This window comes from Pseudomonas sp. LBUM1648 (genome assembly GCF_059716145.1).
This window is the reverse complement of the sequence record NZ_CP166808.1, coordinates 5,193,328-5,250,998: the sequence shown is the minus strand read 5'-3', so window position 1 is coordinate 5,250,998 and position 57,671 is coordinate 5,193,328. Positions and strand designations below refer to the sequence as shown.

Sequence of the window (57,671 nt, the reverse complement as noted above, 5' to 3'; positions counted from 1 at the left end):
CTCGGAGCCTTTTTCTGTGGCGAGTATTCCTACGTAAACCAGCTAATGCCTCTCCGAAAACCCCACTTTTACCGAGAGTTGTCGCTGAATGTTGTGGTTTATAGAGTGAAAACGCCTGCAGAAGGCTTTTTATACTGCACGCCCCGCTGATCTTGAAGGTTTGTCCTTCAAGACGCGTCTGCCCACGAAGCAGGCGCGGTTTCCTGCCAGCCAAGGCCTATCGGCCGACGCTTCGATACTCGGTGGTCATATCCAATAACAAGACGAGGTTGTATCCCTATGCCAGTTGGCAATCACCTGCCTCACGGCGAAACCGCTCAGGGCGGTCCGCTCAAACGCGAACTCGGCGAACGGCATATTCGCCTGATGGCACTCGGTGCCTGTATCGGCGTCGGTCTGTTTTTAGGTTCGGCCAAGGCCATCGAAATGGCTGGCCCGGCGATCATGCTCTCCTACATTCTTGGCGGGCTGGCGATCCTGGTGATCATGCGCGCCCTCGGCGAGATGGCTGTGCATAACCCGGTGGCCGGTTCGTTCAGTCGCTACGCACAAGACTACCTCGGCCCATTGGCGGGCTTTCTCACCGGCTGGAACTATTGGTTCCTGTGGCTGGTGACCTGCGTGGCGGAAATCACCGCCGTGGCCGTGTACATGGGCGTCTGGTTCCCCGACGTACCGCGCTGGATCTGGGCGCTCGCGGCGCTGGTCAGCATGGGCTCGATCAACCTGATCGCAGTGAAAGCCTTCGGTGAGTTCGAATTCTGGTTCGCCCTGATCAAGATCGTCACCATCATTGCCATGGTGATTGGTGGCGTCGGCATTATCGCTTTCGGTTTCGGCAACGATGGCGTGGCACTGGGGATTTCCAACCTGTGGGCCCACGGCGGGTTCATGCCCAACGGCATTCAGGGCGTGTTGATGTCCCTGCAAATGGTCATGTTCGCCTACCTCGGCGTCGAAATGATCGGCCTGACCGCCGGTGAGGCGAAGAACCCGCAGAAGACCATCCCCAACGCGATCGGCTCGGTGTTCTGGCGGATTCTGCTGTTTTACGTCGGCGCCTTGTTCGTGATTCTGTCGATCTACCCGTGGAATGAAATCGGCACCCAGGGCAGTCCGTTTGTGATGACCTTCGAACGTCTGGGCATCAAGACGGCCGCCGGCATCATCAACTTCGTGGTGATCACCGCTGCATTGTCGTCCTGCAACGGCGGCATTTTCAGCACCGGGCGCATGCTCTACAGCCTGGCGCAAAATGGTCAGGCCCCGGCCGGTTTCGCCAAGACGTCGAACAACGGTGTGCCGCGTCGTGCGCTGCTGCTGTCGATTTTTGCGCTGCTGCTGGGTGTGCTGCTCAACTATCTGGTGCCGGAAAAAGTCTTCGTCTGGGTAACCTCGATCGCCACCTTCGGCGCGATCTGGACCTGGGTGATGATCCTGCTGGCGCAACTGAAATTCCGCAAAGGCCTGAGTGCCAGCGAACGTGCCGGCCTCAAATACAAGATGTGGCTGTACCCGGTCAGTTCGTACTTTGCCCTGGCGTTCCTGGTGCTGGTGGTCGGCCTGATGGCGTACTTCCCGGACACGCGCATTGCCCTGTACGTGGGCCCTGTGTTCCTGGTGCTGCTGACCGTGTTGTTCTACGTGTTCAAGCTGCAACCGACCAACGCGGCGCAAGGCGCGGTGCGTTCGGTTTCGTAGTTTGCAGAGGCTGAAACAGCAAAGCCCCGGTCGAGAGATCGGGGCTTTTTTGTGGGTGATACCCGGTCGCGGGGCGGGTAAAGCAGGCATGACCGTTGGTCGGAATCACCCGCCTACCTGTAATTTCTGACAGTAGACCGGCCCATCCCCTTGGCCTAGCTTGAAAGCCCGGCAAGTGGCAACGGCAAGGAACGGGCATGAAAGGATTTTCCGCAACGAGCGTGATCGGCGTGGCCGATGCACTTATCCACTGGCAAATATTCTTCGTGCTCCGCACTGCGGTTGGCCTTGATCAGGCGGCCAGCAATTTTGCGGCGTTCTGTGTGGCCGCGGCATTCTCGTTTTACGTGAATGCGCTTTATACGTTCGAGCGAGAAACGTCGGTGTTCGTCTACCTGATGTTTATCGGCCTGATGGGGGCCGTGAGTTTCGGCGTGGGCGTGATTGCTGATGCCCGTAATCTTCCCGGGCTAGTGACCGTGGCTTCGTTTTCGTTGCTGAATATCTTGTTCGGGTACTGCTTTTTCCGTTTTGTATTGTTTCGTGAGCGTCAGACATGAACGTATCACTGACGGATTACCCCCTGACGTCCGAGTCTTGCGTGACTTCACTGCCCTTCGTAGTCGATCTGGACGGAACCCTCCTCAAGTCCGATTTGCTGTTCGAATGCGCAATGGCCTTTATCCGCAGTAAGCCGTCGCAATGTCTGAAACCTTTGGCCTGGCTCAGTCATGGCAAGGCGTATTTGAAAGAGCAATTGGCGCAATCGACGGAAATCGATGTCGCCACGCTGCCCTACGATCCCGACGTACTCTGGATGATTGAGGCGCAACGCAAAAGCGGCCGGAAAATAGTCTTGGCCACGGCCAGCCATTATTCATTGGCAGTACGCATTGCCGAACACCTGAAGGTGTTCGATGAGGTGTTGGGGACCACCCTTGAGCGCAACCTGTCGGGAATGCACAAACGTGATGTGCTGGTCACGCTGTACGGTGAAGGAGGGTTCGACTACGTCGGTAATTCGTTAGACGATCTGCCGATATGGCGCTCGGCCAGGCAAGCCTATGTGGTCAATCCGTTAGCGGGTGTCGAGCATGCCACTCGGCACTTGGGCAACGTTGTCCAGGTGATTCGCTCTGACACGACCAGCTTCAGAAGTTGGTACAAAGCCTTGCGCATTCATCAATGGGTGAAGAACGCGCTCATTTTTGTCCCTCTGCTCGCCGCCCATCAACTGGCCAACCCGCTGCCGCTGTGGCACGGCGTGCTGGCTTTCGTATTTTTCGGGTTGTGTGCATCGGGTGTGTACGTCCTGAATGACCTGCTCGACCTTGCCGATGATCGCAAGCATCCGACCAAGCGCCATCGACCGTTCGCCAGTGGATCTTTGTCGATCAAGTCCGGATTGATGGTTTTTCCTTTGCTGTTGCTGGTGTCCTTTACTGGCGCCTGGTTTTGCCTGCCTCGGGCATTCGTCGCGGTGCTCGCCTGTTACTACGCACTGACGCTGGTTTATTCACTGGTGTTGAAGCGACTGATGGCGCTCGACGTGATTGCCCTGGCCCTGCTTTACACCCTGCGCGTCATTGCCGGTGGCGCCGCTTTTGAGCTCGAATTGACGGGCTGGATGCTGGCCTTCTCCATGTTCATGTTTTTGAGTCTGGCGCTGGTCAAGCGTTATGCCGAACTGTTAGTGGCGCTGCACAGCGGGATCACCGGGAAAACCGGTGGCCGCGATTACTTTCCCGCCGATCTGGCGATGCTCTCTTCATTGGGTGCAGCGTCCGGTTATCTCGCCGTCATGGTGCTGGCGCTTTACATCCATGACAGCGCGACCACTGCGCTCTATGCACATCCTCGATGGATCTGGCTGGCATGCCCCGTATTGTTGCTCTGGATCACCCGGATCTGGCTACTCACCCATCGCGGCCGAATGAATGACGACCCGGTGGTGTTCGCATTGCGCGATCGTTTGAGTCTGGCGATGGGCGCGGTGTTTACGCTGATTTTCTGGGTGGCGGCATGAAGCCGGCACTGACCTCTTGGGGAGCCTACCCCGATGCACCGCAAACCGGCCATCCCTGCCACTGGCAAACTGACGTGGAGCTGCAGTGGCAGCAGTTGATCGAGGCCCACGGCAGCACGTTGCCGTTCGGCAATGGCCGCAGCTATGGCGACAGCTGTCTGGCCGTCAGTGATCATGTGTTGCAGTTACGTCCCTTGAGTCGCTTCATCGAAGCTGACTGGGAGAACGGTGAGATCTGCGCCGAGGCCGGGGTGACCCTGGGCGAGATTCTGCAACTGGCCATCCCGCACGGCTGGTTTTTGCAGGTTACGCCCGGGACGCGGCATGTGACGCTGGGTGGAGCGGTGGCCAATGATGTGCACGGCAAAAACCATCACCGGTGCGGGACGTTTGCTCATTCGGTGGTGAGTTTCGGTCTGCACCGGTCCCAGCAATCGCCCATGGTCTGTTCGCCAACGGAGAATCCCCAATGGTACGCCGCCACAATCGGTGGACTGGGCCTGACCGGCGTCATCACTTGGGTGAACCTTCGCTTGCGCAAGGTCCAGACCAGCCTGATCGACACCACGCGGGTGCGCTTTGACGGGCTGGATGACTTTTTTGCCCTGTCGGCCGAAATGGATGCCCGGCACGAATACAGCGTTGCATGGATCGACTGTCTGGCCAGTGGCAGTGCGCAAGGGCGCGGTGTCTTTACCGCCGGGGATCATTGCGAAACGGGTGCGCTTCAGGCCGCAGTGCCGCGTTCGCTGCACATGCCGATCCGGCCTCCGGTGTCGCTGATCAATCCGCTCACTTTGAAACTGTTCAACCGTCAATACTGGAACCGGCAACCGACAACCCGACAATTTCGGACGGTCGCCTACAGCCCGTTTTTCTATCCATTGGATCGAATCGAGCACTGGAACCATATATACGGACGCAAAGGCTTCCAGCAGTTTCAGTGTGTTTTGCCGAGCGCGGTGGCGCAGGCGGCATTGGCCGAACTGCTCAAGTCCATCGCCCGCAGCGGTGCCGGCTCCTTTCTCGCGGTGCTCAAACGTTGTGGCGATATGGCTTCCCCCGGGCTGCTGTCCTTTCCAATGCCGGGCATCTCACTGGCACTGGATTTCCCGCAGAACAGTGCCCTGACAAAAAAACTTCTGCCGCGTCTCGACGCCATCGTCCGCGAAGCGCATGGCCGTTTGTACCCGGCCAAGGACGCACATATGAGCGGCAGCGATTTTCGCCAGGCCTATCCCGCCTGGGAGCAAGTGGAAGCAATGCGCGACCCGGCCCTGATTTCCCGTTTCTGGCAGCGAGTCATCCGATGAAAAAAATACTCATTGTGGGCGCTACATCGGCCATCGCCAGTGCGTGCGCACGACTTTGGGCGGCTGAACGGAGCGAGTTTTTTCTCGTCGCCAGGGATGGGCAAAAGCTGCAGCAAACCTGCGCTGACCTGCAAGCCCGAGGTGCTAGAGCGGTAACTCCCTATGAGATGGATGTCAGCGATACTGCCGGGCACGCCGTCATGTTCGAGCGCTGTATGGCAGCGTTGCAGACGGTGGATATCTGTCTGATTGCCTATGGCTCCTTGCCGAATCAACGCGAGTGCGAACAAAGCGTTGAGGTAGCCTTAAGGGAGTTCGCCAACAACGGCAGTTCGGTGATAGCCCTGTTGACGCTGTTGGCTAACCGCATGGCCGCTCAGCATCGCGGCACTCTGGCGGTGATTTCCTCGGTGGCCGGGGATCGCGGACGTCCTTCCAACTATCTGTACGGCGCAGCCAAAGCCGCAGTTACCGCATTTTGCGAAGGCTTGCGCGCGCGCTTGTTCAAATCGGGTGTGCATGTGATCACCATCAAACCCGGTTTTGTCGATACACCGATGACCCGTGGGCTGGCGCTACCGGCGTTGCTGGTGGCGCAACCGGATAGCGTCGCGCAACGCATCGTCGCGGGTATCGAGCGCAAGGCGGCGGTACTTTATGTGCCCGGATTCTGGGCGTGGATCATGGGGTTGATTCGGGCCATACCGCAGCCGATTTTCAAGAGGCTGAATCTATGAGCCAGGCGCTGATGCTCTCCGGGTGGCGCTATCGGGTTCTGATCGGTTCGGTGGTCTGTTCCGCCCTTGCATATCTGGCCGTTTCCCTGTGGGGCGGGTGGCCGGCTGTGAGCGCGGCCCTCAGTCGGGTGGGCTGGGGGGAGGGAGGGCAAATCGTCGGGCTGGTGCTACTCGGCTACGGTCTGCGTTTTTTGCGCTGGCAGGTTTACCTCAATGCCTTGCGCCATCCGCTGCCCTGGTGGCCAAGTCTGAAAATCTACTTGGCAGGATTCGCCTTGACCACCACCCCCGGCAAGGCAGGCGAGGCGTTGCGCGGAGTTTTGCTCAAGCGTTGGGATGTGCCGTATCCACACAGTTTTGCCGCACTGTTCAGTGAACGCCTGTCGGACTTGATGGCAATGGTGGCATTGGCCCTGTTCGGATTGAGCGCGCATCCCGAATGGTTTTCGATGATCTTTGCCTGTCTGGTGCTGTTGGTGTGCGGCGTATTGCTGGTATCCCGACCAGCACTTGTCGGTGCTCTTGATCGACGGGTCGATCAAAGGAACGGTTGGTTTCCCCGTTTGTTGCGTCATGTCGTTCAAGTGTTGCATCAGTCCCATAGTTGCCACACCCCACGCCGCCAGATTGGCGCGACGCTTTTGAGTGTTCTGGCCTGGGGGCTGGAAGCGCTGGCGTTTTACTGGATTCTCAATGCCATGGGTGCGGATGTGCCTCTGACGTCCGCGATGTTCATTTATGCCGTTGCCATGTTGGCCGGTGCCTTGAGTTTCATGCCTGGCGGGTTGGGCAGTGCCGAAGCGGTGATGGTGGCGTTGCTGGTATCGGGCGGCGTGGCATTACCGGATGCGATTGCGGCGACGGTTTTGTTGCGGTTGGTGACGTTGTGGCTGGCGGTGGGGTTGGGGGCTGTGATGCTTGCCTATAGCAAGCAATGACGGTTCCACACGCGGACATTAACTATGGATAGTCGGAGCGGCCATGTTTTCAAAACGAAGTAAACAGCTATTTAACAAATACACCCTGTTGTTGCTCATTGTTGCGCTTGGCACCGTGTTGCGTAGCTATGATTTGTTTGGGAAAAGCTTGTGGTTTGACGAAGTGTTCAGCGTCAACGTAAGTGATCCGAATCACAGCCTGAGTGAAGTTTTTCATGTGACGGTCGAAGATGTTCATCCTCCCTTCTACCAGATTCTGCTTTGGCTTGTTTTTCATGTTTTCGATTACGGAGAACGTGTGGGGCGGGTACTTTCGGTTGTTTTTGGCGTGGCACTGCTTCCAGCAATATATTGCCTGGGACAAAAACTTTTCAATGAGCGCGTTGGCACAATTGCAGCGCTGTTGAGTGCGGTTAACTTTATTTTTATTGCGGCGGCTAGAGATACAAGATCCTATAGCCTATTGGTTTTTTTGGCAGTGATGTCATTTTTGTTTTTTCTCAGGCTGATCGAAAAAAAGAATGCTTCGGCAGTAGTGGTTTATGCGGTTTTTGCATCGATGCTAGTAAATACTCATTATTTTGGCTTCTTTATGGTAATGACTCAGTTTGTTCTATTGTTTTATTTTTCGATGCGGGCGGGTGTCGATAGACGTCTGCTTATTTCAGGTGGTGCTGCCGGGTTAATCATTTTGTTCTCGTTAATTCCCTTGTTTTCTTATGTGTTGATCAATCTCAGGAGGACTGACACATGGATACAAAAACCGAACGAAGATTTTCTAATAGAAATTTTTGTTCTGCTGTTCGGGGATCTGTCAGTGGTATTGCTCTGTGGGATGTTTATGGTGTTTGCACTAGCCAAACTTTTTGTGCAGGCAGACAAGAGTGATTCGTTAAAGGTGTTGATGCTCTGGTGGTTTTTAGGTTTTACAATGGCGTGGCTTCGGTCATTGTTTTATACGCCAATATTGTCACCCAGAAATATGATTGTCTTTATGCCGGTCATTATAGTGCTTGTGTCCTTTGGCTTTAATCTCGTGCGTGAGAATTTTGTTCGGTGGCTGTTGCTGGGGTTTGTTTGTGTGATGTCAGTGTCTTCTTATCTGGCGAGTCCTGAGTATAGTAAGCTGCGAATTGAGCATGATCTCCGGTCGCCAGTGAAGAAGATAATCGAGGATGCTAGAAATATCCCTGTATATGGTGATTCGGTTTATTCTGATTATTTAAAGATTCTGGGTTCGCCTGTTCGTGCTGCTCCCTATGAAAAATTGTTGGCTGAAATAAAAGAACATAGTACGCCACACTGTTTTTACATACTGGATATCGATCGGCTTCGCGATTATTCCGATCAGTTGGATGTGATGGTCGTAGAAAAGGTGGAATATCAGAAAACTTCGATTGCATTGCTCAAATCAAACGGGACGCAGGGGTGTGAGCCAGGCGCATTGACTTACAAATAAGTCAATGCGCCTGTTTACTTGTTTCTCAAAGTTTGAAAGCAGGGAGCTGGCGCCAAATCTGCCATCAGTGGCGCCAGTGTGCTTTCAAGCAGCCACCACTTCCTGCGGTTCAAAACTATCCGCCCGCGCCATCTGCCACATCCGCGAATAGAACTCTCCGTTCACTTCCCCGGTGAGCAATTCCCCCGGCTTCAAAAACACATGCAACTGCGAGAACAGCTTGATCTCGGTCGCCGACATGCGTCGTACCAGATGCTTGGCCGACAGTTGCGATGGATGGTCCAGCCCGGCCGCCGCGAGCATTTCAGCCAGGGCCTTCAACGTGTTGCGGTGGAAGTTGAATACCCGCTGCGCTTTGTCCGGCACGACCAGTGCGCGTTGGCGCAACGCATCCTGAGTGGCAACGCCGGTTGGGCATTTATTGGTGTGGCAGCTTTGCGACTGGATGCAGCCGATGGCGAACATGAAGCCGCGCGCGGAGTTGGCCCAGTCGGCGCCGATGGCCAGCACGCTGGCGATGTCAAAGGCGCTGACGATCTTGCCGCTGGCGCCGAGTTTGATCTTGTCGCGCAGGTTCAGGCCGACCAGGGTGTTGTGGACGAACAGCAGGCCTTCGCGCATCGGCACGCCGATGTGGTCGGTGAATTCCACCGGCGCGGCGCCGGTGCCGCCTTCCTTGCCATCGACCACGATGAAGTCCGGCAGGATGCCGGTTTCCAGCATGGCTTTGGCGATGCCCATGAACTCCCACGGATGGCCGAGGCAGAACTTGAAGCCCACCGGTTTGCCGCCGGACAGTTCACGCAATTGCTGGATGAAATGCATCATCTCCAGCGGCGTGGAAAACGCGCTGTGGCGGGATGGCGAGACGCAGTCTTCGCCCATCATGATGCCGCGGGTTTCGGCGATTTCCTTGGTCACTTTGTGCTTGGGCAGAATCCCGCCATGGCCCGGTTTGGCGCCTTGGCTCATCTTGATTTCGATCATGCGGACTTGCGGATTCTGCGCCTGAACGGCGAAGCGTTCCGGGTCGAAACGGCCGTCGCTGGTGCGGCAGCCGAAGTAGCCGCTGCCCAGCTCCCAGGTCAGGTCGCCGCCGTGTTCGCGGTGATACGGGCTGATGCTGCCTTCGCCGGTGTCGTGGGCAAAGTTGCCGAGTTTCGCACCCTGGTTCAACGCGCGAATGGCGTTGGCGCTGAGCGAGCCGAAGCTCATCGCCGAAATATTGAACACCGAGGCCGAGTACGGCTGAGTGCACTGCGGGCCGCCGACGGTGACGCGGAAACTGCTCGGGTCGCTCAGCGGCGCCGGGCGCATCGAGTGGCCGATGAATTCGAAGCCGGACTGATAGACATCGATCAGCGTGCCGAACGGCTTGTCGGCGCTTTCATTCTTCGCCCGCGAATACACCAGCGAACGCTGGGCGCGGGAGAAGGGCAGGGCGTCGCTGTCGGACTCCAGCAGGTACTGGCGGATCTCCGGGCGGATGCCTTCGACCAGATAACGGATGTTGCCCAGGATCGGATAATTGCGCCGCACCGCGTGCGGACTTTGCAGCAGGTCGAATATACCGATCAGGCTCAATACGCCGGTCACAGCGGTGATTGGCCACAGCCAGTCGTGTTCGAGAAAAGGCAGGCTGGCGAGGGTGAAAATCACGCAGACGGCAAAGAAGGCGTAGCGGCTCAGGAGTGACAGGCTCATACGGTTTCCTTGGGTTCGGACTCGGGTTTTAAAGATCGTAGCCTGCGGCAGTCCTACAGTTAGATGCATGGCTTGCCCCTTTAGGAGCTGCCGAAGGCTGCGATCTTTTCAGGCGTTTTGTGCCTGAAGAAATATCGAAAACAACTCGGACTGGGACTTGATCCCGAGCTTGCTGTACATGTGTTTCTTATGGACTTTCACGGTTTCTACAGAGATTTCCAGCTTACGAGCGATTTCTTTGCTCGAGCAACCGCTGAGCATCAAGCGGCCGACATCCAGTTCCCGGGCGGTCAGTTGCGCGCCCTTGAGTTGTTGCACCGAAGCTTCCAGTTGCACCCGCCAATCCGCCGGAGCAGGTGAGGCCGCGAGGGACACGGGCTCATTGATTTCGTAAGGCAGACGCTGGCGCAACAAGCCTAATACCCACGGCTGAATCAGCGACAACAGCGCGATCTGTTCAACTGTAAAACGCTGTTTGCTGCCCAGCGACAGGCACAACGTGCGTTCACCCTGGAGCTGACAATTGAACTGGATTTCGTCGGCCACCACATTCAGACGAAAGTATCGCTGGTAATACTCGGTCAGCTCGAAATGTTCTGGCGCCACTTCCGAGAGGCGATACAACCCGGTGCGCGATTGCTCGCGGCAGGCGATGTAGAACGGGTCGAGCAGGTACAGACCGCGCAGATAATCCTGGAACAACTGATCAGGGCTACCGTCTTCACCTGGGCATTCGGCAAAGACTTGCGGGTGCTGATCGGCGCTGAACAGCAACGCCACCCAGCTATCGAACGGCACGTACTGATCGAGAAGACGCACCAGTTGTGCCCAGAAATTCGGCTTGTCCAGCGCATCGATCAATTGCCCGACGGCGCGGTGCCAGGTGATGTCGTCAAACGAAAGTGTCATCGATCTACCCCTATCGGGTTACCCCGGCCGCGTGATTCCCTGGCCGGTTGCTTGCTGCGCATACTGGCCCACAGACAGGCACCGGGCAATCTTTCAGCGCCCGGCCAATAGAACAAGGACACCTCATGAAAGTCGAACTCGCCCAATTGGCCGGCCGTGACAATGGCACCGCGTACAACCTCGAACGAGCCCTGGCGGCAATTGCGGCTTGTGCAGCCGACACGCAACTGATCGTGTTTCCGGAGACCCACCTGATGGGTTTCCCGACCGCCAACACCGTCGCACAAACATCTGAACCGGTGGATGGCCCGACCGTCAGCGCGGTGTTGGCCGCCGCCCGCGAACGCAACATCGCTGTGGTGATCGGCATGGCCGAGAACGACAACGGGCGCTTCTACAACACCACGCTGCTGATCACCCCTGATGGCATCGCCCTGAAATATCGCAAGACGCATCTGTGGGCGTCGGATCGCGGTGTGTTCGAGGCCGGTGACCGTTATGCGACCTGCGTGTGGAACGGTGTGCGGGTGGGGCTGCTGATCTGCTACGACATCGAATTCCCGGAAACGGCCCGGGCTCTTGCACAGCTCGGCGCTGACCTGCTGATTGTCACCAACGGCAACATGGACCCGTACGGCCCGACTCACCGCACCGCGATCATGGCACGCGCGCAGGAGAATCAGGCGTTCGCGTTGATGGTCAATCGGGTGGAAGCAGGGGATGACGGTTTGATGTTTGCCGGCGGCAGCGCGCTGGTGGATCCGCTTGGGACTTTGCTGTTTGAGGCGGGGCGTGAAGAAGGACAGTTCACGGTTGAGCTGGATTTCAGCCAGTTGCAGATTGCGCGCAGGGATTACCGCTATCTGGATGATCAGCGGTTGAAATTGCCGGGGGAGGTGGTGGTGCGGTCTTCGGGTGTTCGGGAGTTGTTGATTCCTGCCGGTTAACCGCTGCCCTCACCCTAACCCTCTCCCGGCGGGAGAGGGGACTGACCGAGTCGCTTTTTCGAAGTACACCGACCTGAGATATCCAGCCGAACTCGGGGCTTGAAAGCGACAAAAATCTGCCCCCTTTCCCCCTCGCCCCCCCCCTGGGGGAGAGGGCTGGGGTGAGGGGGAAAAGATCTCAAGTCGTACAAATATTTCAGTCACACCAAAACAACAAAACAAACCCGCAACATTCGCCGAACTCGGCTCTGCCATAAATCCAATAATATTTCGGAGTAAGTCGCCCATGGCTCGTTTGCAACGCACCCTTTCGCTAGGGTCGGTGGTGCTGTTCGGCATCGCCTACATGACGCCGATCATCGTCCTCGGCACCTTCGGCATCCTCGCGCAATCCACCGCTGGCATGGTGCCCGCCGCGTATCTGGCGGCGCTGGTCGCCATGTTCTTCACCGCCATGAGCTACGGTCGCATGGCCGCCGCGTTCCCGGTCGCCGGCTCTGCTTATAGCTACGTGCGCAAGGCCATCAGCCCGAAACTCGGCTTTATCGCCGGTTGGGCGGTGCTGCTCGATTACCTGTTTCTGCCGATGGCGATCTGGCTGATCGGCGCCGCTTACCTGACCTCGGCATTCCCGTCGATCCCGCAATGGATCTGGGTGCTGGCGTTCATCGGCATCACCAGCGCGATCAACATCGTCGGCCTGAAACTGGCCAACGGCATTAACGCCTTGCTGATGCTGGTGCAGTTTCTGGTGCTGATCGCCTTCGTCGCCCTGTGCGTGCACTACATCGGTGGCGACGCGAGTACGCCGCTTTGGTCGATCAAACCGTTCTTCAACGGCGACATGCAGATGCCACTGATCATGAGCGGCGCGGCCATCGCCTGTTATTCGTTTCTGGGCTTCGACGCGGTCAGCACCCTCACGGAAGAGACCCGCGACCCACGTCGCACCATTCCTCGGGCGATCATGTTGATCACCCTGATCGGCGGGCTGATCTTCGTCGGTGTGTCTTACTTTGTGCAGATCGCCCACCCGTCGTTCCAGTTCGACAGCGTCGACTCGGCGGCTTATGAAATCGCGCGCAATATCGGCGGCGACCTGTTCGTCTCGATCTTCCTCATCGGCCTGATTGTCGGCCAGTTCGCCTCGGGGCTTTCGGCGCAGGCCAGTGGTTCGCGACTGCTGTTTGCCATGGGGCGCGACGGGGTGTTGCCGAAATCCTTCTTCGGCACGCTGCACGCGCGCTTTGGCACGCCGGTCAACAGCATCCTGCTCTGCGCAGTGGTGGCTTTGCTGGCGCTGAAACTCGACGTGACGACGTCCACCTCGTTCATCAACTTCGGCGCGTTTCTCGCGTTCAGTCTGGTGAATCTGTCGGTGATTTTTCACTACTGGATCGGCGGCGAAAAAAAGGGCCTGCGTGAGCTGGTGCTGTTTCTGGTTTTCCCGCTCATTGGTCTGGTCGCGGACTTGTGGTTGATGGTCAGCCTCGATCATCTGGCGGTCTGGCTCGGCCTGAGCTGGCTGGCGATTGGCGTGGTGTATCTGGCGGTGCTGACCGGTGGTTTCCGTCGCCAGCCACCGGAAATGGATTTCCAGGAAGCCAGCTGAGGCGCCTTCAGGCAGCGGGTCGGCTCTGGCGCATCGGCAGTTCGACACGAAATGTGGTGCCCACACCCAGCTCGCTGCGCACCGATATGTTTCCGCCGTGTTTTTTCACGATGCCGTAAGACAGGGATAAGCCAAGCCCGGTCCCTTCACCGACGGGTTTGGTGGTGAAGAAGGGGTCGAAGATTTTTTGCAGGGTGTCCGGCGCGATGCCCGAACCGGTGTCGGCGACTTCAACCCAGGCGGTGTCTTGCGCTTGCCCGGTGCGCAAAGTGATGGTGCCACGCTCCGGCCCCATGGCCTGGGTGGCGTTGACGATCAGGTTCATGATCACCTGATTGATTTGTGAGGGTAGACACTCGATATCCGGCAATGCCTGATACTCCTTGATCACGTCGGCCTTGTATTTGAGTTCACTGGCGACGATGTTCAGGGTCGACTCGATGCCTTGCTGCAGATTGGCCCACTGCCACTGCTGATTGGAATCGACTCGGGAGAAGTCCTTCAAGTCCTTGACGATCTGCCCGACGCGGCCGATGCCTTCCTTGGATTCGCGGATCAGCACGGGAATGTCTTCAAGCATAAAATCCAGTTCGACCTCTGTGCGCAATTGCGCCAGCCGTGTCGCAGCTTCGCTGTCCGCGGCGTTATCGAGCGTCTGGCAGGCATCAAGCACGGTCAGCAATTGTTTGAAGTAGCCGTCCAGCGTGCCGAGGTTGGAGGAAATGAAGCCAATCGGGTTATTGATTTCATGGGCCACGCCCGCTGCCAATTGCCCGAGTGAGGCGAGTTTTTCCGACTGCACCAACTGACTTTCCAATTGCTTGCGCTCGTCGATCTCTCGCTGCAGTTCTTCGCTGGCCTGCTTGAACTGCGCGGTGCGCTGATCCACCAGATGTTCCAGTTGGTGCATTTGCAGTGAGGCTCGTTCAGTCATCTGCCATTTGGTCAGCAGGGTGTTAGCCATCTGCTGCACTTCGATGTTGTCGAACGGCTTCTTCAGGATCAGCAGCCGATCATGGGCGTGCAGACGTTCCAGCAGTTCGTCCCAGGAATAATCCGAATACGCGGTACACACCACCACTTGCAACTGCGGATCCTGTTGCCACAGGTGTTCGATGGTTTTCGCGCCGTCCCAGCCATCGGGCATGCGCATATCGACGAAAGCCAGCGCGTAGGGACGTTGTTCCTGCATGGCCTGAACCAGTTTGCCCAGACCTTCTTCACCGCCGTAGGCAGAGTCCAGCTCGAACAAGGGGCGCAGGGGGCGGGCCTCGGTGCCGAACAGCGCGGTCTCCATTTCGTCCAGCTCCACCGAGTGTGGCGCCGCCGGAGCGAGAATCTTGCGAAAGTCCTCATGAATCGACGGCATGTCGTCGATCAGCAGAATGCGACGGTTCGAAAGCTCGCTCATGCGTTCTCCGTGACGCTGACCAGAGGAATTTGCAGGGTGAATAACGCACCCTTGCCCGGTCCGTCGCTGTGCGCGGTGAGGTGGCCGTTCATCTCGATGGCCGCCAGGGCACAGCTGTGCAGGCCGAAACCGTGGCCCTCCTTGCGAGTGGTGAAGCCATGGGCAAAGATCCGCGTCATGTTCTCCGGCGCGATGCCCTCGCCATCGTCCCTGACGCTGATTTCGAGGAAGTCTTCCTCCACGACTTTTACCCCCAGTGTCATGTTGCGTGGGCGGTTGCTGAGGTCGGACATCGCGTATTTGGCATTGCTGATGAGGTTGATCAGGATCAGCAGCAAGCGGTGTTTGTCGGCCATCACCTGGGGCACGTCGGCGTATTCCTTGACCACCGTGACGTGATGTCGGGTCAGTGCCCCGGCGTTCATGCGCAGGGCATCCTCGAGCAGTTCGTTGATAAACAGCGGCTCGGTCATGCTGTTGGCCCCAGCGTAGGACTGCTGGGTGGCGACGATGTCCTTGATGTGGTCGACGCTTTTGTTCATCTGGTTCAATTCGTCGACCATTTCCTGCTGTTCCAGGGCGATCGCGCCGACCAGTTGATTGAGGTAACCGGGCAGCAATTTGCCCTTGGCATCCTCGTTGAGAAAATGGCCAAGATCGTGCGGATGCTCGTTGATCAATTGCATCGCCTTGCCCAATCCCTGCGTCTTGCTGGCACGCAGCTTTCGCGCGATCAGGTCGGAAGAAATGTTCACGCTGTTGAGCACATTGCCAACGTTGTGCAGCACATTGGTCGCGATTTCCGCCATGCCGGCCTGACGCGCAGCGTCGAGCAGTTCGCGCTGGGCGTTCTTGAGTTCGCGGGTGCGTTCCTCGACCCGTTGCTCCAGTGCATCGTTAGCGGTTTGCAGAGCCGTGTTGACTCGGTTGATCTCGGCGAAGCTGCGGATCAGGCGAACGGTCAGCCAGATCAATGACAGCATCAGCAGCACGGCGAACAGCAACAGGTAAAAGTGGTATTGCCTCTCGATGACGTCGACCCGCTGCTGATCCCGGTCAAGCATGGTGGTGATGGTGTCCAGACGCTCGGCCACGGGAACGGCTTCGATGCTTTCCAGCAGCTGATTGACCAGCGGCTGCTCGCGCGCAATCAGCTTGATGTGATTGCTCATGATCCTGATCGGCGCCTGAAAATCCTCGGGCAGGCGTTGTGCATTCACCGCCAGTTTGTTCAGCCCGACCTCAATGTCGGCGGCCTTTTCAGCGGAGGTGACCTGGGAGAACTCCAGAGCACTGAGCAGCAGGTCGTAGGTGTCGGTGATGATGTTCTGCAACTGAAGTTTGTCGAAATCAGACAGGTTGGCCAGTTGCGCGTGGATGTCGTCTTCGGCCGTCGGCAGGAACGCCAGAGAGTTGCGCAACAAGGCGTTGTGCGACTTGAACTGTTCCACCAGCCGGATTTTTTCCTGCGTCGCTTGCCGGTAGCCCTCGTGGGCGACGCTCCATTGCGCCGAGTCATTGCGACCATGGCCGGATTCCAGGGAATCGAAGCGCTGCCACAGTCGAGTCATTTCGTTCATGGGCGAGACCAGTGGGTCGTAGTTGTACGAGATCGCCACCCTGGCTTTGAGCACCTCGTTTTCCCACAGGGCGTTCTGCTGTTTGATCTGCCGGATCAAATCCCGAGACTCGGTGTAGGTCATGGTCTGTTCGGTTCTGGACTTGAGGTAAAGAAACAACAGCGTCGAGGCCAGCACGACAACCACCAGTGTGAGCAACAGCAGGCTGCCGCGACGTGAGATGGTGTTCATGGCTTGCCCTCCCATTGGCCGGTCAGGGTCTTGAGAAACAGGATGATCAGTGTTTTGTCCTCTTCGCTGGGCATGCGCCCCAACTGGTACTGGAACATCGCGTCCACGGCCCGTTCGAGGGTGGGCGCCGAGCCGTCGTGAAAGTACGGTGCGGTCAGCGCGACATTGCGCAGACTCGGCACTTTGAACACGGCACGATCAGCTTCGTCGCCGGTGACATTGAAGCGCCCCTGATCGGCTCCGGTCGGGTTGCCGCGATCGGCGATGTAGTCGCCGAACACGCCAAATTTCTGGAACATGTTGCCGCCGATGTTCACCCCTTGATGGCAGGCAATGCAGCCGTATTCCTTGAAGCGCTGGTAGCCGTACTTTTCCTCCAGAGTCAGGATGTCGGTGTTGCCCAACAGGTATTGATCGAAGCGGGAGTCGGGCGTCAGCAAGGTTCTTTCGAAGGTGGCCAGCGCTTGCTGGATATTGGCCTTGGTCACGCCGTTCGGGTAACTGGCGGCGAAGTCCCGCTGATAATCGGCGTCTTTGGCGATGCGCTCGACCACAGTGTTCCAGTCACTACCCATCTCATGCGGGCTGGTGATGACAACGTTGGTCTGCTCCTCCAGCGTCTCGGTGCGGCCGTCCCAGAACTGGCGGAAGTTCAGGGCGGCGTTGAACACTGTCGGCGTGTTGAAGGCCACCGGTTTGCCGTCGAAACCCAGTGAAAAGGCACGGCTGTCGGCACCGTTCTTGTCCAGTTGGTGGCAACTGGCGCACGACAGCGTGTTGTTGATCGACAGTCGAGGCTCGTGGAATAACCGGCGACCGAGTTCAACCCGTCGGGCATCCTGTTGCACCACCGGCGGCAAGGGTTTGAGCGGCTCGTTCAGCGGTTCCGCATGAGGGCTGGCACAGAGTCCGCAGAGGGCCAATACGATGGCGTGGCGCAAAAAGCTCATGGGTAAACGTCTTCCAGACTTGAGGCCGGTGTCGGGCTGTTCATCACACCGTCCATGGCGCGGGGCCTGCGCCGGCGAGCAAATGTGCAAACGCATCGGGCGGCAGGGCTTTGCTGAAGTAGTAGCCCTGGCCTTCTTCGCAATGTTGGGTCTTGAGAATAGCCAGTTGCTCGGCGGTTTCGATGCCTTCGGCGATGACGTTCAACCGCAGGCTCTTGCCCAGGCTGATAATGGCGCTAACGAGGGCCGCGTCGTTGCTGTCGTTGCTCAGGCCGCGAATGAACGACTGATCGATCTTCAGTACATCAACGGGAAACCGGCGCAGGTAGCTCAGGCTTGAATAACCGGTGCCGAAGTCATCGATGGCCAGTCGTGTCCCCAGCGCTTTCAGGCGATTGAGCACGGTCATCGTCGCCTCGACGTTCTGCATCAGGACGCCTTCGGTGATTTCCAGCTCCAGCCAATCGGCGGCCAGACCGCTTTGCTCGAGTATCCGCTCGACGTTTTCGACGAAGTCACGCTGGCGAAAGTCGATGGGCGAAATGTTCACCGACATGCGGATGGTCGGCAGTCCCGCAACTTGCCACGCCCGGGTCTGGCGACAGGCCTCGCCCAGCACCCATTGGCTTAGCGGCACGATCAGCTTGCTGTCCTCGGCCACCGGAATGAAGTCCGAAGGATAGACCAGGCCGTGGCCCGGTTTCTGCCAGCGCACCAATGCCTCGGCACCCACCACTCTGGCACTGCGCAGATCGATTTTCGGTTGGTAGTGCAGGACGAATTCCTGCTGTTGCAAGGCCCGGCGAATGCCCGACTCGATGCTCTGCTGTTCGCGGGCGCGCTGGTTCATCGCATCGATGAAGAAACCGATGTTGTCGGGGCCGTTGTCCTTGACGTTGCGCATCGCGGTTTCGGCCTTTTTGATCAACTCGATGGCCTCCAGGCCGTCATCGGGATAGACGCTGATGCCCAGGCAGGCGGTAACGCTGATGTCATGACCGGCAATCGTCTGCGGCAGGCGTATGGCGGCGAGCACTTTTTCGGCAATGCCACGGGTTTGCTGGGGATGGCTGATGTCGCTGAGAATCACCACGAACTCGTCGCCACCGTAACGAAAGACCGAGTCTGACTCACGGACGCACTGCAACAGTTGCTGGCCGACCCGTTGGAGCATCTCGTCGCCCGCCGGATGGCCCAATGCATTGTTGATGCGCTTGAACCGATCCAGGCCGAGGAACATCACCACCAGTTGCTTGTCATGGCGCCGGCAGACGGCCATCGCATGGCTCAGGCGATCACCGAGCAGGGTGCTGTTGGGCAGACCTGTGAGGGTGTCGTATTGCAGCAGGTGCGAGACTTTCAGCAGTTCATGCACCCGCGCCTCGATGCTTTGCTCAAGGCCGAGCATCTTCAGCGCTGCGTCCTGGGCCAGTTGCCATTTCCACGTCAGGGCGCTGGCCATCTGGCGGATTTCCAGACTGTCGAACGGCTTTTTCAGGATCAGCAACTGGTCGCCGAACTCCAGGCGTTCAGCCATGGCTTCCCAGCTGTAGTCGCTATAGGCCGTGCACAAGGCAATTTGCATGTTCGGATCGACGCGCCACAGTTGCTCAATGGTTTCCAGACCATCCCAGCCGGGCGGCATGCGCATGTCTATGAAGGCGAGGGCGTACGGTTTGCCCTCGGCGAGCGCGCGTTGAACCAGCGCCAACCCTTCCTGACCCTGGTAGGCTGAGTCGAGCTGGAAGGTCAGATGCGTCGTCAGACGGGTGCCGAACAGCGTCTGTTCCAGATGATTCAGATCTGCCTCGTCCGGCGATTGCGGGGCGAGGATCTTGCGGAAATCGTCGTGAATCGCCGGTGTGTCATCGATGATCAGGATGCGCCGGTTGGTTTGTGCGAATGCTGCGCTCATTCTTCACCCTCCTGCGGGTCCGCCGCCTTGCATCCGTCTCTGAGCAGTTGGCCAGCCTCCTCGGCGCTGACCGCCTCGATGAAGTAGAGCCCCTGCGCACTGGGCAGGGGACTGACCGTGGACGGCGCGAAATGCTGTTCGGGCTTGGGCGGACCTTCGGCGATGATGCCAATGTCCAGATCCCGGGCGAAGTTGACGATGGCGCGCAGCGCATTGGCGCCGGCCACATCCTGGGCTGCGCTGTCGATGAAGCGCTGGGCGAGTTTGAGGTGATTGACCCGGTAGGTTTTCAGGTAATCGAACGAGGAGTATTCGGTGCCGAAATCATCGATGGCAATGGTCACGCCCAGTTCACGCAGACGCGGCAATGCGTCGTTGTGAGTCCACTTGGTCTGGGCCAGTGTGGCCTCGGTGACATCGAAACGCAGGTCCCAGGGCGCGAGTTCCCAGCGTGCGGTGGTGCGCAGAACGTCGTAGATCAGCTCGTGACCACTCTTGAGTTGTGCCAGAGAAAGCTTGATCGCGATCACCGGTGGTGCAACGCCTTCGTCGCGCCAGATCTGCATCTGGCGGCAGGCGCGATCCAGCACCCAGCGCCCCAGAGGAATGATCGCGCCGGTTCTTTCCGCTGCCGGTACGAAGGCGCTGGCCGGCAACAGGCCGAGGCGTGGGTGCTGCCAGAGGACTTGCGCCTCCATGCCCAGAATCCTGCCACTGTGCAGGTCCATCTCCGGTGCGTAATGCAGCCTCAACTCATCCCCTTCGAGGGCCGTCATCAATTCGCTGACAATGGTCATGCGTTCCGCCACTTCCCGGGAGATCTCCTCTGAGTGGAAGTGGTACTGGTTGCGGCCCATTTCCTTGGCGCGGTACAGCGCCATGTCGGCCTGACCCAGCAGGCTGTCGGCGTCGAGGCTGACGGCGCTGTAACTGCTGATGCCGATGCTGACCGAGATGTGCAGGGCATTGCCGGCCAGGTTGTAGGGCGCCAGCAGCTTGTCACGGATATGGGTGGCCATGGCGGCCGATTGGGTCGGGTCGCTGACGTCCAGTTGCAGAATCGCGAACTCGTCGCCGCCCAGACGCGCCACGATGTCGTTTTCGCGCACGCTGGATCTGATGCGCCGGGCGACTTCCTGCAACAGCAGATCGCCGACCGGATGGCCCAAGGTGTCATTGATGCGCTTGAAGTGATCCAGATCCAGGTAAAACACCGCGAACGGCATGGCGCCACGGCGCGCGGCGGCGAACGCCTGGTGCAGGCGCTCGATCAGCGTGGCGCGGTTGGTAAGCCCCGTCAGGCCGTCGGAGCGGGCCAGCAACGCCAGTTTGTCCTCGACCAGACGGCGCTCGGTAATGTCCAGAATGATGCCCTCGACTTCAAGCAGCCGGCCGTCATGATCGCGTACCGGTATGTAGCGGTTTTCTACCCAGCGCCAGGTGCCCTGGCCGGTGCGCAGGCGAAACTCGATGGTTGCGCCCGACGCGTGCCGATCCAGTACCCGGGCCATGGCCGCATCGACGTTGGCCTGATCATCAGGATGAATCAGTGCCTGCGCCCAGTTCGGTGAGCCCACCAGATCCGCCGCGACATGGCCGTAGCGAGTGATGTTGTGGGAGATATACATCAAGGCAAACGACGGATCGCCGCGCAGTCGATACAGGATGGTCGGGCTGTTCTGCACGATCATATTGGCGTCGGACAGTTCCCGGGTGCGCGCCTGAACCGCCTGTTCCAGCAGGTTCATTTTCAGCGCGGCGTCTTCAGTCATTTGCCATTTGACCGTCAGGGCGCTGGCCATCTGGCGGATCTCGATCGCATCGAAGGGCTTTTTCAGAATCAGCAGGCGGTCGTTCAGCGCCAGGCGGCGGTCGATGTCTTCCCAGGAATAGTCGGAATAGGCCGTGCAGAGGGCGACCTGCAACTTGGGGTCGACTTGCCACAGCCGTTCGATGGTCTCCAGACCATCCCAGCCCGGCGGCATGCGCATGTCGATAAAGGCCATGGCATAGGGGCGATTGTCGGCCAGCGCGGCTTCGAGCTTGTCCAGCGCTTCACGGCCCTGAAACGCCGAGTCCAGTTCGAAATGCGGGGTCCGTACCGCAGACGGGGTGCCAAACAGCAGGCTTTCGGTCTCACCCAGGCCGTCGTCCGCCGGGGTGGCGGGGCAGAGAATCTTGGCGAAGTCGCCATGGATCGCCGGGCTGTCATCGACGATCAGCACACGTCGATTGACGAGCGCGGGGGGCAGGTTCATGCCGCACCGACCATGGGGTCATATGGTGTTGTCATCGGGAGCATCCGTTTCCCTCGGCACAGGCCTGTTCGAAGACCGACGGAGTCGTTCAACCTATTGAGCATAGTTGGCGTCCCGGACCTTCGCATGCGCATTCGCGCCGAAGATTTGCGTGAAGGCTGCCTAAAATCATCTAGCCTTTGACTCAGGCGCAGGCCAGCGAGGCGGTCGGCCCGTTGCGTCGTTCACCCCTGTCACGCTTGAGGCCAAGCCATGGAAGAGCAAACCGCCCCGCCACAGCCGCACCGTCCCAAAGTGTTGCTGGTCGATGACGAGGAATCGATCCTCAACAGCTTGCGCCGCCTGTTGCGGGGCCAGCCCTATGATGTCCTGCTGGCGACCAGCGGTGCCCAGGCACTGGAAATGCTGGCGCAGCAGCCGGTGGACCTGGTGATGAGCGATGCCCGCATGCCCACTATGGACGGCGCCTCGTTGCTGGCCCAAGTCCGCGAACGCCATCCGGCGACCGTGCGCATCATGCTTACCGGCTATGCCGACCCGTCCGCCATCATCAAGGCGATCAATGACGGGCAGATTCACCGTTACATCAGCAAACCGTGGAATGACGAAGAGTTGCTGCTGATCCTGCGTCAATCCCTTGAGCATCAACAATCCGAGCAGGAGCGTCAGCGCCTGGAGCGCTTGACCCGGGTGCAGAACGATCAGCTCAAGCTGCTCAACAGCACCCTGGAAAAACATGTCGCCTCGCGCACCGCCGAACTGCAACAGACCGCCGACATGCTCGATCTGGCGTACGAAGAGCTCAAACACAGTTATGTCACCGGCACTGAGGTATTTTCGCTGCTGGCCAACCTGCGCCTGCCCCCGGCCAAACAGACCAACCGGCAGATCATCGAATTGGTGCGCAGTTACTGCACACAACATGGTCTGGATGAAGCCACCGGCCGCGACCTGACCATGGCCGCGGCGCTCTATAACATCGGCAAACTGAGCTGGACCGACGGCATGATGACCACGCCTTCGGATCTCCTGCGTCATACCGATCGCGAGCGTTATCGTGACTACCCCAAGCAGAGCGAATCGCTGCTGATGACGCTGGACCCGATGAAGGATGCCGCACGGCTGATCCTGCATCACCAGGAGCGTTGGGACGGCAGCGGCTTTCCCGACCGGCTCAAGGGTGAGGCGATTCCGTTCGGTTCACGCTTGCTGAAACTGGCGGTGGATTTCGTCGAGTTGCAACGCGGTTTGATCCTTGAACGGCATATGAACAGCGATGAAGCGCTGCTGTACCTGCGTCAGTACGCCGGGCGATTGTACGACCCGGAACTGGTCGAAGATTTCATTCAGGTGTGTGCGGCCTTCCTCAGCGACGTCACCCTGGCCGATCCGACGGTCAAGGTGCTGACCACGCGGGATCTGGCGGCAGGGATGATTCTGGCGCGCAATCTCAATGCCGATAACGGCATGTTGTTGCTCAATGCCGGCAAGGTTCTCAGCGGCCTGTTGGTGGAAAAGCTGATTGCCTTTGAGGCCATGGAAGGCGGCCAATACAAGATTTTCGTCAAGGTGCCCGAGGAGGTTGAGGCGGCGCTCAACGCCTAGAGTGGAAGACCGATGAGGTGACGCCATGGGCGGGGCGTGGGATCCTTGCGGTTTTTCCAGGCCGGTGGCTCACCCATGACCTCTGCATCCGTTGTCTCCCCGCGCATCATTCGCATCGCCGCTGCCCTGTTGCTCAATGCCGATGGCCGGACCCTGCTGGTGCGCAAACGCGGCACCACGGCGTTCATGCAACCGGGCGGCAAGATCGAACCGCACGAGTTGCCAGTACATGCCCTGGCTCGTGAGCTGGAAGAAGAACTGGGGTTGCTGATCGACCCGACGCAGGCCACTTTTCTCGGCCAGTTCTCCGCACCCGCCGCCAATGAGCCGGGGTTTGTCGTACAGGCCGAGATCTTTCAACTGACCATCGATGCCGAGGTCTGCCCGGCAGCCGAAATCGAAGAGGTGATCTGGGTCGATCCGGCCACTGATCCTGCTATCGACCTGGCGCCATTGACACGCGACCTGATCCTGCCGTTTTATCGCCGTTCGCTCACCGCCATCGCCTGATCATCCCCGCAAAGGACGTTGCCATGATCCCGCTTCAAGACCTGCTGATCTTCGCCGCCGCCGCGTTGCTGATGGTGCTGACGCCGGGGCCGAACATGATCTACCTGATCTCGCGTTCGATCTGTCAGGGACGCAAGGCTGGCGTGACATCGTTGCTCGGCGTGGTGGCCGGGTTCTTTGTGCATCTGTTTGCCGCCGCCGCCGGTTTGACGGCGGTGTTTCTTGCGGTGCCAATGGCCTATGAAGTGTTGAAGTGGGCCGGTGCGCTGTACCTGCTGTGGCTGGCCTGGCAAGCGGTGAAACCCGGCGCGCGTTCGCCGTTCGAAGCTCAGCAGTTACCGGCGGACTCGTCACGCAAACTGATCACCATGGGCTTTCTCACCAGCGCCCTGAACCCGAAAATCGCCGTGTTCTACCTCTCGGTGTTTCCGCAATTCATCACCCCTGAACACGGCTCGGTGTTCACCCAGAGCATCATCCTCGGCCTGACCCAGATCAGCGTCAGTTTCTGCGTCAACTTGCTGATCGCGCTGTTCGCTGCCGGCATCGCTTCGTGGTTCGTGCGCAACCCGACGTGGCTGGCGATGCAGCGTTACTTCATGGGGATGGTGCTCGGCGGCCTGGCCGTGCGGTTGATGCTTGAACAACGGCGAGGCGCTTGAGATGTGGATCGAGCGGCTGGATGCCAGCCATGCCCTGGCCTATCGCGAACTGATGCTTGAAGCCTACGACCGCCATCCACAGGCGTTCACCTCCAGCGTGCGCGAACGCGCGGCGATGCCGTTGAGCTGGTGGGAAGCGCGGCTGACCAGCAAGCTTGATGTGGTGCTGGGTGCATTTGAAGCGGGGGTGTTGGCCGGCATTGTCGGGTTGGCGTTCGAACCGCGCGAGAAGGCCCGGCACAAGACAACCCTGTTCGGCATGTACGTCTCGGCGGATTATCGCCAACACGGTCTCGGTTTCGAACTGGTGCAAGCCGCGCTGACCGAGGCACAAAACCACCCCGGGCTGAAACTCATCCAGCTCACCGTCACCGCCGGCAACGATGCGGCCTTCAAGCTGTACCAGCGCTGCGGCTTTATCCAGTTCGGTCTGGAACCGCTGGCGGTGCGAGTCGGCGAAGACTACTTCGACAAGATCCACATGTGGCGTGAACTCTGACCCTCCCACCTAAGTGAACAGCATTACCCTAAGAGAGGGGCTTTTGTGGCGAGGGGATTTATCTTCGATGGGCTGCGAAGCAGCCCCAAACCCTACAAACGCGGTCTCTCTGAAACACCGTGTGCACAGGTTTCAGGACTGCTGCGCAGCCCATCGGGGATAAATCCCCTCACCACAATGAATCTTTTTATCCGGCAAATGTTCAGGCAGGGGGATCGAGGTTGTCCAGTGCCCGGTTTACCGTCAGTTCGCCGAGCATCACTACCTGTTGGATACCGAGCAAGGTGTTGCGATGCGGCGTGTCGAGCAGGCCGGCGAAATCACTGAGCATCACGCTCGCCGAGGCAAGGGATTCACAGGCGTGGGCGAGGAGGGTTTCGTTATCGGTGTCGGGAGTGACGTGGAACAGGGTGCTGGGGAGGCGAGGCGGGTTGGGCGTTACCTTGAACATGGCGAATCTCCATTTATACCTGGTGTTCCACCAACACCTGTCGCTAAACAAGTAAGGGTGGCAGCTGTACGCGGGTTAGCGAACCGAGAGGTATAAGACCCGGCAGACCCGAAGGTCTCCCACGTACAGCCACCAAAAACTGGCGCATGTTTGGACTTAATACCTGGTCGAGTCGCTAAACCCGATCGCTGAATGTTCAGCGACCGACAAACGATAGAGGTCAGGCACAAGGCGCACAAGCCGGCGGATTCTGGCGTAGCTGTAGGCCGTGACGCAAGGATGTGTAGCCTGAGTCCGTGTCTGGACATGTCGTTTAAACAGCAGCCGTTTAAGATCTTTTGATTTTGGAGTTTCAGCGCACCGCGCTAACGCCATCCAGTGTCGAAAACGATGTGTCCTTGGCCGTCAGCAGAAAATCGCGCATGTACGGCGCATCGAGCATGTCGGCGCGTATCCCGGCGTACAGCGTGGCAAACAGACCTTTCTCGCCCAGTCGCTTGCCCTTCACATAGCCGCGCGAGCTGTACTCATGCAGCGCCCAGTGCGGCATACCGCAGACGCCACGGCCGCTGGCGACCAGTTGCATCATCATTACCGTCAGCTCCGAAGTGCGCACCAGCGCCGGTTCGATGTCGGCCGGTTCAAGGAAGCGGGTGAAGATGTCCAGTCGGTCGCGTTCCACCGGGTAAGTGATCAGGGTTTCTGTCAACAAGTCTTCGGGGACGATGTAGGGTTTGCTCGCCAGCGGGTGCTGATTGGCCACCGCGAGCATGGCTTCGTAGGTGAACAGCGGCACATAGGTGATGCCGGCGATTTCCAGCGGATCAGAGGTCACCACCAAATCCAGATCACCTCGGGCCAGGGCCGGCAGCGGGGCGAAGGAGAAGCCCGACGCGAGGTCGAGTTCGACTTCCGGCCACGCATCGCGGAACTGGTCGATGGTCGGCATCAGCCACTGAAAGCAGCTGTGGCATTCGATCGCCATGTGCAGGCGTCCGGCAGTGCCGCCGGCCAGTCGAGCGATGTCGCGCTCGGCGCCGCGCAGCAGCGGCAGGGTGGCGTCGGCCAGTTGCAACAGGCGCAGGCCGGCGCTGGTGAAGCGCACCGGTTTGGTCTTGCGCACGAACAACGGCATTCCCAGCCGTTCTTCAAGCTCCTTGAACTGGTGGGACAGCGCCGATTGGGTCAGGTGCAACCGGTCGGCGGCATCGACCAGGCTGTCGGCTTCGCGCAGTGCGTGCAGGGTTTTCAGGTGACGGATTTCAAGCACCGGCTGGCTCCATGAGGAAAACTTGTGATCAACACGAAAAGGTTGAGTTTGTCTCATGTTGGCTTGACTGTCGACAATGGCGCCATCTTTTACGCAATGGAGCACATTCGACATGGCCGTGGCCCACACCCTTGGTTTCCCGCGCATCGGCGCCGACCGCGAACTGAAAAAAGCCCTCGAAGCCTACTGGAAAGGCGATCTCGATCAGGCCGCGCTGAACCAGGTTGGCCGTGATCTGCGCGCCACTCACTGGCAGTTGCAGAAAGCTGCCGGTATCGACTTGTTGCCGGTCGGCGACTTCGCCTGGTACGACCAGGTGTTGACTCACTCGCTGACTTTCGGCGTGATCCCTGAGCGTTTTGACGGCGTACGCGACGAGCGTGGCCAGCCGACCCTCGCCACGCTGTTCGCCATGGCTCGCGGCGCCACGGCTGGATGCTGCGCTGATGACCACGGCAAGACTCAATATGCACAAGAGCTGACCAAGTGGTTCGACACCAACTACCACTACCTCGTCCCGGAGTTCAGCGCTGATCAACAGTTCAAGCTGAGCTGGGAGCAGTTGTTCGATGAAGTCGAAGAAGCCAAGGCGCTGGGCCATAACGTCAAACCGGTGATCATCGGCCCGCTGACTTACCTGTGGCTGGGCAAGGCGAAAGGCAACGACTTCGACAAGCTCGACTTGCTTGAGCGTCTGCTGCCGATCTACAACCAGATTCTCGTGCGCCTCGCCGAGCAAGGCGTGGAGTGGGTGCAGATCGACGAGCCGATCCTCACCCTCGACCTGCCGCAAGCGTGGAAAAGCGCCTTCGAACGCGCTTATCACATCCTCCAGTACTCGCCGCTGAAGAAACTCGTGGCGACGTACTTCAGTGGCCTTGAAGACAACCTCGGCCTGGCCGTAGGCCTGCCGGTGCAAGGTCTGCACATCGACGCGGTGCGGGCGCCGGAGCAACTTGGCCAGGTGCTGGATCGCCTGCCGACTTACAAGATTCTTTCGGTGGGGCTGGTCAACGGGCGCAACGTCTGGCGCTGCGAACTGGAGCAGGCGCTGGCGCAATTGCAGCCGGCGCAGGAGCGTTTCGGCGACAACCTGTGGGTCAGCAGTTCCTGTTCGTTGCTGCACAGCCCGGTGGATGTCGAGCGTGAAGACAAGCTCGATCCGGAGCTCAAGAGTTGGTTGGCGTTTGCCGTGCAGAAGTGCAGCGAAATCTCCGTGTTGCGCGATGCCTTGAACGATCCACAGGCGCCCAAAGTGCAAAGCGCATTGGCCGAGAACCGAGCGATTCAGGCCAGCCGTGCGCAGTCGCCACGCGTCCACAATGCCGAGGTACAAGCGCGTATCAAAGCGATCAATGCCAACGACAGTCAGCGTCATTCGCCGTTTGCCAAACGCATCGCCCAACAACAGGCGCACCTGCAATTGCCGACGTTCCCGACCACCACCATCGGTTCTTTTCCACAGACCGGCTCAATCCGTCTGGCGCGCCAGGCGTTCAAGCAGGGCAAGCTGTCGGCCAACGATTACCACGACGCCATGCGCAGCGAAATTCGCCACGCCGTGAAGATTCAGGAACGCCTGGGGCTGGATGTGCTGGTACACGGTGAGGCCGAGCGCAACGACATGGTCGAGTACTTCGCCGAGCAGCTCGACGGCTACCTGTTCACCCGTTTCGGCTGGGTGCAGAGCTATGGTTCGCGTTGTGTGAAACCGGCCGTGATTTATGGCGACCTCAGTCGCCCGAATGCCATGACCGTCGACTGGATCACCTACGCCCAAGGCCTGACCGACAAGGTCATGAAAGGCATGCTGACCGGCCCGGTGACCATGGTGATGTGGTCGTTCCCCCGTGAAGATGTGCCGCGCAAAGTCCAGGCGCAGCAATTGGCGCTGGCCCTGCGTGACGAAGTGGTGGATCTGGAAAACGCCGGGATCAAGATCGTGCAGATCGACGAGGCGGCATTCCGCGAAGGCCTGCCGCTGCGCCGCGCACAATGGCAGGCGTATCTGGATTGGGCCGTTGAGGCCTTCCGTCTGACGGCGTCGGGCGTGAAGGATGAAACCCAGATCCACACCCACATGTGCTACAGCGAATTCAACGACGTGATCAAGGCGATTGCCGACATGGACGCCGACGTGATTACCATCGAAACCTCGCGGTCGGACATGGAATTGCTCGAAGCCTTCGAAGCGTTCGACTACCCCAACGACATTGGCCCGGGCGTTTACGACATTCACTCGCCACGGGTGCCGGATACCGCCGAGATGGTCAAGTTGATGAAGAAGGCTGTGCAGCGGATTCCCGCCGAACGGCTTTGGGTCAACCCCGATTGCGGCTTGAAGACGCGGGCATGGCCGGAGACGGAAGCGGCACTGGTGAACATGGTGGCGGCGGCCCGGCAGTTGCGCAGTCTGTTGGCGTAACTGGCCGCAAAAAAGCCAGCCTTTGCGTGCGGCTGGCTTTTCAGATTGTTGATCAGCGCAGCTTGCTAGACCAGGTCGTTAGCCGCAATTGCTTCGAAGTGCTCGAGCACGGCTGACTTCTTGCCAATGCCGGCGTAGGGCAGGGTGGCATCGTCCGCGTGGGTCAGGAAGCGGTGGTCTGGCAGTTTCAAGTGGGCCTTCTCGAAATTGCCGAACGCCGCTGTCGGTTTGCGATAGTGAAAGTGGGCGTACCACAGCAGCTCCGCTGGCGACAGGGTCATGTCCCAGATTTCATATTCCTGCAGATAGTCGTTATGGCCGTGGCGCTTGCCGAGGTTTTTCAGCGCGCTGGTTTTACGGATTTCCACAGCGTTCTGCTCGATGAGGTCTTCAAGCATGCCGTCGGTGGGTTTTTGGCTGGTCAGTGATTGGCGGGTACGCAGGTTCCGGCCGATGAGGGTCAGTTCGCTGGCCTTGTCGCGCAGTTGTGGAATGATCGGGTTTTGCGCCGCCAGGGTCTCGATGCGGTCGGCGCGGCGATTGAGCTCGGCTGCCTCACTGACCATCATGTGTTCCAGGTCGACCGGGAGCATGTCCTGCTCGGCGTAGGATTCGACTCTGATCTGGTAGTCCGCCTGGGCATCCAGGCGCCGTTGCGCATCGGCCACCAACTTGGCGAGGCTCATTGGGGCGGGGGCGGACGGCTCTGTATTTCGCGGGTTGAGCAGGCGGTAACTGCCATCGCTGCCTTGCTCCCAGACTTCCTCATGGCCTGCGCGGCCGGTAGAAACGTATTGGTGTTTCTGGGTCGTCGGTTCCCAACGCTCGATGCCGTACATCAACTGATTATCGGCGGTTGTGAACACGCGCTGTGCGGCCTGCCCCCCCGTTGTCGGCGCGGGCGGTTCGATGATGCCTTTGCGGGCGCGTTCGGCGAGCCATTCGATCCCGCTCATCAATGCGGGGACTTCATTCAAGTGGAAGTGTTGCGGATAGGTGGCGGTCCAGATATTCATTTCACGGCGATAGCGGGTGTACAGCTCCAGGCAGTTGTGCAGAATCTGATTGCGTTGTGCCCGGGTCGCCTGGATGTTCGGCAGGTTGTACTGCGTGTACAAGGCCCTATCGACATTGCTGCGAAGCTCCCGAGCCTGTCCCATCAGGTAGAACCAGGAGACATCGTCGGTTCGGCCATAGCGCTTGACGGTTTCCAAGCGTTGACTGGTTTTCAGATAAAGCAGGTTGGCATCACTGTGCTTGGTGTTTATATCCTCGATCATCGCCGTTCTGGGTTCTTTGTGCGCGCGGATGCGGATGCGCTCATACCAGTAATTGGCATCGCCCTTGAGCTGCTCCATTTGCTCAAGCAGGCGTACGTAATCGACCCGCTGTGTGCGGATATCCTCAAGGAGGCTGATGCGTTGGGCCAGACTTTCGGGGGGCAGGTTATCCAGTGCCAGGGCCAGGTCATCAATTTTTTCAGTCACCCGTGCGGTGCTGTGGGAGAGATGGTAAGCGCGGCGCCAGTAACGGTCAGTCAACAGCGAGGCCTCCTTGCTCTGTATTTCAAGCAGCGCGCGTTTTTTGTTTCCCTTGGTCAAGGGCATCAAATCATCGAGGGTTTCGTAGTGCCGGGTTGCCAGTTGGATATCGCCGACACAGGCGGCCTCTGAGGCTGGCATCAAAGCCGGTCGATCTGCTTGCGATGCCGCGCCGTAACGGTTGATCGCGGCATCGCTCGCCACACCCCTGGCATCGAGCTGGTCGGCCAGGCTATCGGCGGCCTGGGTCAACTGACGATAACGGCGATACTTGCGATCCACCAGCCAGCGCGGCAGGCGCTGCCGAATCGCCTGTGGCCAGAAGGGATCGGCCGCATCAGCCAGGTGTCCGGCGATATTCCCGCCGCCCAGCGCCCCGCCTTCGACCGCCGTGCCATGCACACCGAACCACGTATCCCACTGGCCGGTTTCATCCAGGGCAATCGGTTGTTTATAGGTCTTGGTACTCGTGCCGTGTAAACGCCAGTTGTCGGCGTTGTTGCTGCGTTGAACTTCAAAGATCCGTCCCTGGCGCAGGATGAAGTCGCCGTCGGCATGCCGGTAGATGCCGCGATAGAGGCCTTCGGTGGCCGGTTCCAGCCCTGACAGCGAAATCGGCTTTTCATACTCGTAGCCGGCGAAACGCGCCGTCAGATGCCGAGCCTGACGTTGCGAGGGAACATGCAGCGCGCCGGCGCCTTGAGCCAGTCTGCGCAGTTGGCGAGTGCGGGTCAGTGAACGGGCCGCTCGGGAAAGGGCGGAAGTGGTCATTTCGCCCGGCAGCAGATCCATGGCCGCATCGATCAGCGACAACAACACCGATTCAAGTTCCGCCAGGCCATCACCCACATCACCGCGCAAAAATGCCGCGACCGCCTGATTGGCGCTGGTCCAGGCGTCGTAGACGGCAAACGCCACGCCGACAAAGGGCAGCAACCCCAAGGCCATTTTCAGGTAATTGAAAGCTCGCGGTCCCTTGAGGGCATAGCGTTCCATGTACAACGCATCATTGGCGCGCGATGTGCCGCGATGGGCTTCGATCAATCGGCCCATGTGGGCGTTGAGCAGGTGCGCGGCCAATGAGGTGGTCGAAGGCCAGGGCATACCGACGCCGATCATGGCGTCATGCTTTTTCACGATGGCCTGAGCGAGGCGGTTTTCATGGGCGCGCACATCCCCTTGCAAGGCCCGGCCTGCCAGATAGCTGATCCACGGGTCTTGCTCGCAGAGTTTGAATAGCGCCTTGCGGGCCTCCTCCAGACTGTCGTAACGACGCAGAACCTGGTCGTCGGGACTGTCTGGCAAATAGAGCAAGGTTGTCCCGCTGATTTGCTCCTGGATAAAGGTGACGCCTGACAGCGTGACGGGGCCTTGATTGGGGGTGTCCTTGCCACCGGCTCTGAGGAAGGCCGGCAGGAGCGCAATGCGCAGGGCTCCTGTGTTCCAGGCATGGGTGGTGTCGGCTTCAATGGCAATGTTGAATATTTGCCATTCGTGATGGTTGATGCGTTGTTGTAAACGCGCGCATTCGCCTTGCATCTTGAGCATCAGCCGCCACGGTTCGATCAGGCATTCACGCCGATGCTCGCGCACGAAGGCGGATTCACCGAGCCCGCCCATGAAGGCGTCACGGATCGTTTGCTCGTAGGTTTTGGGCAAATCCAGTTCCGGCAGAATCTTGCGCAGGTACTCATGGGTGATGCCTGTGCGCAAGGCTGCTCGTGCGCTGTCATCGGCCGCGATGACTTCGACCGTCATGAACAGCAGGCGCAAGGACTCCGACTCCAGACGCATCGAGGGTGTGTTGTCGATGTTGGACTGCGCGAGGTCTTCGAGTGGCACCTTACTGCGTGAGGCGCTGGGCACCGCGACCAGCTTTTGCGGGGTGGTCATGGTTGAGCCGTCGCTCAATTGCTTTTGCAGTCTGGCGGAGTCCGGCAGGTCGATCTGTACCGAGAAAGGCCCCTGCACCGAGAAGTCCTCACGCAACCGTTGGTGCAAATGCTGACGGGTGAAGTCATCACGTGGCGGCAAGGCCCGCATCAGGAGTTGGTGGCTGCGGTGCATGGCGGCGATATAGGCCTGGATCTGCGTCTTCAGGTTGCTGCGTTCGCTGGCCGGCAAGTTCCGTTGCCAGTGCGGCAGATTGTCGGCCAACCTGCCGGAGCGGTTTTGTTCCAGCAGATGGGCAAAGGCCAGATTCCGTGCGGCGTGCACTGGCACCTGGAGGGCGGCCCTGAAACGTTCGCGCAGGGCCTGCATTGGCCCGCTGCGTTCGGGTGTCAACATGGACTTGCCGGGGTGCGCACGGAGCAGGGCGGCTTGCTCTTCGTACTCGCTGGTCACCTGATCGAGGGCGTGATGCAGTGGATCGCCGCTGATTTTTTTCAGTTGCAGGGTCAGTAATGGATCCTTTTCGGCAAGGGCGAACATCTGGCTTTCCAGCGCCCGACGACTGGCAAAGCGTTGCAGTCCTCCACCAGTGCCGGGCCAGTACAGCAACAGGCTGTGGGTAGACGTCAGGTCGAGCAACGTACCGGCGCGGGTCATGACAAACGGGCCGTTGAGCGTCTCGGTCGTTGGGCTGTCAGCCGTTTCGCTCGTCGAAAGTATCAGGCTGGCGGCTACACAATCGCTGTCGGGATTGTCTGGCGGGTCGAGCAGGGCCTTGATCAGTTGGTGTTCTTCGCTGCTGATCTGTTCAAGCAACTTTTGCAAGTCGGTTTCGGCTAGCAAACCGGCCTTGTGTGCCTGATGCAGAGCGGTGAACTCACGATTGAGGGTAAGCAGGTCGAAAGGCTGCGAGCGGCCCAACAGCGCAGTCGCGGCGTTGTCGGCGGCTTGCTCGGCGGTTTCCAATGTTTGTTGCAAATCCTTGATCGGTTGCAGGGCGGCGTTGTCGCTCGACGTACCCAAGCGGGCTTCCAGGGCATCACGCTGGCGCTTGAGAGCGGCCTGACGCAGGGCCAGAGGAATGTCGGCATAGAGACTGCCGAACAGCGACGGTTCATCGTCCTCGACACTGACGGATTCAACCACGGGGGGAGAACCGAACACGGCAGCGGTCTGCCGTTGACGGTCTGTCTGGTCAGAGAAGTCGAGGGCTTTGCTGCCATGTTCGGCAAACCCGGGCTTGCCGAGGCTACCGTTGCGCAGGGCGTCGATCCGGGCCTGGCGAAAGTGCGTCAGCAGGTCGCTCATGCCAGTGGTCAATGGCAACTCTCTGTGGGTGTATTCAAACCTCAGACCGGTTTGTGGCAAACCACTGGGAATCAGCGACTGAGCGCCCAGCCAGGCCTCGAGTTCGCTGCGCTGGTCAAAGCCTTTTAATGCTTCGGGGCGCAACGGCAGGTACAACCAATGCACGGGTTGCTGCCGGGCGCCAAAGCTGATGACCCAGGCCGTGGGGCACTTCACTTTGCTGCCATTGCTTAACACCAGCGAAATCTGCTCGCAGGTGACTGTCGCATCGTGAGTGGTCGCGTCCATCAACGCTAACAGCGAGATACGCTGTTCGGGCGTCACGCGATGCTGGGCGACGGCGGTCAGTACGGTCGCTTCGAAATGCTGGCGATACTGTTGATCGGCGCGTTCGCGACGGGATACCGAAGCGCCGGGCGCGCGCGCATCCCAGTATTGATCCCAGTCCCGGTCCAGTGCCTTCTCCAGATCCAGGGTCTTGAGCCGTTCAAGCAATTGCCGCGGCGTGAGGGCGAACAGCGCATGGGTGGCGGGCAAACCCGTCACGCGGCATTGCCGGTCAAGTGTGTTCGCAGGCAGCGGATGCTGAAAGCCAAAGGCACAGGCCTGCACGATCGGTATGAAATGTTCGGGGCTTTGCGGGGTGGCCGCAAAGCGAAAACCGATATCGGGCTCGCCCAGATCCAGTTCCTGCTCAAGCAATCGAGTCAGCGTTTTACGCGTGGTCGGCACACCGGCGAACAGTTCACGCAGCGCCTGGCTGCTATAGCGCCAGCGGTTCGAAGCACTCAGCGCCACTGCGGCGTCAGGGTTTTTGGGTAAATGGGCAACGGACGGTGTCTGCGCCGGACCGGGATCTGAGAGCGCGGAAATAAAACTGTCGGGCATGGCAACTATGGCTCGCGTAACGAAACGGCGGATCCGCTTCCTGTAGCCGTCATTCAAAGCAAATCGTCGATCTCCATGGCGGTACATAGTTATCGCGCAATGACCACTCGGCACTCTTCATCAAACTGTCATCGAACTGTGGCAGCGCGCTTGTACAAACTTCATCAGACTCGCGCTCTACTGGGGTTCTGCGTTTCGGTGTTTTTCATGCACAAGGTTTTTTTATCAATCGCGGCCGTTTTGGCCGCGCTTTTGTTCGGCTCATCGTCGTTTGCCGCCGCGCGTTGCGATGTGAACGTGCCGACCGAGCGGGCCGATCTGGCGCAGGTGAGCATCGCCTACCAAAGCATCGGGCGCGCGTCGGATCCGGCACTGTTGCTGGTGATGGGGCTGGGCGGGCAGTTGATCCACTGGCCGGATGAAGTGGTGGTGGCGTTGTGTCAGCAGGGCTTTCGGGTAATTCGCTATGACAACCGCGATGTCGGCTTGTCGACCTGGCGTCAGGCCCCGCTGGAGGCCAACCTGACGTTTGAAGTGTTGCGCTACAAACTCGGTCTGCCGGTGTCGGCACCGTACAGCCTGACCGACATGGCCGACGACGCGCTGGGCTTGATGGATGCGCTGCATGTCGAGCAATTCCACGTGCTGGGCGCAAGCATGGGCGGCATGATCGCCCAGCACATGGCGGCCATGGCGCCGCAACGGGTCGAGAGCCTGACGCTGATCATGACCACCTCCGGGGCCGAAGGGTTGCCGGCGCCGAGTGCGGCGCTGGTGCAACTGTTGTCGCGGCGTGGCGCGCCGAACCGTGAAGTGGCGCTGGAGCAGCAGGCTGATTTGCTGGCGGCGCTGGGCAGTCCGGCGGTTACCGATGATCGGCAGGCGTTGCTGCAACAAGCGGCGGCGTCCTACGACCGGGCGTTCAATCCTGAAGGCGTGAAGCGGCAGATCATGGCAATTCTGGCCGAACGGAGCCGGGTGGCGCTGCTCAACCAGTTGCGCGTGCCGACGCTGGTGGTGCACGGCACGGCCGATCCGTTGCTGCCGGTGATGCATGGCGTGCATTTGGCGGCGCACATTCGCGGCAGTCAGTTGAAGCTGATTCCGGGGTTGGCGCATCGTTTTCAAGAGGCATTCAAAGCGCCGTTGCTGGCGGCGGTGTTGCCGTATTTGCAGGCGCATCGTGAAGACACTTCGCATTGGGCGCAGATTGAACCGGTGGTGGGAACAGGCCTTTTGTAATAATGATGCATTGAAAACACCGGGAAAAGTTAACCCCTTGGTAGTTTGCTGCGTGGTTTGAAACTAATAGAGAAAATGAAGTAAGAAGTTTCTTCGCTATTCTGAATCGGTATGTCCGACTGTAATTTCTGACAGTGGCGTAATTGGCATCATTAAAATATTCTCGGCTAATGGTCTCGCGAAGCGGGATAACTATAGGGAGAATAGAAAATGATACGTCTACGCAAAGGTCTTGTTGTAGCCACATTTTGTGCCATGCTTTCTCTTGATGCCGAGTTTGTTAAGGCAGATCAATATGATGACGCTCTTGACGCTATCGACAAAGAGAGCGCTGAGGAAGAGGCAAAAGTCGCGGAGTGGGCGAAAAGTCGAAAACCAAAACCCGATACACCTTGTATGACAGCCTGGAAAGAAAATAGCGCAAACCATAGCTGTATCTCATCTGCCATCATCGATGGTCCTAACAATGAATGTACGTTTACAAGTATTACGTGCCCGAGAGTGAACACTTCACCAAACGATGAGTTTTCGACGGAATCAAAGGGCGACGCTTCATCCATTCATGTAAGGACTTCTGTGATCTATGAAAACCTGACAGTGCACATCAATACTGCGAGAGGTTACTTTAATTGTGATGGCGTATTAACGGTGAAGCGTTCGATCAACGATGTTGAGCCCTGCAAAAATTGATTTTCACCGGTTTGAAGTGGATTGTGTGCAGGTCATGCATGGATACGCACCCACACCGTGACAAGCACCGTCGCCGCCATCAACCAAGCCACCGCCGCCACGGCGAGCGAAGCCTCCAGCCGCATCCGGTCGACCATCACGTACAACGTCGCCAGATAAACAAAGTACGGAATGATCGACCACATGCCGAACACGATGGTGGTCTTCAGGTCATCAATCGAACGCCCCTTGCCGACGATGTAATGCGCGATCAAGGCAAAGGTCGGAAACAGCGGCACCAGGCCTGCGATGTAATAGTTCTTGGTCTTGGCCAGTGCCGCGAGAATCACGACCACGGCGGCGCCGAGTGCGGCTTTCAGTAGTAGATCCATCAGTGGCTCAGCCCGTATTTTTTCACTTTGTCGAACAGCGTGGTCTTGGCCATGCCCAGTTCCAGGCTCGCCTGTGTCAGGTTGCCGCCGCTGCGTTGCAGGGCATCGCTGAGCAAATTGCGTTCGAAGGCTTCCACCGCCTCGGCAAACGCCAGGCCCTGGCCAGCGCTGCCGGCGCCGGATTTCTTGAAGGCCGGCAGACCCAGGGCGAAACGCTCGGCGACGTTGCGCAGTTCACGCACGTTGCCCGGCCAGTCGTGGCTCATCAGGTTCGACAGGGTCTGGTTGTCCAGCTCCGGCAGCGCGCGGTCGAAGCGCAGGGCTGATTGCTGAGTGAAGTGTTCGAACAGTTGCAGGATGTCTTCGCGGCGTTCGCGCAGCGGTGGCAACTCCAGAGTCACCACGTTAAGTCGGTAGTACAAGTCGCTGCGAAACTCGCCAGCCTTGCTCGATTCGTCGAGGTCGGATTTCGTCGCCGCAATCACCCGGCAATCCACCGCCACACTCTGGTTCGAACCGAGGCGTTCAAGGGTGCGTTCCTGCAATACGCGCAGCAGTTTGATCTGCAACGGCAGCGGCATGCTTTCCACTTCATCGAGGAACAGCGTGCCGCCGTCGGCGTGTTCGATCTTGCCGATCCGGCGTTTGCCGGCGCCGGTAAAAGCGTTGGCTTCATGGCCGAAGATTTCGCTTTCGAACAGATTCTCCGGCAGGCCGCCGCAGTTCAGCGCGACGAACTGCTTGCTGTGACGGCGGCTGAAATCGTGCAGGCAGCGGGCGACCAGTTCTTTGCCGGTGCCGGTTTCGCCTTCGATCAGCACGTTGGCCGAGGTGTCGGCGACGTTGGCGATCAGCTCGCGCAGGTTCTGCATGGCCGGCGAGCGACCGATGATGCGTCCTTCAAGAGAATCACGCTCGGCCAGTTGCCGGCGCAGCGATGAAACCTCGCGGGCGAGGCTGCGTTGCTCCAGCGCACGCCGCGCGACATCCACCAGACGCTCGGGGGAGAACGGTTTCTCCATGAAGTCGTAGGCGCCTTTTTGCATCGCGCCGACCGCCATGGAGATGTCGCCGTGGCCAGTGATCAGCACCACCGGCAAACTGCGGTCGCGTTGCTTGAGTCGGGTCAGCAGTTCCAGGCCATCGATGCCCGGCAAGCGAATGTCGCTGATGACGATCCCGGCAAAGTTGTCGCCGACACGTTCCAGCGCTTCTTCGGCACTGCCGACGCCGACGCAGGGAATGTCTTCCAGCGTCAGCGCTTGCTGGCAGCCGAGCAACACATGGGGGTCGTCTTCGACGATCAGCACACTAAGGTCGTGGTTCATATTGGCTCGGCAGGAGTAGGGCTTACCAACGGTAAACTGAGGACGAAGGTGGTGCCACCGCTGGCCGGGTGTTCGACACCCAGATGCCCGCCCGTGGCGGCGGCGAGGCTGGCGGAAAGGGTCAGGCCCAGGCCCAGGCCTTGCTCACCCGGTTTGGTGGTGAAGAACGGTTCGAACAGATGCTTGCGTGCTTCAATGTCGATGCCGTGGCCGTTGTCGCGCACCCGCAGGCGATATTTGCCGTTGAACTCTTCACCTTCCAGCCACAGTTCCGGCAGCGGTTGCGCCTGCATGGCGTCGAGCGCGTTGCCGATCAGGTTGACCAGAATTTGTTCGAGGCGGGTCTGGTCGATATGCAATTGCACATCCATGAATTGCCGGTGCAGTTGCAGCGCCGAACTCTCCAGGCGTGCGCCGAGCAATTGCAGCGCGGCATCGACGGCTTTGCCGAGGCTGGCCTGGCCGTGGTTGTCACCGCGCCGGGCAAACGAACGCAGGCTGGCGGTGATCCGGCCCATGCGGTCGATCAGGTCGTTGATGGTCTTGAGATTGGTGCTGGCAACATCCAGCTGACCGCGCTCCAGAAAGCGCACGGTATTGCCCGACAGCGTGCGCATGGCTGCCAGTGGCTGGTTCAATTCGTGGGCGATGCTGGTGGACATCTGGCCGATGGCGGCGAGTTTGCCAGCCTGGACCAGTTCATCCTGGGCGCGGCGCAACGTCTCTTCGGCCTGACGCCGCTCGCGGATCTGGCTCTTCAATCGATCGTTGCTGGCGCGCAGGTCGGCGGTGCGTTCGGTAATCCGACGCTCCAGTTGATTGTTGGCTTCCTGCAAGGCTTCGCGGGCGGCGAGGCGGGTGGCGATGACCTTGCGTCGCTCGTTCCAGGCGATCAGCAGGAAGGCCACCAGAGCAAACGCCACGGCCACCAGGATGCCCTGATTGATTGCTTCGCGCCGCAAATCCTGCAATGACGTGAGCAGGGTGAAATTCCACGGTGTGTCGCTCAAGGGACGGGTCTGCGCCAGATAGCTGATGTCGTCTTCATCTGAATCGACTTCGCTGTTGGCCGGGAAGGTGAGTTTCTCCACACCTTCGGACAATGTCTCCCTTGCCAGCGGTTGCAGTTCATTAAGCGGGAACCAGTAGTACTGCAGACTGCGGGCGAGTTTTTCTTTGGTCTCGTCGCTCAGCGGAACCACCGACTTCAAACGCCGCGCCGGATCGCTGGAGAGAATGATGATGCCGTTTTCGTCACTGACAAACGCTTCGAGGCGCGCCCGTTGCCAGCGTTCTTCCATGGCTTCCAGACGCACCTTGACCACGGCGACGCCGACGATCTTGCCGTGTTCTTCAAGGCCGTGTGCCAGGTAGTAACCGGGTTCGCCGTTGGTGCTGCCGATCCCGTAGAAGCGGCCGGGTTCGCCCCGTATGGCTTTCTGAAAGTAGGCGCGGAAGGACAGGTCTTCACCCAGGTAACTGTCGACATCGCGCCAGTTGCTGGTGGCCATGACGCGGCCGGTGGTGTCCATCACGTAGATGGCCCGACTGCGGCTGCGCCGGTTCAGGCCTTCAAGGTAAGCATTGACCGTTTGCCGGTGTTCCGGGGTCGGGTCGGCCAGCAATTGCGGGACACTGGTTTCCAGTTCCAGCAGGCTGGGCAGGTAGGTGTATTTGCTGATCTCGCTCTCGACCGCACGGGCGTGCAGTTCCAGCTGGCGCTGGCCGTTCTCGCCGAGGCTGCGAATACCAAAATGCTCACTGGTCCAGAAGCCGATAAAGCCCAGGCCGATCATCAGGGCGATGACCAGCGGCGGCAGGAATAGATGACGAATCAGACGGGGTTTCACGGCAAGTGATGGCGGCGCTGCGCGATAGAGAGTGGGGTCGCATTTCATCACAGTTGCCTTGGGTCAACCACAACACTTGTTTGTGAATCACCGCTGGTTTGGAGGTGAACTCTGTGGCGAGGGGATTTATCCCCGATCGGCTGCGCAGCAGTCGTCAAACCTATGCACGCTGTTTGACTTTGAAGTGCTGGGGCCGCTTCGCAGCCCAATCGGGGATAAATCCCCTCACCACAGGGGATCTCATTGTCAGGCAGCCCGCTCCCCATAGTCGGGGAGCGGGTTGTTGCTTTTAGTGCTGCAGGATTTTCTCAAGGAAATGCTGCGCGCGTTCGGAGCGGGCGTTGATGTCGCCGAAGAACTCCTCTTTCGGGCAGTCTTCGATGATCTTGCCGGCGTCCATGAAGATCACCCGATCAGCCACTTTGCGAGCGAAGCCCATTTCGTGGGTCACGCACATCATGGTCATCCCTTCGTGGGCCAGTTGCACCATCACGTCGAGCACTTCGTTGACCATTTCCGGGTCGAGCGCGGAGGTCGGTTCGTCGAACAGCATGACGATCGGGTCCATCGCCAGCGCACGGGCAATCGCCACACGCTGTTGCTGACCGCCGGACAATTGCCCCGGGTGCTTGTGGGCGTGGGCCGACAAGCCGACGCGCTCAAGCAGTTGCAGACCTTTTTTGGTCGCCTCTTCCTTGCTGCGGCCCAACACCTTGATCTGCGCGATGGTCAGGTTTTCGGTGATGGTCAGGTGCGGGAACAGTTCGAAATGCTGGAACACCATGCCCACGCGCGAACGCAATTTCGGCAGGTTGGTCTTCGGGTCGGCAATCGAAGTGCCGTCCACGACGATGTCGCCTTTCTGGAACGGCTCCAGCGCGTTGACGCATTTGATCAGGGTCGATTTGCCGGAACCCGACGGGCCGCAGACCACGATCACTTCGCCTTTTTTGACCTCGGTGCTGCAATCAGTCAGCACCTGGAAGTCCCCATACCACTTGTTGATGTTTTTGATAGAGATCATACGGCGAACCTTTTTTGCAGACGCTTGACCAGCAGCGAGGCGGCAAAGCTGATGATGAAGTACACGACACCGGCGAAAATCAGGAACTCATTGGAACGACCAATGATGTCGCCGCTGGCGCGGGAGGCGTTGAGGAAGTCCACCAGGCCCACGGTGTAAACCAGCGAGGTGTCCTGGAACAAAATGATGCTCTGCTGCAGCAGCAGCGGGGTCATCTTGCGAAAGGCTTGCGGCAGGATGATCAGACGCATCATCTGCCCGTAGCTCATGCCCAGCGCTTGCGCTGCGCCCATCTGGCCTTTGGGAATCGACTGCACACCGGCCCGGACGATTTCGCAGAAGTACGCGGCTTCGAACATCATGAACGCCACGATGCACGAGGTGAACGCACCAATCGGGGTGTCTTCGCCGGTGATCCAGCGCAGCACGAACGGCACCGCCAGGTAGAACCAGGTGATCACCAGCAGCAGCGGAATCGAACGGAAATAGTTGACGTACGCACCGGCAACGTTCGACAGCAGTTTGTTATGCGACAGACGACACAGCGCCAGAATGGTGCCGAGAATGATCCCGCCGACCACGCCCATGGCCATCAGCTTGAGGGTCATCACCATGCCGTTCCACAAACCGGGAATGGCCGGGACGATGCCACTGAAATCGAATTCCATTATTTACCCCCCACGGAGATCAGGCCGGGCACGGCCACTTTCTTCTCGACCACGCGCATCAACAGCATGAGGCTCATGTTCAGGGTGAAATAGATCAGGGTCGCCAAGGTGAACGCTTCGAACAGGTTGGCCGAGAACTCAGCGGTCTGTTTGGTCTGCGCGAGCAGCTCCATCAAACCGATCAGCGAGGCCACGGAGGAGTTCTTGAACACGTTCAAAAATTCCGAGGTAAGCGGCGGAATGATGATCCGGTAGGCTTGGGGCAGCAGCACGTTCCAGTAGATCTGCGGCAGCTTGAAACCCATGGCGCGGGCGGCAGATTCCTGGCCTCGCGGCAGCGCCTGGATACCGGTGCGCACTTGTTCGCAAACACGCGCGGCGGTGAACAGGCCCAGGCACACGACAACGCTCAGGTAGGCCGAGGTGGTCGGGTTGAGGTCCTGCTTGTACCACTCCTGCAGATCCGCCGGCAGCAGGTCGGGCACCAGGAAGTACCAGATGAACAGCTGAACCAGCAGCGGCACGTTACGGAAGAGTTCGACGTAGCAGGTCGCGATGCCCGACACGATGCGGTTCGGCACGGTGCGCATGACACCCAGTATCGAGCCCAGCAGCAGGGCGATGATCCAGGCCACGATGGCGATGGCGATGGTCCAGCCCAATCCGGAAATGAACCAGTCGAGATAAGTCTCGCTGCCCACGCCGGTGGACTTGAAGAACACGCTCCAGTCCCAGTTGTAATTCATTAGGGTCTCCCCTCGATTCGATCGATGTACAAGTGCCCGCTTGGGGAACTCCGTTCCCTCCCTGATCGTGAAGATCAGGCACACGCGATCGGCTCGATAGCCACCGGTTCGAGTGTTTCCAAAAAATGCCAGCAGGGAGTGACAAACTCCTGAAAGGGCCGCGCCCCTTCAGGAGATAAGGTTAGTCAGAAATCAGGATTTCTTATCGTCAGCCGCTTTGTCGGTCGGATTGGCGATCAGGGCCTTGAGCTCATCGCTCATCGGGAAGTTCAGATTCAGGCCTTTTGGCGGGATCGGCGCCATGAACCACTTCTCGTAGATCTTGTTGATCGCGCCCGATGCGTAGGTCGCCTTGATAGCGTCATCCACAGCCTTTTTGAACGGCTCGTCGCCTTTGCGCATCATGCAGCCGTAGATTTCGTACGACTGTGGAGTGCCGGTCACGGCCCAGTCGGTGGCTTTCTTGGCCTTGGCGGCTTCGCCAGCCAACAGGGCGTCGTCCATCATGAACGCGACGGAACGACCCGATTCCAGCATCTGGAAGGATTCGCCATGGTCTTTGGCGGAGATGACGTTCATGCCCATCTGCTTGTCGGCGTTCATCGCCTTGAGGATGCGCTCGGACGTGGTGCCGGCGGTGGTCACGACGTTCTTGCCTTTCAGATCGTCGAAATCCTTGTACTTGGAGTCGGCCTTGGACAGCAGACGGGTACCGATTTCGAAGATGCCGACGGAGAAGTCAACTTGCTGCTGACGCTCGACGTTGTTGGTGGTGGAGCCGCACTCGACGTCCACGGTGCCGTTCTGCACCAGCGGGATACGGGTTTGCGAAGTCACCAGGTTGTATTTGACTTGCAGGTTTGGCAGGTCGAGGTCTTTCTTGATCGCTTCGACGATGGCCAGCTGGATGTCGTGGGAGTAGCCGACCGGCTTGCCGGAAGCATCCGCAATGTAGGAAAACGGGATGGAGGCGTCGCGGTGGCCCAGGGTGATCACACCGGACTCTTTGATTTTCTTCAGGGTGCCGGTGAGTTCGGCGGCGAAAACTGGCGTGCTGATCAGAGCGGCAGCAATGGCTGCGCCCAGGATATGGGGAACGATGCGCATCAAATTTTCCTCGACATTGTTTTTTTTATGGAGCCAGTTTGTCGGCCCTTTTGTGCTTCGAATGCCTGACGGCTCCTGAAGTGTTGGCTCAACAGGCATTCGTCGAGAGAGTGTAGAGCATGAGTCGTGCCAGACCACCAGCCTGTCATTAACTATATGATTTATAAAGTTATTAAAGTTTTGTGATGGTTTTTTAAGATCAAACTGATCCGGTTAACCGAATCGACCGTCAGGTCGCGTTCGGAAAACCGAATGGGGAGAGGGCCGGGAGGGGGCTGGTTCTGGCTGTCCAACAAAAAAGCCCCTGAATCTCAAAATTCAGGGGCTTTCGTTCAAGCGCTGCTCAGATCAGGCCGCTTCAATCTTGCGATTCTGCTCGACCTTGCCCAGGTAAGCCGCCAGCTTCTCCTGCTCGGCCGGCGTGGTGAACAACCCCAGCTTGCTGCGGCGCCACAGAATGTCGTGCGCCGTGGTCGCCCATTCTTCGCTGCACAGGTAATCGACTTCACGGGTGTAAAGCCCGCCACCGATGTGTTCACCCATATCGGTGAGGGTCTCGACACCTTCGAGCATGCGCCAGGTGCGGCTGCCGTAGGTGGTGGACCAGCGGCGAGCGATTTCAGTCGGCACGAAGTCGAACTTGTCGCGGATCAGCGCGCTCAGCGCCTGCGGGGTGGTCATGTCTTCGCCGCCGGGCAGGGTGGCGGTGGCCGTCCAGCTCGGGCGCATCTGGGTGAAGAACGGCATCAGTTGCGCCATTGCCGATTCGGCGAGTTTGCGATAGGTGGTCAGCTTGCCGCCGAACACCGACAGCAACGGCGCTTCTTCGGTACCGCCAGACAGTGCCAGGGTGTAATCGCGAGTCACGGCCGACGGGTTGTCGGATTCGTCGTTGCACAGCGGACGTACACCGGAATAGCTGTGCTGGATGTCGTCGCGGCTGATCTGCTTCTTGAAGTGGGCGTTGACCACTTTCAGCAAGTAATCGGTTTCGCCCTCGGTGATCGCCACTTTGGCTGGATCGCCGGTGTACTCACGGTCGGTAGTGCCGATCAGGGTGAAGTGGTTCAGGTACGGAATGGTGAAGACGATGCGCTGGTCTTCGTTTTGCAGAATGTGCGCGTTTTCACCTTCGTACAGTTTCGGCACGATGATGTGGCTGCCCTGAATCAGACGGATGCCATACGGCGATTCCATCTTCAGGTCATCACGAATGAACTTGGCCACCCACGGACCGGCGGCGTTCACCAGCGCTTTGGCGGTAATCGAAAACAGGCTGCCGTCGGCGCGTTCCAGGTTCAGGTGCCACAGGCCCTTGGCGCGGCGGGCGCTGACGCAACGGGTCTGGGTGTGGACGTGGGCGCCTTTTTCACGGGCTGCCATGGCGTTCAATACAACGAGGCGGGCATCATCGACCCAGCAGTCGGAATATTCGAAGCCGTTCTTGATTTCGCTTTTCAACGCGCTGTCGGCGCCGAACTTCAGGCTTTTCGAACCTGGCAGCTTTTCGCGTTTGCCGAGGTTGTCATACAGGAACAGACCGGCACGGATCATCCACGCCGGACGCAGGTGCGGACGGTGCGGCAACACAAAGCGCATCGGCTTGACGATGTGCGGCGCCTTGGCAAGCAGCACTTCACGCTCAGCCAGCGCTTCACGCACCAGGCGGAACTCGTAATGTTCGAGGTAACGCAGGCCACCGTGGATCAACTTGCTGCTGGCCGACGAGGTGTGGCTGGCCAGGTCATCTTTTTCGCAAAGGAACACCGAGAGACCGCGACCGGCGGCATCCGCTGCGATCCCCACCCCATTGATCCCGCCGCCGATGACGGCGAGGTCGTAGATCTCGGAGATAGGGGGCGTACGCAAGGTAGATGTGGACATCGGCTGGCCTCGGGCTCTTTTGATTTTCTGTATTGGAAATCGAACATTAATGTTCATTTGCGAAAATGGTAGCCCATAAACACGCGCACAGCCAGTCGACTTCGATTGAAAAAACTCATCGAAGGGCAGGGAAAGGAAAATTTTCGAACATTAATAGGCGAAGAAGAGTGGTTGTGGTGAGGGGATTTATCCCCGATGGACTGCGGAGCAGTCCCAAAACCATCAAACGAGGTTCCACTTTGAAATGCTGAGAGGGCCGCTTCGCAGCCCCTCGGGGATAAATCCCCTCGCCACATGGGAATGCTGAGGGGGTTAAACGACTTCTAAACGAATCTTGTGCTGACTCAACAACTGCGCCAACGCGGGCACCGGCTGCTGATCGGTGACCAGACAATCAATCAGGCTGATCGGCCCAAGGCGAATCATCGCGTTACGTCCGAACTTGCTCGAGTCCGCCGCCAGAATCACCTGCCGTGCATTGGCAATGATCGCCTGGGAGACCCGCACTTCCTGATAATCGAAGTCGAGCAGGCTGCCGTCCTCGTCGATACCACTGATGCCAACCAAGGCGAAATCAACCTTGAACTGGTTGATGAAATCCACACTCGCCTGACCCACAACACCGCCATCGCGGCGCACGTTGCCGCCGGTCAGCAGCACATCGAAATCATCCTTGGCACTGAGCATCGATGCCACGTGCAGGTTGTTGGTGATGATCTTCAGATGGTTGTGATTGAGCAGGGCGCGGGCAATCGATTCGGTGGTGGTGCCGATATTGATGAACAGCGAGGCATGATCGGGGATCTGCGCGGCGATGGCTTCACCGATGCGTTGCTTTTCATCGCGCATCTGATCGGCGCGCATCGCATAGGCAGTGTTTTCGACGCTGGAATCATAGGCCGCACCGCCATGGTAGCGACGCAGCAGATTGGCTTCCGCGAGCTGATTGATGTCGCGGCGGATGGTTTGCGGGGTAACAACGAACAGCGTGGCCATTTCCTCGATGCTCACATAGCCGCGTTCGCGGACCAGCTCGAGGATTTGCTGCTGACGGGGAGGCAGATTCATGGGGCTTCCTTTGGGCTGCCGTGCAAAATTTGCCCATGATGCCGCAGGAATCCGCTCCCGACCAGTTTCCAGCCTTAGTCAGTCCTCAGACTGGCTTATTCAGCGTCTTCACGCGCCCAGTCACGGGTACGGCTGACGGCTTTTTTCCAGCCTTTATACAGCTTCTCTTTCTCGACTTCGTCCAGGCTCGGCTCGAATTCGCGCTCGATCACCGCTTTGCCGCGCAGTTCTTCCAGGCTGCCCCAGAAGCCGCACGCCAGGCCGGCCAGGTAAGCCGCGCCGAGTGCAGTGGTTTCACGCATTTGCGGGCGCTCGACCTGAGTGCCGAGGATGTCGGCCTGGAACTGCATCAGGAAGTTGTTCGCCACTGCGCCGCCGTCCACGCGCAGAGCCTTCAGGCGTTCGCCGGAGTCCTGTTGCATGGCGTCGAGGACGTCGCGGGTCTGATAGGCGATCGATTCCAGCGCGGCGCGGATGATGTGATCCACGCGCACGCCGCGAGTCAGACCGAACAGCGCGCCACGGGCATACGGGTCCCAGTACGGAGCGCCCAGACCCGTGAAGGCCGGCACCAGGTACACGCCGTTGCTGTCCTTGACCTTGCTGGCGAAGTATTCAGTGTCGTGGGCGTCGTTGATGATCTTCAGTTCATCACGCAGCCACTGCACGGTCGAACCGCCGTTGAACACTGCACCTTCCAGCGCGTAAGCGACTTCGCCGCGCGGGCCGCAAGCGATGGTGGTGAGCATGCCGTGCTTGGATTTCACCGCTTTGTCGCCGGTGTTCATTAGCAGGAAGCAACCAGTGCCGTAGGTGTTTTTTGCCTGGCCCGGCTCGACGCACATCTGGCCGAACAGTGCCGCTTGCTGGTCACCAGCGATACCGCCGATGGCGATGCCGCTCTTGGTGCGACCGTAAATTTCCGAAGACGCTTTCACTTCCGGGAGCATCTCGCGCGGGATGTCGAGGATCTCCAGCATCTTCGAATCCCACTCAAGCGAGTGGATGTTGAAGAGCATGGTGCGCGAGGCGTTGGTGTAGTCGGTGACGTGGACTTTGCCGCCGGTGAATTTCCAGATCAGCCAGCTATCGATGGTGCCGAACAGCAATTCGCCGTTGCGCGCACGCTCGCGGCTGCCTTCGACGTTGTCGAGGATCCACTTCAGTTTGGTGCCGGAGAAGTACGGGTCGGTGACCAGACCCGTGGTGTCACGAATGTAGTCTTCGTGGCCGTCACGCTTGAGCTGTTGGCAGATCTCGGTGCTGCGGCGGCACTGCCAGACGATCGCGTTGTAGACCGGGCGACCGGTGGTCTTGTCCCAGACCACGGTGGTTTCACGCTGGTTGGTGATGCCGATGGCGGCCACTTGATCGTGATGCAGGCCGGCCTGGGCCAGCGCTTCAACCATCACCGCGCTCTGGGTGGCGAAGATTTCCATCGGGTCGTGTTCAACCCAACCGGCTTGCGGGTAATGCTGGGCGAATTCGCGCTGCGCGGTGCAGACCACGTTCGCGTCGCGGTCGAAAATGATCGCGCGGGAGCTGGTCGTACCCTGATCGAGGGCAATGATGTAGTTCTTATTCTGAATGTCGGTCATGTCGATTGCCTTGGACGAAATAAGGGAGAGTGGGCCGGGGCGCAGGCTCTATAGGGCAGGAGCCTGCGCCGACTGTTTCAAGAAGTTCTTGGTTTGCCTTCAATGGCCGGTTCTGCATCCTTTGTAGCAGGTGTGGCGCCGGTCAGGTGACGGGCGATGAGCCCGCGATACCCGGCAGCGCCGAGGCAGGCACCGACAATCGGTGCAAAAATCGGAATCAGGAAGTACGGGATTTCACGGGCGCCGGTGAAGGAAATTTCACCCCAGCCAGCGAAGAAAGTCATCAGTTTTGGACCGAAGTCACGTGCCGGGTTCATCGCAAAACCGGTCAGTGGACCCATCGAGCTGCCGATCACCGCGATCAACAGGCCGATCAGCAGCGGCGCCATCGGGCCTTTTGGCAGACCGTTGTTGTCATCGGTCAGGGCCATGATCACGCCCATCAGGATGGCAGTGATGATCATCTCGACCAGGAATGCCTGAGCGGTAGACAGCACAGGGTTCGGGAAAGTGGAGAACACCGACGCCAACTCAAGGCTGGCAGCCGAGCCACGAACCATTTGGTGAGTTTGTTCGTAATCGAAGAAAAGATTGCTGTACAGCGTGTAGACCAGCAGCGCACCACAGAAGGCGCCGGCAATCTGCGAGACGATATAGAACGGCAGTTTGCGCTTTTCGAAGTCAGCAAAGATTGTCAGCGCGATGCTCACAGCAGGATTGAGGTGCGCACCGGAAACCCCGGCGGTGAGGTAGATCGCCATGCTCACGCCGACGCCCCAGATGATGCTGATTTCCCACAGTCCGAAGCTGGCGCCCGCGACTTTGAGCGCGGCGACACAACCGGTACCGAAAAAGATCAGGAGTGCAGTCCCCAGAAACTCGGCCATGCATTGGCCCGAGAGCGATGGTTGCTGTAAAGCAGTTGTCATTGAAAACCTCGATTTTTGTTGTTGTCTGGCGCATTGCCAACAGGGCAATGCGCGATTTTCCCCGGGGCAGGATCCCCATCCTGTTCCCGGTTTACTGCTGGGTGCTGCGATGTCGACAATTCTTACATTATTCAGATTCGAAAAAATATAGACAAGAAACAAACCTGTCAAAGGTCGAAAGTGAACTGTCGGTCACAATTAAACTATTCGTTATGTGAATGATCGTTTGTGATCCGCGTGCTCAAAAGCCTGCAGCCCACGGGAAACGTGGCTTGGAATAGAGCCTTTTGTGGTGCGATGGCCTAAAATCCGCCACAGGTTTTTTCTGCCACTGCCGAGCCTGGAGCTGCCATGACCCCTGCGTTGGACTTGTTGAAAAAAGTTCGTGCCGAACATCGCGTGCACAGTTACGAACATGATCCGAAGGCCGCGTCCTATGGGCTGGAGGCCGCAGAAAAACTGGCGCTTGAGCCTGCTCAGGTGTTCAAGACGCTGCTGGCGGCGAGTGAAAAAGGTGAATTGTTAGTGGCTGTCGTGCCGGTCGTCGGAACGCTCGACCTCAAAGGTCTGGCGCATGCCGCCGGCGTGAAGAAAGTCGAGATGGCTGATCCGGCAGCCGCGCAGCGTTCCACCGGTTACCTGTTGGGAGGCATAAGCCCGTTGGGTCAGAAGAAGCGCCTGCGCACTTTTATCGATAGTTCAGCCCAGGGTTTTGCGACTATTTATGTCAGCGCCGGTCGGCGCGGGCTAGAGGTTGAGCTGGCGCCAATGGTCTTGGCCGAACATACCCAGGCAAAATTCGCCGAGATTGGTCGAACCTGAGATCGGCCTGCGCTGTATGAAGAAAATTGGTCGGTTCTGTCACTGGCGCTGATCCGACCCGCGCTGCATGCTCTGCCGACGAACTTAGGGAGAAGGTTATGCAGCTCGAGTTTTATCAGGTCGACGCATTCAGTGATCGGCCGTTCAGTGGCAATCCGGCGATGGTCTATCGACTCGACGCATGGCTGGCGGATGAGTTGATGCAGAAGATCGCCGCCGAGCACAATCTGGCGGAAACCGCATTTCTGGTGCGTGAAGGTCAGGCCTGGCACATCCGCTGGTTCACCCCGACTACAGAAGTGCCGTTGTGTGGGCACGCGACGCTGGCCAGTGCCTATGTCCTGTTCGAGATCTACAAGGAAACTGCCGAACGTCTGGACTTCGTTTGCAAGTCCGGACCGCTGAGTGTCAGTCGCGAAGGTGGCCGCTTGTGGTTGGACTTCCCGTCGATTGTGCCGTCGGAAATCGGTGTGACGCTGGATGTCGAGCGGGCGCTGGGCGTCGAAGCAGTGGATGTGCTCGGGTCAAATGAGTTGTTTGTAGTGCTGGAATCGGAGCAGGCCGTGCTCGATTGCAAGCCGGATATGGTCGCACTGGCCAAACTGCCATGGCTGGGCGCTATCGTCACAGCTCGCGGCAATCATCATGATTTTGTCTCGCGCTACTTCGCGCCGGCCATCGGCATCAATGAAGATCCAGTGACCGGTTCGACTCATTGCAGTCTGATTCCGTATTGGTCGAAGCGTCTGGGTAAATCCAGTCTGACCGCGTGCCAACGTTCGGCGCGGGGCGGGGAGTTGTTCTGTCGTCTGGAGGGTGAGCGGGTGAAGATCGGTGGCAATGCGACGCTCGTTGCGAGCGGTAAGTTGTTGCTCGCTTAAAAGCTAAAAGATCGCAGCCTTCGGCAGCTCCTACAGGGATCAATGTAGGAGCTGCCGAAGGCTGCGATCTTTTGATCTTAATAAGCGGTGCTGAATCGGCGCACGCCGTTTTCCACTGCTGGTATTTGCGCTGCTGTGCTGCCACTCGCCTGGAACAACACCAGATGTTCAGCGGCAACACGAATTCCGACCTCTGCGCCAACCTGATGATCAGCATGGCTCGGGAAAATCGATTCCAGTTGCGAGCCCGTCGGCAATTGCAGGCGATAGAGCGTCGAGGCGCCGAGGAATGTCTTGCCAATAATCCGTGCCTTCAGCGGACTGTCCGGCGCATAAACGATGTCGTCAGGACGCAACAGCACATCCACCGCACCACCAATCGGCCATGTATAAGCACGATTACCGCGCAGTTCACCCAGTTCGGTCTGCACCGATTCCGGAGTGTTCAGTTGGCCACGAATGAAGTAACCCTGACCGATGAAACTGGCCACAAACGGCGTCGCCGGTTCGTGATAGAGGTTGTAGGGCGTGTCCCACTGTTCCAGTCGACCTTCCTTGAAGACGCCAACGTGATCACTCACGGCGAAGGCTTCTTCCTGGTCGTGGGTCACCAGAATCGCACTGGTGCCACGGGCCTTGAGGATGTCGCGCACTTCGTGGCTGAGCTTGCGGCGCAACTCGCCGTCGAGGTTGGAGAACGGCTCGTCGAGCAGCAGCAGTTGCGGTTCCGGTGCCAAGGCGCGGGCGAGGGCAACGCGCTGTTGCTGGCCGCCGGACAGCTCGTGCGGGAAACGCTTGCCAAGGTTCTTCAGGTTGACCAGTTCCAGCAGCTCTTCGGTCACGCGATCCTTGTGCGGGTGCTTGCGGATGCCGAAGGCGATGTTGTCCGCGACGCTCAGGTGCGGGAACAGCGCGTAGTCCTGGAACACCATGCCGATCCGGCGTTTCTCCGGCGCGAGGGTGAAACCGGCGCTGGAAATGGTCTCGCCACCCAACGTGATTTCACCTTCGTGCACCGGTTCGAAACCGGCAATGGCACGCAGAGTGGTGGTCTTGCCGCAACCGGACGAGCCGAGCAGGCAGCCGATGTCACCGGCATTGAGGTGCAGATTGAGGTTCTGCACCACGCGTTGGTCTTGATAGCCGCAAGCGAGGTTGCGCAGGTTCAGCAGTAATTCATGGCTCATGCGTGGTGATATGCCGGTTCGACGAGGAACTCGAGCAGGGCCTTCTGTGCGTGGAGACGGTTTTCTGCCTGATCCCAAGCGACGGAGCGCGGGTCATCAAGCAGGTCGAGGCTGATTTCTTCGCCACGGTGCGCGGGCAGGCAGTGCATGAACAGCACGTCCTCGGCAGCGAGATCGAGCAGGGCGCGGTTGACCTGGAATGGTGCGAACAGTTTGAGGCGCTTGGCAGTTTCCTCTTCCTGGCCCATGGAGGTCCAGACGTCGGTGCTGACCAGATGCGCGCCGCGCACGGCGTCCTGCGGATCGCGGACAATGGTCACGCGATCGCCGGCCTTGGCGACGAATTCAGGGTTCGGCTCGTAGCCTTCGGGGCAGGCTATACGCAACTGGAAGTCGAACTGGATCGCCGCTTCTATATAGCTGTTGCACATGTTGTTGCCGTCGCCGATCCAGGCCACGGTTTTGCCCTGAATCGAGCCGCGATGTTCCAGGAACGTTTGCATGTCGGCCAGCAACTGGCACGGGTGCAGGTCGTCGGACAGGCCATTGATCACCGGCACGCGCGAGTTGGCGGCGAATTCGGTCAGGGTGCTGTGGGCAAAGGTACGGATCATCACCGCGTCGAGCATGCTCGACATGACGATGGCGCAGTCGCCGATCGGCTCGCCACGGCCCAGTTGGGTGTCGCGCGGCGAAAGGAAGATCGCCTGGCCGCCGAGCTGGATCATGCCGGCCTCGAAGGAGATCCGGGTACGGGTCGAGGATTTCTCGAAGATCATCCCCAGCACGCGGTTTTTCAGAGGCTCGAACAGTACGCCGCGGTTACGCAGGTCCTTGAGCTCAACGCCTCGACGGATCACGCTGACCAGCTCTTCGGGCGTGCAATCCATCAGGGAGAGAAAGTGCCTTGCGCTCATCATTGACTACCTTTTTGCTACAAACCGCAGATGCTCAAAGCCTTGTTTATCGGAACAACGGGCGAGACCTGCGGCGTAAGCCGCACGGGGCGACGAAATAGGGGGAGGCGCGATATTGACACTAAATGTCGCGTTTTTCCAATAGGCTACGGTTTTTGCGGGATTCGGAGGGCGGACTTAATAGAGTCGTCACGCATTTGAAACCGGGTTCAGGACAGCAGCGAGCCTCTTTGTACACTGGCCTCGCAGGGCTTGGCAATCCGGTTTGGCGGGGATAGCGCCGCTTTGGTCGGTTTACGACCATGGCGCCATGCCACCACTTGGTCGGATGCTCAGTCTGAAACATTTGCTAAAGCAAAGTGCTGGGTTATAAATACGTTTCGAGCGACGCAGGAAGCCTCCGCATGGAATCGAAAGAAAAATTGTTAATGGAATTGCTGGGCCATACGGCTCGCTCTCTGACCCATCTCACCGCTTCGGTCACTTCGATGTCCTTCGAACTGCTGCGCAGCGAAGACGACGTGGTCAAAGCTGCCAGCCGGCAGATGATCGACCGCATGGCGACCATCAGCGCCGGGCTAGACGAACACTGGCGTCTGATCGGCGAACTCACCGGCGTACACGTCGCCCACGAGCAGATCGAAACCATTCAGGAAATCCAGTTGCAGGCGCCGCCGCAACTGCCGTCCAACTGATCGCGGCGGGCTATCGGCTCGCCTGATAGCCGTCGATTCACAAGACGAACGTCGCTGGCGCCCCACCGACGTAGGGGCCATAGTTTTGTTCCCGCAGGCATCATTACCTGCCCCAGAACAAAACAGAGACTGGCCATGACCAAGACTCTCCATCACCGTGCCTGCCACCTGTGTGAAGCCATTTGCGGCCTGACCATCGAGACCACCGAAACTGATGGCGCTGTCGCGATCACCTCGATCAAGGGCGATGCTCTCGACACCTTCAGCCGTGGCCACATCTGCCCCAAGGCCGTGGCCCTGCAAGACATTCAGAATGATCCTGATCGCCTGCGCCAGCCGATGCGCCGGGTCGGCAGTGAATGGCTGCCGATCGAGTGGGACGAGGCGTTCGCGCTGGTGGCCGAGCGGCTGGCGGCGATTCAGGAACGGCATGGGCAAAACGCGGTGGCGGTCTATCAAGGCAACCCGAGTGTGCATAACTATGGGCTGATGACTCACAGCAACTATTTCCTCGGTCTGCTGAAGACGCGCAATCGTTATTCCGCGACGTCGGTCGATCAATTGCCGCATCACCTCAGCAGCTACTTGATGTACGGCCATGGCTTGCTGTTGCCGATCCCGGACATCGATCACACCGACTTCATGCTGATCCTCGGTGGTAATCCGTTGGCGTCCAACGGCAGCATCATGACTGTGCCTGACGTGGAGAAACGCCTGAAAGCGATTCAGGCGCGCGGCGGCAAAGTGGTGGTGGTCGACCCACGGCGCAGCGAGACAGCCGCGATCGCCGATCAGCATCTGTTCGTGCGCCCGGGCGGCGATGCGGCGCTGCTGTTTGGCTTGCTCAACACGTTGTTTGATGAAGGCCTGACCCGCGACAGTCATTTGCCAGTCGATGGGCTGGACGAAGTCCGCGCCGCCGTGGCGACGTTCACCGCCGAAGCCATGAGTCCGTTGTGCGCCGTTCCCGCCGAACAGATTCGCCAACTGGCCCGCGACTTTGCTGCCGCACCAAGCGCGGTGTGCTACGGGCGGATGGGCGTATCGACTCAGGCGTTCGGCACCTTGTGTCACTGGGTGGTGCAGTTGATCAACCTGGTGACCGGTAACCTGGATCGCGTCGGCGGTGCGCTGTGCACCGAGCCTGCTGTTGATCTGGTGGCGTCGACCTCGGGCGGGCATTTCAACAAATGGCAAAGCCGTGTTTCCGGGCGCCCCGAGTACGGCGGCGAACTGCCGGTGTCGGCACTGGCTGAAGAGATGCTCACCGAAGGCGAGGGGCAGATCCGCGCGCTGATCACCGTTGCAGGCAACCCGGTGTTGTCGACGCCCAACGGCCGACAATTGGAGCAAGCGCTGGACGGTCTGGAGTTCATGGTCAGCATCGACCTGTACATCAACGAAACCACCCGTTATGCCGACCTGATCCTGCCGTCCACTTCTGCGCTGGAGAACGATCACTACGACACCACGTTCAACCTGTTCGCGGTGCGCAACGTTAGTCGTTTCAACCGCGCGATCCTCGCCAAGCCTGAGGGCGCGCTGCATGACTGGGAGATCTTTGTCGGGTTGGCCAGGGCCTTTGCCGAGCAAACCGGCAAGGAGCTCAAACCAACGATGCCGCCGGCGAAGATGATCGACATGGGGCTGCGCATGGGCCTCTATGGCGATGCTTCAGAGCATAAGCTGTCGCTGGCGACGCTGTTCGATCATCCCCATGGCGTTGATCTGGGCGCGTTGAAACCGAATCTGGCGAAGCGTCTGAAAACGCCTGATCAGCGGGTGCAAGCAGCGCCGCCGGAGATCCTCGCGGATCTCGCACGCTTCGCCGCATTGCAGGCGCCGGCCGCCGATGAGCTGTTAATGATTGGCCGCCGCCATGTGCGCAGCAATAATTCGTGGATGCACAATTACCATCGTCTGGTGAAGGGCAAGCCGCGTCATCAGTTGCTGATGCATCCGGATGATCTCGCCAGCCGTGGGCTCAATGACGGTCAGTTGGTGCGGGTCAGTTCGCGGGTCGGGCAGATCGAAGTGGAAGTGCTCGGCAGTCTGGACATGATGAGGGGCGTGGTCAGCCTGCCGCACGGTTGGGGCCATGCGCGCCCTGGTGTGCAGATGGCGATTGCCAGCGGTCAGCCGGGTTCGAGTGCCAACGACCTGACGGATGAATGCCAGCTCGACGAGTTGTCCGGTAATGCCGCGCTCAATGGCGTGCCGGTGACAGTGGCGGCGGCTTGAACATGTCTGTCGGGGAGACCGAGCATGGCGCTCGGGATTCCGTTACAATGCGCCACCGTGCCGACCCATGAGTCGGAAAGTTCAGCCGAGGTGCTCCATGGATATCATCGAAACGATTAAAGAGCAGATTGCCAACAACACCATTCTGCTTTACATGAAAGGCTCGCCGAATGCCCCACAGTGTGGCTTTTCCGCGAAAGCTGCGCAGGCTGTGATGGCATGTGGCGAAAAGTTTGCGTACGTGGACATCCTGCAGAACCCGGAAATCCGCGCCAACCTGCCAAAGTACGCCAACTGGCCGACTTTCCCGCAACTGTGGGTGGGTGGTGAGCTGGTCGGCGGCAGCGACATCATGACCGAGATGTCTGCAGACGGTTCGCTGCAAACCACCATCAAGGCTGCTGTCGAAGCGGCTGCTGCGAACAAGTCCGAAGCCTGATTGGCTTCTGTGGGTTTCAGCAAATGCTGAAACCCGGGCAATAAAAAGCCCCGCGCCTCGAAAGAGGGCGGGGCTTTTTAGTGTCGCAAGTTTAGCGGGCGCTAACTTACTCTTCGCCCATCTGCGATTGCAGATAGTTCTCAAGACCGACTTTGTCGATCAGGCCCAGTTGGGTTTCCAGCCAGTCGATATGTTCTTCTTCGGATTCGAGAATGTCTTCGAGCAGTTCACGGCTACCGAAGTCGCCAACGGTCTCGCAATGCGCGATGGCGGCTTTAAGGTCGGCGTGGCCGGTCTTCTCGATACGCAGGTCGCACTCCAGCATTTCTTTGGTGTGTTCACCGATGTGCAGCTTGCCCAGATCCTGCACGTTCGGCAGGCCTTCGAGGAACAGGATGCGCTTGATCAGCTTGTCCGCGTGCTTCATCTCGTCGATGGATTCTTTGTACTCGTGCTTGCCCAGCTTGTTCAGGCCCCAATCTTCGTACATGCGCGCATGCAGGAAGTACTGATTGATCGCGACCAGCTCATTGGCAAGGATCTTGTTGAGATGCTGGATGACTGTAATGTCGCCTTTCATGATCGGAGTCCTGCCCTGTAATAGCTGTATATAAGGCGGAGTTTGAGCTGCACGTTTATAAGTGTCAAACCTAAGTTATTGAATAATAAATGAAAATAAATCTGAATAAGAATGTTTGTGTTCCGCGTCTAGAGCCTAACCGATTGATTTGCGGGCATAAAAAAACCGGACATAAGTCCGGTTCTTTGAAATATGGGTAATTACGCAGCAGTAAATTCTACTGGATAGGGGATCGCAGCCTGGGCGGTTTGCAGCTTCGTCAAGGTTTCGCGAACCACTTCCTTGGCCAGGCAGGCACATTTGCCGCATTGGCTGGCGACGCCGGTAGCTTGGCGCACTTCTTTGTAGCTGCAGCAACCTTCATAGATCGCATCGCGGATTTGACCGTCGGTGACGCCAGTGCAGAGACAAACATACATAAGTGAGAACCGTCGCTGGTTGTGACTCAATTGCGATGGATCTTAATGTTAACGAGAATGATTGTCAAAGTGCTTTCGGAAGGCTTTTGCCGGGATTAGCGAGTGACTGACGAGCGGTAGTGACTGGCCATCTGCCTGGCCCTGTAAATGCAACGCCGTTATCCGCCTGCTTTAAAAAACCGTTAAGGACAGGCCAAAAACGCAGTGTATGATGGTCGGCCCTTGCGAAGGGGGTTCGTGTC

General features: G+C 58.9%; 46 protein-coding genes. 21 read left to right on the top strand and 25 right to left on the bottom strand.

The genetic code is table 11. The features are described from left to right. The first annotated feature begins 279 nt into the window (after positions 1-279). From ACA043_RS23760 to ACA043_RS23730, 7 genes are all read left to right on the top strand, one after another. On the top strand, positions 280-1,701 hold the full coding sequence (locus ACA043_RS23760) for an amino acid permease (protein WP_401266415.1): 1,422 nt from the start codon (positions 280-282) through the stop codon (positions 1,699-1,701). A 197-nt stretch (positions 1,702-1,898) separates the two neighbouring features. Beyond that, a complete protein-coding gene (locus tag ACA043_RS23755) occupies positions 1,899-2,261 on the top strand; it encodes a GtrA family protein (protein ID WP_187680211.1) in 363 nt (120 codons plus the stop codon). Beyond that, positions 2,258-3,727, top strand: a complete 1,470-nt coding sequence (locus ACA043_RS23750) for a UbiA family prenyltransferase (RefSeq protein WP_497658028.1) — start codon at positions 2,258-2,260, stop codon at positions 3,725-3,727. The genes ACA043_RS23755 and ACA043_RS23750 overlap by 4 nt, the downstream gene beginning before the upstream one ends. Beyond that, complete coding sequence (locus ACA043_RS23745) at positions 3,724-5,040, top strand: FAD-binding protein (protein WP_401266421.1); 1,317 nt, start codon at positions 3,724-3,726, stop codon at positions 5,038-5,040. Before ACA043_RS23750 ends, ACA043_RS23745 begins: the two co-directional genes overlap by 4 nt. Next, positions 5,037-5,777, top strand: coding sequence for an SDR family oxidoreductase (locus tag ACA043_RS23740; protein ID WP_497615279.1), 741 nt, complete (start codon positions 5,037-5,039; stop codon positions 5,775-5,777). Before ACA043_RS23745 ends, ACA043_RS23740 begins: the two co-directional genes overlap by 4 nt. Continuing rightward, positions 5,774-6,715, top strand: coding sequence for a lysylphosphatidylglycerol synthase transmembrane domain-containing protein (locus tag ACA043_RS23735; RefSeq protein WP_401266427.1), 942 nt, complete (start codon positions 5,774-5,776; stop codon positions 6,713-6,715). Before ACA043_RS23740 ends, ACA043_RS23735 begins: the two co-directional genes overlap by 4 nt. 43 nt (positions 6,716-6,758) lie before the next feature. Beyond that, positions 6,759-8,174, top strand: coding sequence for a glycosyltransferase family 39 protein (locus ACA043_RS23730; RefSeq protein ID WP_497658027.1), 1,416 nt, complete (start codon positions 6,759-6,761; stop codon positions 8,172-8,174). A gap of 84 nt (positions 8,175-8,258) precedes the next feature. On the opposite strand, the gene ACA043_RS23725 is transcribed toward ACA043_RS23730, so the two are convergent. Continuing rightward, positions 8,259-9,878, bottom strand: coding sequence for an FMN-binding glutamate synthase family protein (locus tag ACA043_RS23725; RefSeq protein WP_401266432.1), 1,620 nt, complete (start codon positions 9,876-9,878; stop codon positions 8,259-8,261). Between the two features lie 108 nt (positions 9,879-9,986). Next, positions 9,987-10,787, bottom strand: a complete 801-nt coding sequence (locus tag ACA043_RS23720; protein ID WP_489878808.1) for a helix-turn-helix transcriptional regulator — start codon at positions 10,785-10,787, stop codon at positions 9,987-9,989. Between the two features lie 125 nt (positions 10,788-10,912). Between ACA043_RS23720 and ACA043_RS23715 the strand changes: the two genes are divergently transcribed. Continuing rightward, positions 10,913-11,734 (top strand): carbon-nitrogen hydrolase family protein, encoded by an 822-nt coding sequence (locus tag ACA043_RS23715; RefSeq protein ID WP_497658026.1) that lies wholly within the window; start codon positions 10,913-10,915, stop codon positions 11,732-11,734. Positions 11,735-12,020: 286 nt separating this feature from the next. Further along, positions 12,021-13,346, top strand: a complete 1,326-nt coding sequence (locus ACA043_RS23710; RefSeq protein ID WP_401266438.1) for an APC family permease — start codon at positions 12,021-12,023, stop codon at positions 13,344-13,346. Between the two features lie 7 nt (positions 13,347-13,353). Here ACA043_RS23710 and ACA043_RS23705 read toward each other — a convergent pair whose 3' ends face one another. The 5 genes from ACA043_RS23705 to ACA043_RS23685 are packed head-to-tail and all read right to left on the bottom strand — an operon-like array spanning position 13,354 to position 21,691. Next, entirely contained in the window at positions 13,354-14,757 is a 1,404-nt protein-coding gene (locus ACA043_RS23705) for an ATP-binding protein (protein ID WP_497658025.1), read from the bottom strand. Further along, complete coding sequence (locus ACA043_RS23700; protein WP_401266444.1) at positions 14,754-16,568, bottom strand: DAHL domain-containing sensor histidine kinase; 1,815 nt, start codon at positions 16,566-16,568, stop codon at positions 14,754-14,756. The genes ACA043_RS23705 and ACA043_RS23700 overlap by 4 nt, the downstream gene beginning before the upstream one ends. Beyond that, positions 16,565-17,518: a cytochrome-c peroxidase gene (locus tag ACA043_RS23695; RefSeq protein ID WP_187680199.1), complete on the bottom strand. Its 954-nt coding sequence runs from the start codon at positions 17,516-17,518 to the stop codon at positions 16,565-16,567. Before ACA043_RS23695 ends, ACA043_RS23700 begins: the two co-directional genes overlap by 4 nt. A 43-nt stretch (positions 17,519-17,561) precedes the next feature. Continuing rightward, on the bottom strand, positions 17,562-19,433 hold the full coding sequence (locus tag ACA043_RS23690) for a putative bifunctional diguanylate cyclase/phosphodiesterase (protein WP_497658024.1): 1,872 nt from the start codon (positions 19,431-19,433) through the stop codon (positions 17,562-17,564). Next, complete coding sequence (locus ACA043_RS23685) at positions 19,430-21,691, bottom strand: GGDEF/EAL domain-containing response regulator (RefSeq protein WP_497658023.1); 2,262 nt, start codon at positions 21,689-21,691, stop codon at positions 19,430-19,432. Before ACA043_RS23685 ends, ACA043_RS23690 begins: the two co-directional genes overlap by 4 nt. Before the next feature lie 252 nt (positions 21,692-21,943). Between ACA043_RS23685 and nosR the strand changes: the two genes are divergently transcribed. The 4 genes from nosR to ACA043_RS23665 all read left to right on the top strand — a co-directional run bounded on the left by nosR (position 21,944) and on the right by ACA043_RS23665 (position 24,967). Next, positions 21,944-23,296 carry a response regulator c-di-GMP phosphodiesterase, NosR family gene (nosR, locus tag ACA043_RS23680; RefSeq protein ID WP_497658022.1) on the top strand — a complete coding sequence of 451 codons (1,353 nt, stop codon included), beginning with the start codon at positions 21,944-21,946 and terminating at the stop codon, positions 23,294-23,296. A 75-nt stretch (positions 23,297-23,371) separates the two neighbouring features. Further along, positions 23,372-23,806 (top strand): NUDIX hydrolase, encoded by a 435-nt coding sequence (locus ACA043_RS23675; protein WP_497658021.1) that lies wholly within the window; start codon positions 23,372-23,374, stop codon positions 23,804-23,806. Between the two features lie 23 nt (positions 23,807-23,829). Continuing rightward, positions 23,830-24,468: a LysE family translocator gene (locus ACA043_RS23670; RefSeq protein WP_401266455.1), complete on the top strand. Its 639-nt coding sequence runs from the start codon at positions 23,830-23,832 to the stop codon at positions 24,466-24,468. Position 24,469: 1 nt separating this feature from the next. Beyond that, on the top strand, positions 24,470-24,967 hold the full coding sequence (locus ACA043_RS23665; RefSeq protein ID WP_401266493.1) for a GNAT family N-acetyltransferase: 498 nt from the start codon (positions 24,470-24,472) through the stop codon (positions 24,965-24,967). A 202-nt stretch (positions 24,968-25,169) separates the two neighbouring features. Here ACA043_RS23665 and ACA043_RS23660 read toward each other — a convergent pair whose 3' ends face one another. Together ACA043_RS23660 and metR are read right to left on the bottom strand one after the other, a co-directional pair. Further along, positions 25,170-25,418 carry a DUF6124 family protein gene (locus tag ACA043_RS23660; protein ID WP_401266457.1) on the bottom strand — a complete coding sequence of 83 codons (249 nt, stop codon included), beginning with the start codon at positions 25,416-25,418 and terminating at the stop codon, positions 25,170-25,172. A 352-nt stretch (positions 25,419-25,770) separates the two neighbouring features. Continuing rightward, positions 25,771-26,688: a transcriptional regulator MetR gene (gene metR, locus ACA043_RS23655; RefSeq protein ID WP_187680192.1), complete on the bottom strand. Its 918-nt coding sequence runs from the start codon at positions 26,686-26,688 to the stop codon at positions 25,771-25,773. Between the two features lie 112 nt (positions 26,689-26,800). On the opposite strand from metR, the gene metE reads away from it, so the two are divergent. Further along, entirely contained in the window at positions 26,801-29,113 is a 2,313-nt protein-coding gene (metE, locus tag ACA043_RS23650; RefSeq protein ID WP_497658020.1) for a 5-methyltetrahydropteroyltriglutamate--homocysteine S-methyltransferase, read from the top strand. Positions 29,114-29,178: 65 nt separating this feature from the next. Here the strand turns inward: metE and ACA043_RS23645 are convergent, their stop codons facing one another. Continuing rightward, on the bottom strand, positions 29,179-34,743 hold the full coding sequence (locus ACA043_RS23645) for a dermonecrotic toxin domain-containing protein (RefSeq protein ID WP_497658019.1): 5,565 nt from the start codon (positions 34,741-34,743) through the stop codon (positions 29,179-29,181). 207 nt (positions 34,744-34,950) lie between these two features. On the opposite strand from ACA043_RS23645, the gene ACA043_RS23640 reads away from it, so the two are divergent. After that, positions 34,951-35,985, top strand: coding sequence for an alpha/beta fold hydrolase (locus tag ACA043_RS23640; RefSeq protein WP_497658018.1), 1,035 nt, complete (start codon positions 34,951-34,953; stop codon positions 35,983-35,985). Between the two features lie 210 nt (positions 35,986-36,195). Further along, positions 36,196-36,675, top strand: coding sequence for a hypothetical protein (locus ACA043_RS23635; RefSeq protein ID WP_497658017.1), 480 nt, complete (start codon positions 36,196-36,198; stop codon positions 36,673-36,675). Positions 36,676-36,707: 32 nt separating this feature from the next. On the opposite strand, the gene ACA043_RS23630 is transcribed toward ACA043_RS23635, so the two are convergent. From ACA043_RS23630 to ACA043_RS23580, 11 genes are all read right to left on the bottom strand, one after another. Then, positions 36,708-37,046, bottom strand: a complete 339-nt coding sequence (locus ACA043_RS23630) for a GlpM family protein (protein WP_325717581.1) — start codon at positions 37,044-37,046, stop codon at positions 36,708-36,710. Then, positions 37,046-38,374 (bottom strand): two-component response regulator AauR, encoded by a 1,329-nt coding sequence (gene aauR / locus ACA043_RS23625; RefSeq protein ID WP_187680187.1) that lies wholly within the window; start codon positions 38,372-38,374, stop codon positions 37,046-37,048. The genes ACA043_RS23630 and aauR overlap by 1 nt, the downstream gene beginning before the upstream one ends. Beyond that, entirely contained in the window at positions 38,371-40,272 is a 1,902-nt protein-coding gene (gene aauS / locus ACA043_RS23620; RefSeq protein ID WP_401266476.1) for a two-component sensor histidine kinase AauS, read from the bottom strand. Before aauS ends, aauR begins: the two co-directional genes overlap by 4 nt. Before the next feature lie 241 nt (positions 40,273-40,513). Then, entirely contained in the window at positions 40,514-41,248 is a 735-nt protein-coding gene (locus tag ACA043_RS23615; protein WP_007927141.1) for an amino acid ABC transporter ATP-binding protein, read from the bottom strand. Next, positions 41,245-41,916: an amino acid ABC transporter permease gene (locus ACA043_RS23610; protein ID WP_095190467.1), complete on the bottom strand. Its 672-nt coding sequence runs from the start codon at positions 41,914-41,916 to the stop codon at positions 41,245-41,247. Before ACA043_RS23610 ends, ACA043_RS23615 begins: the two co-directional genes overlap by 4 nt. After that, positions 41,916-42,662 (bottom strand): amino acid ABC transporter permease, encoded by a 747-nt coding sequence (locus ACA043_RS23605; RefSeq protein ID WP_042560752.1) that lies wholly within the window; start codon positions 42,660-42,662, stop codon positions 41,916-41,918. Before ACA043_RS23605 ends, ACA043_RS23610 begins: the two co-directional genes overlap by 1 nt. 192 nt (positions 42,663-42,854) lie before the next feature. After that, on the bottom strand, positions 42,855-43,769 hold the full coding sequence (locus tag ACA043_RS23600) for a glutamate/aspartate ABC transporter substrate-binding protein (protein WP_497658016.1): 915 nt from the start codon (positions 43,767-43,769) through the stop codon (positions 42,855-42,857). Positions 43,770-44,117: 348 nt separating this feature from the next. Then, positions 44,118-45,653: a glycerol-3-phosphate dehydrogenase gene (gene glpD / locus ACA043_RS23595; RefSeq protein WP_497658015.1), complete on the bottom strand. Its 1,536-nt coding sequence runs from the start codon at positions 45,651-45,653 to the stop codon at positions 44,118-44,120. Positions 45,654-45,965: 312 nt separating this feature from the next. Further along, a complete protein-coding gene (locus tag ACA043_RS23590) occupies positions 45,966-46,721 on the bottom strand; it encodes a DeoR/GlpR family transcriptional regulator (protein ID WP_007916700.1) in 756 nt (251 codons plus the stop codon). Between the two features lie 95 nt (positions 46,722-46,816). Then, a complete protein-coding gene (glpK, locus tag ACA043_RS23585; protein ID WP_187678182.1) occupies positions 46,817-48,319 on the bottom strand; it encodes a glycerol kinase GlpK in 1,503 nt (500 codons plus the stop codon). Positions 48,320-48,396: 77 nt separating this feature from the next. Further along, the gene (locus ACA043_RS23580; RefSeq protein WP_187678181.1) at positions 48,397-49,248 is read right to left on the bottom strand and encodes an MIP/aquaporin family protein; all 852 of its coding nucleotides are present in this window, start codon (positions 49,246-49,248) and stop codon (positions 48,397-48,399) included. 351 nt (positions 49,249-49,599) lie between these two features. Between ACA043_RS23580 and ybaK the strand changes: the two genes are divergently transcribed. Beyond that, complete coding sequence (gene ybaK / locus ACA043_RS23575) at positions 49,600-50,070, top strand: Cys-tRNA(Pro) deacylase (protein WP_489878824.1); 471 nt, start codon at positions 49,600-49,602, stop codon at positions 50,068-50,070. Positions 50,071-50,168: 98 nt separating this feature from the next. Then, complete coding sequence (locus ACA043_RS23570; protein WP_401266485.1) at positions 50,169-50,951, top strand: PhzF family phenazine biosynthesis protein; 783 nt, start codon at positions 50,169-50,171, stop codon at positions 50,949-50,951. Between the two features lie 77 nt (positions 50,952-51,028). Here the strand turns inward: ACA043_RS23570 and ACA043_RS23565 are convergent, their stop codons facing one another. Both ACA043_RS23565 and argF read right to left on the bottom strand, forming a co-directional pair. Continuing rightward, positions 51,029-52,138: an ABC transporter ATP-binding protein gene (locus tag ACA043_RS23565; protein WP_489878826.1), complete on the bottom strand. Its 1,110-nt coding sequence runs from the start codon at positions 52,136-52,138 to the stop codon at positions 51,029-51,031. Further along, positions 52,135-53,055 carry an ornithine carbamoyltransferase gene (gene argF / locus ACA043_RS23560; RefSeq protein ID WP_100845205.1) on the bottom strand — a complete coding sequence of 307 codons (921 nt, stop codon included), beginning with the start codon at positions 53,053-53,055 and terminating at the stop codon, positions 52,135-52,137. Before argF ends, ACA043_RS23565 begins: the two co-directional genes overlap by 4 nt. Before the next feature lie 404 nt (positions 53,056-53,459). Between argF and plzR the strand changes: the two genes are divergently transcribed. The 3 genes from plzR (at position 53,460) to grxD (ending at position 56,430) form a co-directional block, all read left to right on the top strand. After that, positions 53,460-53,750, top strand: coding sequence for a PlzR type 4 pili assembly inhibitor (gene plzR, locus ACA043_RS23555; protein WP_103305479.1), 291 nt, complete (start codon positions 53,460-53,462; stop codon positions 53,748-53,750). Positions 53,751-53,885: 135 nt separating this feature from the next. After that, on the top strand, positions 53,886-55,991 hold the full coding sequence (locus tag ACA043_RS23550; RefSeq protein WP_497658014.1) for a molybdopterin oxidoreductase family protein: 2,106 nt from the start codon (positions 53,886-53,888) through the stop codon (positions 55,989-55,991). 97 nt (positions 55,992-56,088) lie between these two features. Beyond that, the gene (grxD, locus tag ACA043_RS23545; RefSeq protein ID WP_187678175.1) at positions 56,089-56,430 is read left to right on the top strand and encodes a Grx4 family monothiol glutaredoxin; all 342 of its coding nucleotides are present in this window, start codon (positions 56,089-56,091) and stop codon (positions 56,428-56,430) included. Positions 56,431-56,536: 106 nt separating this feature from the next. Here grxD and bfr read toward each other — a convergent pair whose 3' ends face one another. Together bfr and ACA043_RS23535 are read right to left on the bottom strand one after the other, a co-directional pair. Continuing rightward, positions 56,537-57,010: a bacterioferritin gene (bfr, locus tag ACA043_RS23540; protein ID WP_187678174.1), complete on the bottom strand. Its 474-nt coding sequence runs from the start codon at positions 57,008-57,010 to the stop codon at positions 56,537-56,539. A gap of 200 nt (positions 57,011-57,210) precedes the next feature. Further along, the gene (locus ACA043_RS23535) at positions 57,211-57,429 is read right to left on the bottom strand and encodes a bacterioferritin-associated ferredoxin (protein WP_093430580.1); all 219 of its coding nucleotides are present in this window, start codon (positions 57,427-57,429) and stop codon (positions 57,211-57,213) included. Positions 57,430-57,671 lie beyond the last annotated feature (242 nt).

What these genes read in the sequence shown, in the direction of transcription:
- ACA043_RS23760 (WP_401266415.1), top strand. Translation starts at nt 280, where the DNA reads ATGCCAGTTGGCAATCACCTGCCTCACGGCGAAACCGCTCAGGGCGGT.
- ACA043_RS23755 (WP_187680211.1), top strand. Translation starts at nt 1,899, where the DNA reads ATGAAAGGATTTTCCGCAACGAGCGTGATCGGCGTGGCCGATGCACTT.
- ACA043_RS23750 (WP_497658028.1), top strand. Translation starts at nt 2,258, where the DNA reads ATGAACGTATCACTGACGGATTACCCCCTGACGTCCGAGTCTTGCGTG.
- ACA043_RS23745 (WP_401266421.1), top strand. Translation starts at nt 3,724, where the DNA reads ATGAAGCCGGCACTGACCTCTTGGGGAGCCTACCCCGATGCACCGCAA.
- ACA043_RS23740 (WP_497615279.1), top strand. Translation starts at nt 5,037, where the DNA reads ATGAAAAAAATACTCATTGTGGGCGCTACATCGGCCATCGCCAGTGCG.
- ACA043_RS23735 (WP_401266427.1), top strand. Translation starts at nt 5,774, where the DNA reads ATGAGCCAGGCGCTGATGCTCTCCGGGTGGCGCTATCGGGTTCTGATC.
- ACA043_RS23730 (WP_497658027.1), top strand. Translation starts at nt 6,759, where the DNA reads ATGTTTTCAAAACGAAGTAAACAGCTATTTAACAAATACACCCTGTTG.
- ACA043_RS23725 (WP_401266432.1), bottom strand. Translation starts at nt 9,878, where the DNA reads ATGAGCCTGTCACTCCTGAGCCGCTACGCCTTCTTTGCCGTCTGCGTG.
- ACA043_RS23720 (WP_489878808.1), bottom strand. Translation starts at nt 10,787, where the DNA reads ATGACACTTTCGTTTGACGACATCACCTGGCACCGCGCCGTCGGGCAA.
- ACA043_RS23715 (WP_497658026.1), top strand. Translation starts at nt 10,913, where the DNA reads ATGAAAGTCGAACTCGCCCAATTGGCCGGCCGTGACAATGGCACCGCG.
- ACA043_RS23710 (WP_401266438.1), top strand. Translation starts at nt 12,021, where the DNA reads ATGGCTCGTTTGCAACGCACCCTTTCGCTAGGGTCGGTGGTGCTGTTC.
- ACA043_RS23705 (WP_497658025.1), bottom strand. Translation starts at nt 14,757, where the DNA reads ATGAGCGAGCTTTCGAACCGTCGCATTCTGCTGATCGACGACATGCCG.
- ACA043_RS23700 (WP_401266444.1), bottom strand. Translation starts at nt 16,568, where the DNA reads ATGAACACCATCTCACGTCGCGGCAGCCTGCTGTTGCTCACACTGGTG.
- ACA043_RS23695 (WP_187680199.1), bottom strand. Translation starts at nt 17,518, where the DNA reads ATGAGCTTTTTGCGCCACGCCATCGTATTGGCCCTCTGCGGACTCTGT.
- ACA043_RS23690 (WP_497658024.1), bottom strand. Translation starts at nt 19,433, where the DNA reads ATGAGCGCAGCATTCGCACAAACCAACCGGCGCATCCTGATCATCGAT.
- ACA043_RS23685 (WP_497658023.1), bottom strand. Translation starts at nt 21,691, where the DNA reads ATGAACCTGCCCCCCGCGCTCGTCAATCGACGTGTGCTGATCGTCGAT.
- nosR (WP_497658022.1), top strand. Translation starts at nt 21,944, where the DNA reads ATGGAAGAGCAAACCGCCCCGCCACAGCCGCACCGTCCCAAAGTGTTG.
- ACA043_RS23675 (WP_497658021.1), top strand. Translation starts at nt 23,372, where the DNA reads ATGACCTCTGCATCCGTTGTCTCCCCGCGCATCATTCGCATCGCCGCT.
- ACA043_RS23670 (WP_401266455.1), top strand. Translation starts at nt 23,830, where the DNA reads ATGATCCCGCTTCAAGACCTGCTGATCTTCGCCGCCGCCGCGTTGCTG.
- ACA043_RS23665 (WP_401266493.1), top strand. Translation starts at nt 24,470, where the DNA reads ATGTGGATCGAGCGGCTGGATGCCAGCCATGCCCTGGCCTATCGCGAA.
- ACA043_RS23660 (WP_401266457.1), bottom strand. Translation starts at nt 25,418, where the DNA reads ATGTTCAAGGTAACGCCCAACCCGCCTCGCCTCCCCAGCACCCTGTTC.
- metE (WP_497658020.1), top strand. Translation starts at nt 26,801, where the DNA reads ATGGCCGTGGCCCACACCCTTGGTTTCCCGCGCATCGGCGCCGACCGC.
- ACA043_RS23645 (WP_497658019.1), bottom strand. Translation starts at nt 34,743, where the DNA reads ATGCCCGACAGTTTTATTTCCGCGCTCTCAGATCCCGGTCCGGCGCAG.
- ACA043_RS23640 (WP_497658018.1), top strand. Translation starts at nt 34,951, where the DNA reads ATGCACAAGGTTTTTTTATCAATCGCGGCCGTTTTGGCCGCGCTTTTG.
- ACA043_RS23635 (WP_497658017.1), top strand. Translation starts at nt 36,196, where the DNA reads ATGATACGTCTACGCAAAGGTCTTGTTGTAGCCACATTTTGTGCCATG.
- ACA043_RS23630 (WP_325717581.1), bottom strand. Translation starts at nt 37,046, where the DNA reads ATGGATCTACTACTGAAAGCCGCACTCGGCGCCGCCGTGGTCGTGATT.
- aauR (WP_187680187.1), bottom strand. Translation starts at nt 38,374, where the DNA reads ATGAACCACGACCTTAGTGTGCTGATCGTCGAAGACGACCCCCATGTG.
- aauS (WP_401266476.1), bottom strand. Translation starts at nt 40,272, where the DNA reads ATGAAATGCGACCCCACTCTCTATCGCGCAGCGCCGCCATCACTTGCC.
- ACA043_RS23615 (WP_007927141.1), bottom strand. Translation starts at nt 41,248, where the DNA reads ATGATCTCTATCAAAAACATCAACAAGTGGTATGGGGACTTCCAGGTG.
- ACA043_RS23610 (WP_095190467.1), bottom strand. Translation starts at nt 41,916, where the DNA reads ATGGAATTCGATTTCAGTGGCATCGTCCCGGCCATTCCCGGTTTGTGG.
- ACA043_RS23605 (WP_042560752.1), bottom strand. Translation starts at nt 42,662, where the DNA reads ATGAATTACAACTGGGACTGGAGCGTGTTCTTCAAGTCCACCGGCGTG.
- ACA043_RS23600 (WP_497658016.1), bottom strand. Translation starts at nt 43,769, where the DNA reads ATGCGCATCGTTCCCCATATCCTGGGCGCAGCCATTGCTGCCGCTCTG.
- glpD (WP_497658015.1), bottom strand. Translation starts at nt 45,653, where the DNA reads ATGTCCACATCTACCTTGCGTACGCCCCCTATCTCCGAGATCTACGAC.
- ACA043_RS23590 (WP_007916700.1), bottom strand. Translation starts at nt 46,721, where the DNA reads ATGAATCTGCCTCCCCGTCAGCAGCAAATCCTCGAGCTGGTCCGCGAA.
- glpK (WP_187678182.1), bottom strand. Translation starts at nt 48,319, where the DNA reads ATGACCGACATTCAGAATAAGAACTACATCATTGCCCTCGATCAGGGT.
- ACA043_RS23580 (WP_187678181.1), bottom strand. Translation starts at nt 49,248, where the DNA reads ATGACAACTGCTTTACAGCAACCATCGCTCTCGGGCCAATGCATGGCC.
- ybaK (WP_489878824.1), top strand. Translation starts at nt 49,600, where the DNA reads ATGACCCCTGCGTTGGACTTGTTGAAAAAAGTTCGTGCCGAACATCGC.
- ACA043_RS23570 (WP_401266485.1), top strand. Translation starts at nt 50,169, where the DNA reads ATGCAGCTCGAGTTTTATCAGGTCGACGCATTCAGTGATCGGCCGTTC.
- ACA043_RS23565 (WP_489878826.1), bottom strand. Translation starts at nt 52,138, where the DNA reads ATGAGCCATGAATTACTGCTGAACCTGCGCAACCTCGCTTGCGGCTAT.
- argF (WP_100845205.1), bottom strand. Translation starts at nt 53,055, where the DNA reads ATGAGCGCAAGGCACTTTCTCTCCCTGATGGATTGCACGCCCGAAGAG.
- plzR (WP_103305479.1), top strand. Translation starts at nt 53,460, where the DNA reads ATGGAATCGAAAGAAAAATTGTTAATGGAATTGCTGGGCCATACGGCT.
- ACA043_RS23550 (WP_497658014.1), top strand. Translation starts at nt 53,886, where the DNA reads ATGACCAAGACTCTCCATCACCGTGCCTGCCACCTGTGTGAAGCCATT.
- grxD (WP_187678175.1), top strand. Translation starts at nt 56,089, where the DNA reads ATGGATATCATCGAAACGATTAAAGAGCAGATTGCCAACAACACCATT.
- bfr (WP_187678174.1), bottom strand. Translation starts at nt 57,010, where the DNA reads ATGAAAGGCGACATTACAGTCATCCAGCATCTCAACAAGATCCTTGCC.
- ACA043_RS23535 (WP_093430580.1), bottom strand. Translation starts at nt 57,429, where the DNA reads ATGTATGTTTGTCTCTGCACTGGCGTCACCGACGGTCAAATCCGCGAT.